We start from the raw sequence: 55396 nt of genomic DNA, 5'->3' as shown, positions 1-55396 counted from the left end.
TCAGGGACCATGCCTTCGTGATGGGCGACCGTCGCGCCGTCGCGCAGAACCGTGATGCTGTCGCAGACCTGACTGATTTCGTTCAGCTTGTGCGAGATCAGGATCGCCGTCATCCCCTGATCGCGGAAACTGGCCAGCAGACGCAGCAGCGCGTCACTGTCGTTTTCGTTCAACGAGGACGTGGGTTCGTCCAGAATCAGAAGATCGACCTTTTTCGACAGCGCCTTGGCGATTTCCACAAGCTGCTGCTTGCCCATGCCCAGGGTGCCGACCTTGGTTTCGGGGCTTTCGCGCAGACCGACCTTGGCCAGCAACTCGGCGGTGCGGCGGTTGGTTTCCTGCCGGTCGATCACGCCGCGATGGGCGATCTCGTTGCCCAGAAAGATGTTTTCGGCAATCGACATCTGCGGCACTAGGGCCAGTTCCTGATGGATGATGACGATGCCCTGATGTTCGCTGTCGGGGATGCCCCGGAACGCCATCGGCTTGCCGTTATAAAGAATCTCGCCGTCATAGGTTCCGTGGGGATAGACCCCGGACAGCACCTTCATCAGGGTCGATTTGCCTGCGCCGTTTTCACCGACAAGCGCGCGAATCTCGCCGCGCCGCACGGTCATGTTGACGTTATCAAGGGCTTTGACACCGGGGAATTCCTTGGTGATCCCCCGCATTTCCAGAATGGAATCCATCGCTGCGATTCCCGTAGCTTGAGGAATGCGCCGCCGCGTCGAACGGCGGCGCGGGAAAAGATCACTTCAGTTGATCTTCGGTGTAATAGCCCGAGCCGACCAGAACATCGGTCAGGTTCTTTTCGGTCACTGCCACCGGCTCCAGCAGGTAGGACGGGACGACCTTGACGCCGTTGTTATAGGTCTCGGTGTCGTTCACCTGCGGCTCTTCGCCTTTCATCATGGCGTTGACCATGCCGACGGTGACCTTGGCCAGTTCGCGGGTGTCCTTGAAGATGGTCGAATACTGCTCGCCGGCCTGGATCGACTTGACGGATTGCAGTTCTGCATCCTGACCCGACACGATCGGCATCTTCATGTCGCCCGAACCGTAGCCCACGCCTTTCAGCGACGACAGGATGCCGATGGACAGCCCGTCATAGGGCGACAGCACGCCGTTCACCTGCTTGTCGGTGTAGTTGGCTGACAGGATGTTATCCATGCGCGACTGGGCGGTTGCCGGGTCCCAACGCAGGGTGCCCACCTTGTCCATGCCCATCTGGCCCGACGGGATCACGATCGAGCCGTCGTCGATCAGCGGCTGGATGACCGACATGGCGCCGTCATAGAAGAAGAAGGCGTTGTTGTCGTCCGGGCTGCCGCCGAACAGTTCCACGTTCCACGGCTTCACGTCTGGGAAACGTTCTTTCAGACCGTCGACCAGCGTGGTCGCCTGTTCGACGCCGACCTTGAAGTTGTCGAAGGTGGCGTAATAGTCGATGTCGGGCGTGTCGCGGATCAGCCGGTCATAGGCGATGATCTTGACATCCGCCGCCTTGGCATTGGCCAGCGCGTTCGACAGCGTGGTGCCGTCGATGGCCGCGATCACCAGCACGTTCACGCCCTTGGTGATCATGTTTTCGATCTGGGCAAGCTGGTTCGGAATGTCGTCATCGGCATATTGCAGGTCGGTCTGATAGCCCGCTTCCTGGAACTGCTTGACCATGTTGTTGCCGTCGTCGATCCAGCGCGCCGAGGTCTTGGTGGGCATCGAGATGCCGACCATACCTTCGGCGGCCGCAATGCCGGGAACCGAAAGCGCCGCGATCGAAGCCGCCGCAAGGGCGATTTTCCTGAGATTGAACATTCTTCCTCCACATATGCACGGCAGAAGAGGGCGCTCGACGGCGCCTTGTTTCGAACTTCTGCTGCTTCCCCCCGACTACACGGCTGGGCGCATGACCCCCGGCCGCGGCGGCGGATTTGATCCGCCTGCACATTCACAGGCTAGCCCCGGCCAATCCATCGCGTCAATTTCGGTTTGCGTGGTCAGATATATCATTCATGGTATGTCTTAGCGCTAACATTGGGATGGGGTGGATGCGGGGCGACCGGGATCAGGGCGAAGAATTGCTGTCGCGCGGCATCAAGCTGCGCCAGTTATCGCTGCTTGTGGCGGTGGAACGCAGCGGCCAGCTTAGCCGGGCGGCGGCGATCACCAACATGACCCAGCCTGCGGCGTCGCGAATGCTGTCCGATCTGGAGCGCATCGTCGGGGCGCAACTTACGCAGCGTCATAGCCGCGGCGTCAGCCTGACCCCGGCGGGTGAACGTCTGGCCGAACGCGCCCGCGCCATGCTGCGCGACCTTGACGTGGCCGGGCGCGAGGTGCGCGACATCGACCGGGGCCGGGTGGGATCGGTGCATCTGGGTTCGGTTTCAGGGCCGTCGCTGGACCTTGTGCTGCCCATCGTGCGCGGGATCGAACAGTCCGAGCCGCATCTGCGCGTGAAAATCGACGTGGGCAACAGCGACCGGCTGTCCGCCGAACTGCTGTCGGGCCAGCTTGACCTGTATCTGGGCCGCGTCCCTGAACGGCTGGACCCCGCGCCATTCGATCAAAGCCCCATCGGGCCAGAGCCGCTGTCGCTGATTGTGCGGCGCGGTCATCCGCTGGCGGCGGGATGCACGCTGGGCGATTGCATGGGATATGATTGGGTCATGCAGCCTTCGGGCAGCCTGCTGCGCAGCACGGTCGAACGCTATCTGCAGGATCAGGGTCTGCCGATGCCCGACACCGTGATTGAAACGGGGTCGCTGATGCTGACATTGGCGTTTGTGCTGCAATCGCAGGCGGTGGGCGTCATGTCTACGCCAGCGGCGCGGCTGTTTTCGACTGAACGCGCCTCACCTTTGGTCTGTCTGCCGCTGGCCCGTGATCTGGCGGTCGCATCCTATTCGGTGGTGACGCTGCGCGATCGGGTGCCGACGCCTGCCGCCCAGACTTTCCTGAAAATCCTGCGGGATGAACTGCGCCAGCGACGCGGTTAGGCAGGCGCGGTCATGCCTGATCCAGCCGCAATTCGGCCCATTCGGGATGGCGGTCGAACTGCGCGCGGACATAGCTACATGCCGGCACGATCCGCAGGCCCCTGTTGCGCGCGTCTTCGATCAGACGGCGCATCATGGCGCCTGCCGCGCCCGTGCCGCGCATCGCGGGCGGGGCATAGGTATGGTCGGCCACGATGATGCCCGGTCCGCCCGAACGCCAGGTCATCTCGGCCTCGCCTTCCATCCCCTGACCCGAGACGACATAGCGACCCGAGGTTCCGTAATCCTCATGTGCGACGCGAATGCTGGGTTGTGACATCAATCTCTCCGCTTGCCTGATCCGACAACGCCGGGCTGCGGCTTCGGGTCGCCGTGGACTGCGCGACTGGGCGGATTCCAGCCGATCGACGCCCCGCACTGGTCCGTTCTGCGCATGGCCCGAAACATTTCCAGAGCGATCATTTCAAGCTGCAACAACTGTTCCTGCGCCGCCCTGAGCTGTTCAAGCGCGGGCAGAACTGCGGCCCCTCCGACAGAATCGGGGCGTGGGTCATCTGGTGGACGATACCGAGACATTTAACGAACCCTTCAGGGCGGAAAGCCGGCACACCTGTCACGGTTTGCCAGCAGCCACAATCAGGCTCGCGGGAAATTGCACCTGACACGCGGCATCAGGTGCAGGTTCTCACGCCCGTTCAGAATACTCGAACAATTCAGTGTTGACGACGATATCTTCGTCCTGACCGACAAAGGGCGGGATCATGACGCGCACGCCATTGTCCAGAATCGCCGGCTTGAAACTTTTCGCGGCGGTCTGACCGTTCAGCACCGGCTCGGTCTCGACGACCTTGCACACGACTTTCTGGGGGATTCGCACCGACAGCGCCTCGTCGCCGTAATATTCCACGGCGGCGATCATGCCGTCCTGCAGGAAGGGGCGGCGGTCGCCCAACAGGTCGGCGTCCAGCTCGGTCTGCTCGAACGTCTCGCTGTCCATGAAGACCAGCTTGCCGTCGGTTTCATACAGGAATTGCTGGTCTTTGAACTCCAGCTGGACCTGATCCACCTTGTCTTCGGAACGGAAACGCTCATTCAATTTGCGCCCGTCACGCAGGTTTTTCAGCTCGACCTGCGCGAATGCGCCGCCCTTGCCGGGCTTGACGTGGTTGACCTTGACCGCAGCCCACAGCCCGCCGTCATGTTCCAGGACGAAACCGGGCTTGATTTCATTGCCATTGATCTTGGCCATCGGGATTACCTTGAAGATATTAGGAAAATCGACGTGGCCCGAAAGGGTTGAACCACAGTCGCGCGCACCTATATCGAGTGGCGTGCTGCAAGGCAACAAATTCAGGGTTCGCGCGTTGTCAAGGGTTCGACAACGGGAAATCTTTGTCGTGAAAGTTTTAACATTCGCGATCTAGTCTAGCAATTACTTGGGTTTGCGTTAGGTGCATGGCTGGCATGAGGGCTAGGCCATACCGAATCAAAGGCGGGATCGGTTAAGTCCCGCTCTGCGCCGCCAGTCATTGGCGATCAAGAGCGACAGGACAGGGGTCCTGCCGATATATGCGGTACTGCAAGAAAAAAAGGATAACAGAATGCGCGATTTCGTGGATGGTTCGGCTTTCAATTTCGAACAGGGGCAGCGTGCCCGCAAGCTTTTTGCCGCCGTTGTGCTGGCTGCGCTTGATGACGCGATCGCGGATGACAAAAAATACGGCAACGGGCCTGATCAAATTGCACGTTGGGCACGTTCGCGCGACGGGCGCGAGGTTCTGTCCTGCGCCGGGATCGACCCGAACGAGCGTGTCGTGAAAGGTCTGATGGAATTCGTCTCCAAGGGCGTGCGCACCTCGGTCGCGCTGTCGCGCGAAGAATCCGAACGCCGCCACGCCGCCGAGGAAGCCGACGCGGCATAAGCCCCGCGTCCACCCGGCGATTATTGGCCGTCCTTCGGGGCGGCCCTTTTTATTGGAACAGATGCAGGATCAGCGGTGCGATGATCGCGGTCAGCACGGCGTTCAGCCCCATGCCGATGCTGGCGAATGCGCCCGCCGTTTCATTGACCTGAAAGGCGCGGGCCGTGCCGATGCCATGCGCCGCGACCCCCACCGCAAAGCCGCGCGCCCGCCAGTCGCGGATGCCCAGCAGATTCAGGAACGGCGTTGCGATAATCGCGCCGAACATGCCTGTCAGCAGCACCAGCACAGCGGTGATCGTCGGCTCTCCGCCCAGACTTTCCGCGATGCCGATGGCCACCGGCGCGGTGGTCGATTTCGGCGCAAGGCTGGCCAGCATCACATCCGACAGGCCGAAGCCCCTGGCGATCAGCAGGACCGAGACAATCGTCGTCACCGACCCCGCCACCAGCGCGGCAATCAGCGGCAATGCCGCCTTGCGCACGCGGTGCAGGTTTTCGTAAAGCGGCATCCCTAGCGCGACGGTGGCGGGGCCAAGCATGAAATGGACAAACTGCGCGCCCTCGAAATAGGTCTGATAGGTGGTGCCCGTGGCCCAAAGCACCAGCGCCAGCAGGATCACCGCCACCATCACCGGATTGGCCCAGCTTTGCCGTCCCATGCGGCGAAAGAACTGGTCGCCCAGCCAATAGGCGATCAGCGTCGCCGTCAGCCACAGCAGCGGTTCCTGCGACAGATAGGACCAGATCAGCGCGGGATCGGTCATTCGTCGTCCTTTGCCACAAGCTTGAAGACCAGCGCGCCAACCGCGATTGCCAGCGCGGTCGAGACGGTCAGGGCGATGGCAATCGCCAGCCCCTCGCTGCGGAATTCGCCGATATGGGCGATGACGCCGACGCCTGCGGGCACGAAGAACAGCGAAAGGTTGCCCAGCAAGCCCTGCACCACCGGCCGCAGCCGGTCGGCCAAAGCGGGGCGCAGGCTGCAACTGACGACCAGCGCCAGAAGCCCGATCACCGGACCGGGCAGTGGCAGGCCAAGGCCGCGTGCAGCGACCTCGCCCAGCAGTTGAAATGACAGCAGGATGGCAAGCGCGGGGATCATGCGGGCAGATTAGCACCCGTTTCGGCGGCTGTTTACTCAAATCTTGTGGATAACCGCCTGCGGACCGCCAGATATGGGGGTTCTGGTTGACTTGAAGGGCCGCTATGACGGAAAATCCCAGTCGCACCAGCAAGGAAACCGCATTGCGCTTTGACCGGCTTCGCCTCAACGGCTTCAAAAGCTTCGTGGACCCGACCGATCTGGTCATCCGCGAAGGGCTGACCGGCGTGGTCGGGCCGAATGGCTGCGGCAAGTCCAACCTGCTTGAGGCGCTGCGCTGGGTCATGGGCGAAAACCGCCCCACCGCCATGCGCGGCGAAGGGATGGAGGACGTGATTTTTGCGGGCACCACCCGTCGCTCCGCCCGCGCCCATGCCGAAGTCACGCTGACCATCGACAACAAGGACCGTCTGGCCCCCGCCGGGATGAATGACAGCGATGCGCTGGACATCACGCGGCGGATCACCCGCGATGCCGGTTCCGCCTATCGCATCAACGGCAAGGACGTGCGGGCGCGCGATGTGCAGATGCTGTTCGCCGATGCCTCGACCGGGGCGCATTCGCCGGCGCTGGTGCGGCAGGGGCAGATTTCGGAACTGATCAACGCCAAGCCCAAGGCCCGCCGCCGCATCCTTGAGGAAGCGGCCGGGATCTCGGGCCTGTATCAGCGCCGACACGAGGCCGAGCTGAAACTGAACGCCGCCGAGGCGAACCTGACCCGCGTTGATGATACGCTGGATCAGCTGTCCACGCAGGCCGCATCGCTGGCGCGTCAGGCGCGCGCCGCGGCGCGTTACCGCGAAATCGGCGCAGCCCTGCGCCGCGCCGAAGGCTTGCTGCTGTATCGCCGCTGGGCCGAGGCCGATCAGGCGAAGACGCTGGCGCTTGAGACCCTGCGCGAAGCGATCCGCGTGGCGGGTGAGGCCGAGGCGCAGGCCCGCCGCGCCATTGCCGCCCGCGAGGCGGCCGATGCCGTCCTGCCCCCCCTGCGCGAGGAAGAGCAGGTCGCCGCCGCCATCCTGTCCCGCGCCACGGTTGAGCGTGAGGCGCTGGACGAGGCCGAGGCCCGCGCCGCCCAGACCATCAAGACCTTGCTGGCGCGTATCGCCCAGCTTGACCGCGACATCGACCGCGAAGCGGCGCTGAACCGCGATGCGGGTGAGGTGATCGAGCGGCTGGAATGGGAACGCCGCGAGCTGGAAAAGGCCGGGCAGGGCCATGACGACCGGCTGGAGACGACCTCGGATATGGCCGAGGAAGCCGCCGAGGCGCTGCGCGAGGTCGAAGCCAAGCTGACCGAGCTGACCGACGAATCCGCCCGCCTTGCCGCCCGCCACCAATCGGCGGAACGTCTGGTCCACGACCTGCGCCAGATGCAGGACCGCGCCAGCCGCGCCGCCGAAGCTGCCCAGACCGCCACCGAATCCGCAGCCGAGGCCGGTCTTGAGGCCGAAGCCGCCCGCGAGGCCGCCGAAGAAACCATGGAAGCCGCCCGCGAGCGGGTCGAGATCGCCGAGGACACCCTTGCCGCCACCGAGGAGGACCGCGCCGCGCTGGAGGCCGAGGAATCCGCCGCCCGCGCCGCCCGCGCCGAGGCCGAGGGCGAACTTTCCGCGCTGAATGCCGAAATGGCGGCGCTGAAGCGGCTGGTGGAACGCGGCGATCATGGCGGCTCGATCCTTGATCTGGTGTGCGTGGCGCGGGGCTATGAAACGGCGTTCGGGGCCGCATTGGGCGACGATTTGTCGATGGGCTTGGCCGATGGCGGCTCGGGCTGGCACGCCTTGCCGGGCTATGGCGACGCGCATCCCTTGCCCGCCGGGGTCCAGCCGCTTGTCCCCCATGTTCAGGGGCCCGATGTCCTGACCCGCCGCATGTCGCAGGTCGGGCTGGTCGCGGATGCCGAAACAGGCGCTGCCTTGCAGGCCGGGCTGCAACCGGGGCAATCGCTGGTCACGCGCGCGGGCGATCTGTTCCGCTGGGACGGGATGCGGGTCATGGCGGGGGAAGCGTCGTCCTCGGCCGCGCTGCATCTGCAAAAGGTAAACCAGCTTGCTGAATTGACCGGCCAGACCGATGCGGCGCAGGAACGCGCGACCGCAGCGGCAGACGCGCATCAGACCCTGCGCGACCGTCATGCGGCGGCGACCGAGGCCGAAAAGCGCGCCCGCGATGCGCGGCGCGAGGCCGAGCGTGGCCTGTCGGATGCCGCCCGCGCCGTGACGCGGGCCGAATCCGAGCTGTCGCTGACGCAAAGCCGCGCCGAATCCGCCCGCGCCGAACTGGCCCGCCATCAGGCCGATGCCGGCGATGCCCGCGCCCGGCTACTGGAGGCCGAGCGCACCTTGGCCGATCTGCCCGATCGCGGCGCGCTGGCCGATGCGCTGGACCATGCCCGCATGGGCGTCGAGGCCGCGCGGATTGCCACCATGACCCGGCGCGGCGCGCTGGACGAATTGCGCCGCGAAGCGACCGCCCGCACCAAGCGTCTGCAGGAAATCACCAAAGAAGAATCCGGCTGGCGTCTGCGTCTGGATCAGGCGGGCACGCGGGCCGCCGAACTGACCGCGCGGCGCGAGCAATCCGCCGAGGAACTGGACGAGGCCGAAGCCCAGCCCGAAATCCTTGCCGAACGCCGCGAGGTGCTGACCGAGGCCGAGGCGCAGGCCAGCGCCCGCCTGACCCGCGCCCGCGCTGCGCTGTCGCAGGCCGATCAGGCGCTGCGCGTGGCATCCGAAGGCGAACGGGACGCGGAACGCGCCGCCTCGGACGCGCGTGAGGCGCGTGCGGCGCGCGAAGCCCGCGCCGAGGCCGCGACCGAGGCCGAGGCCGCCGCCCGCCTGCGCATCCATGAAGACGCCGAAACCACCCCCGAGGCGCTGCTGGAAACGCTGGGTGAGGCCGAGGAGATCAGCCCCGACGCGCTGGAGGACCAGATCCAGCGTCTGCGCGCGAACCGTGATGCGCTGGGGGCCGTCAACCTGCGCGCCGATGACGACAAACGAGAGCTTGAGACCGAACGCGACCGCCTGAACGCCGAGAAAGAAGACCTGACCGAAGCGATCCGCAAACTGCGTCAGGGCATCGGCAGCCTGAACCGCGAGGGGCGCGAGCGTCTGCTGGCCGCGTTCGACACGGTGAACGCCAATTTCACCACGCTGTTCACCCATTTGTTCGGCGGCGGAGAGGCGCGGCTGGTGCTGGTCGAATCCGACGATCCGCTGGATGCCGGGCTGGAAATCATGTGCCAGCCTCCGGGCAAGAAGCTCAGCACCCTCAGCCTGTTGTCGGGGGGCGAGCAGACGCTGACGGCAATGGCGCTGATCTTCGCGGTGTTTCTGGCCAACCCCGCCCCGATCTGCGTGCTGGACGAGGTGGACGCACCGCTGGACGATGCCAACGTCACCCGGTTCTGCGACCTGATGGACGAAATGACGCGGCGAACCGATACGCGCTTTCTGGTCATCACCCACCACGCCGTCACGATGGCGCGGATGGATCGCCTTTTCGGTGTGACCATGGTTGAACAGGGCGTCAGCCAGCTTGTCAGCGTGGATCTGAAGCGTGCAGAGGCTCTGGTGGCGTGACAGGGAAACCGCTATAGCCCCGCAAATTCCCGCGGAGTCCGACCCATGCGTGCGCTAGGCGCCCTTTTTCTGATGGCTTGCTTGCAGGCTTCTGCCGGTTTTGCGCAGGCCGCGCCCGAACCCGTTCCCGCCCCAAGCTGGCAGGTGGTGGGCGACCCGGACCTGATCGGGCGACTGATGGCCGAACGCGGTATGCCTGTCACGAAAGGCACGGATATTCAAGGGCTTCCGATGCTGGAAAGCCGCGTCGATGACATGCTGTTCAACGTCTATTTCTATGATTGCACGCCGCTTTGCCGCCGGATGCAGTTCGTTACCAGCTTTCGCCTGACCCAGCCGATGACTGCTGATGATGCGAATGACTGGAATCGCGACAACCCGTTTGGCAAGGTGGTGATCGCGGAATCCGGCGATCCTTACATCGAGATGGATATCGGGGTTGCAGCCGACGGGCTGGGGCGCAAGAATTTCGACGACGCGCTGGAGACCTGGCGCGACGTTCTGGGCGAATTCCGCGCCTCTCTTACGCAATGAGGAAAAGCATGAGCATCGAGACCAAACTGGCCGAACTGGGCATCACGCTGCCGGACGCGCCTGCACCTGCGGCGAATTACGTGCCCTATGTCATCTCGGGCAACATGCTGTTCATCTCGGGGCAGATCTCGGCGCAAAAGGGCAAGCTGGGCGCCGATCTGGCCGTCGAAGCGGGGGCCGAGGCCGCGCGTGGCTGCGGCCTTGCGCTGTTGGCACAGGCGAAAGCGGCGCTGGGGTCGCTGGACCGGGTGAAGCGCGTGGTCAAGCTGGGCGGTTTCGTGAACTCGACCCCCGAATTCACCGATCAGCCCGAGGTGATCAACGGCTGCTCGAACCTGATGGTCGAGGTGTTCGGCGATGCGGGCCGCCATGCGCGCGCCGCCGTTTCGACCCCCGCCCTGCCGCGCGGCGTCGCGGTCGAAGTCGACGCGATCTTCGAGATCGAATGATGGGTCTGCATCCCGACTTTCTGCGGCTGCCGATCGCGCATCGCGGGCTGCATTCGGATGGGATCCCGGAAAACAGCATGGCGGCGTTCCGCGCCGCCATTGCTGCGGGCTACGGCATCGAATGCGATATTCAGGCGGCGTCGGACGGCACGCCCATCGTTTTTCACGACGATGACCTGCCGCGCCTGACCGGGGCCGAAGGGCTGGTCCGCGCGCTTGGCATGGACGCGATTTCCATGCTGCGGATCATGGGCACGGATCAGGCCGTGCCGACTCTGGCCGAGCTGCTGGCCGAGGTGGCGGGCCGCGTTCCCCTGTTGATCGAGATCAAGGATCAAAGCCTGCGCGCCACCGACGACATCGGCGATCTGTCGGTGCGTGTGGCCGAACTGGTCGCCGCCTATGACGGCCCGGTTGCGGTCATGTCATTCAACCCGCACAGCATCGCGGCGTTTCACGCCGCTGCGCCGGGCGTGACGGTCGGCCTGACGACCTGCGGTTACGACCCGGACGAATGGGCGATGCTGGACGCGTCCACCCGCGCCCGTCTGGCGGCGATTGCCGATTATGACCGCGTGGGGGCCAGCTTCGTGTCGCATGACCGCAAGGATCTGGACAACCCGGCCCTGACCGCGCTGAAATCGCAGGGCGTTCCGGTTCTGACATGGACCATCCGTTCGCCCGCGCAGGAAGCCGATGCGCGCCGCGTTGCGGACAATATCACGTTCGAGGGGTATCTGCCGGAGGGGGCATGACACAAGGCATGATCGTGACGGGCGGGTCGCGCGGGATTGGCCGCGCGGTCGCATTATTGGCCGCAGATCGCGGCTGGGACGTGGCGATCAGTTGGCGCAGCGACAGCGCCGCCGCCGCCGAGGTCATGGACCAGATCCGCGCCAAGGGCCGCCGCGCCACCGGTATTCAGGGCGACGTGGCGGATGAGGCGCATGTCGCCGCGCTGTTCGATGCCGCCCAGACGGAATTCGGCGGGATCGATTCGGTCGTGGTCAATGCCGGGATGCTGGCGCAGGGGATGCCGCTGGCGCAGATGACGCTGGAGCGGATGCAGCGCGTCATCGACGTGAATGTGATCGGCGCGCTACTGACCGCCCGAGAGGCGGCGCGGCGCATGAGCCGCGGCTCGATCGTGCTGCTAAGCTCGGCCGCGGCCAAGCTGGGCGGTCCGGGCGAATATGTCGATTACGCGGCCAGCAAGGGGGCGATCGACAGCCTGAACACCGGCCTTGCCAAGGAACTCGCGCGCCAGAATGTCCGCGTGAACGCCGTGCGTCCGGGCCTGATCGACACCGAAATCCACGCATCCGGCGGCGATCCAGGGCGCGCGGCACGGCTGGCATCCTCGGTCCCCATGGGGCGGACGGGCAGCGCGGATGAGGTGGCCGAGGCGGTGCTGTGGCTTGCCTCGGATCAGGCAAGCTATGTCACCGGCACCATACTGGAAGTCACCGGAGGGCGCTGACAAAGCGCGGGTGCAGCACTATCTTTGCTGCATGAGCGAAATGACCGCCTCCGTCCTGCCCGCGATCTCTGGCATCGACGCCGCCCTTTGGGACGGTTGCGGGGCCGGAGGCAATCCATTCACCACGCACCGTTTTCTGGCCGCGCTTGAGGCGTCGGGCTCGGTCGGCGACGGCACGGGCTGGCATCCCAGCCATCTGGTCGCCCGTATCGGTGGCAAGGTCGCGGGTGTCGCGCCCTGCTATCTGAAGACCCACAGTCAGGGCGAATATATTTTCGACCACGCATGGGCGCAGGCCTATGAACGCGCGGGCGGCGATTATTACCCCAAGCTGCAATGCGCCGTGCCGTTCACGCCCGTCACCGGGCCGCGCCTGATTTCGGACAGCCCGCAGGTGCAACAGGCGCTTTTGCAGGCGATGGCACATCTGGCCCGCGAATCCGGTCTGTCGGGCGCGCATGTCACATTCTGCACCGAAGCCGAGGCGGGTTTGGGCGAAGCCGCCGGTTTCCTGCCACGCGCGACCGAGCAGTTCCACTGGCTCAATCGCGGCTATGCCAGCTTTGACGAATTTCTGGCCGAACTGTCGTCGCGCAAGCGCAAGGCGATCCGCAAGGAACGCGAACGCGCGCAGGCCTTCGGCGGCACCATCCGCAGCCTGACCGGCGATCAGATCCAGCCCGCGCATTGGGATGCGTTCTGGCATTTCTATCAGGATACGGGCAGCCGCAAATGGGGGCGTCCCTATCTGACGCGCGGTTTCTTTGACCTGCTGCATGACACCATGCGCGACGATTGTCTGCTGGTTCTGGCCGAACGCGACGGACGCCCGATTGCCGGGGCGCTGAACCTGCTGGGGCCGGATGCCGTGTATGGCCGCTATTGGGGCTGCATCGAAGATCACCCCTTTCTGCATTTCGAGCTGTGCTATCACCGCGCCATCGACTGGGCGATTGCGCATCAGCTGCCGCGCGTCGAGGCGGGGGCGCAGGGTGAACACAAGCTGGCGCGGGGCTATCTGCCGACGCAGACCCATTCGCTGCATTGGGTCCGCGATCAGGGCTTTCACGACGCCATCGCGGATTATCTGGTGCGCGAACGGCAGGCGGTCAGCCATGAAATGGCGGTGCTGACCGAACTGGGACCGTTCCGGCGCGGTTAACGGCGCTGCAACTGCCTTGCGGCGGCGGATGCGCCCCAGCCTGCCGCGATGGCGATCGCCAGGGACATGATGCCGTAAAAGAACGGCTGTTCCAGCGCCAGACGATACAGCCAGCGTTCCAGCCCGACCTTGCGCACCTCGATCGGGGCGCGGAATGTGTTCATCACCTTGCCGTCGCGCACAAGGAAGATGCGGGTGGCGTAATACCCCTCGATCAGGTTGGCGGGCAGGCGGACATCGGCGCGAAACAGCGTCTGTTCGGCCAGCAGCACTGCGCCGTCATCCAGACGATACAGGTCATTCGCCTCGCGCAGGCGGACCAGCGCTTCGGTATAGGGCACCACGTCATCGACCTCGGCCGCGCCTGCGAATGCGCGGATTGCCAAGGGCACCGAGATGCGGAAACGGCTGTCCTCGGCCGGATCCAATATCTTGGCCAGGGGGCGCGTCGTCGCCACGACGTAGAAGTTGGGTGCCGATGCCACGCTGACCTTGCCGGTATTCACCCAGATGCCGAAGCGGCGTTCCTTGTGGCGCACGGTGATCGGGCCTGCGGGGCCTTCGACGGTGACGATCACGTCAAGCGGGCCGGGCGGGATCGGCACCTCGCGCTTGATCGCGCCATAGATGATGATGTCGGACCCATCAAAGCTGGTCGTGATGTCCACATCGTCGCGCGACAGGCCCGCCACGATCTGTTCCGGCGGTGGTGCGGCCACGCGCGGGGGCGTCGGGAATTGCTGCGCGGCGACGGGGGCGGCCAGCATCAGGGCAGTCAGCAGGGCCAGCGCGCGCAACATCATTCGATGATCCCCGGCGTCAGCGAATACAGATCCTCGGGGCGCAGGAACAGGTCCAGCGCCAGCTTGCCGCAGACCGCCAGCACCAGCAGGGCCAGCAGGATGCGCAACTGTTCCGCCCGCAGTTTCGCGCCCAGCGACGTGCCGATCTGTGCGCCGACCACGCCGCCCACGATCAGCAACAGCGCCAGCATCACATCGACGGTGTTCGACGACACGGCATGCATCAGCGTGGTGTATGCGGACAGGAAGGTGATCTGGAACAGCGAAGTCCCGATGACGACCTTGGTGGGCATCCCCAGCAGATAGATCATCGCGGGGACCATGATGAAGCCGCCGCCCACCCCCATCAGTGCGCCAAGCACGCCGACCGCCGCACCCACCATCAGGACCGGGATCGCGCTGATATACAGCCCCGAGGCGCGGAATTTCACCTTGAGCGGCCAGCGATGCACCCAGCCATGCTGGTTGCGGCGCATGGGTTGGACCGGGCCGCTGCGCTTGGCGCGTCGGATCGCGCGCAGGCTTTCCTGAAACATCATCATCCCGATCAGGCCCAGAAAGACGACATAGCAAAGCTGCACGACCAGATCGACCTGACCGATCCGCTGCAGCAGATTGAACAGGATGACGCCGAATGACGACCCGACAAGCCCGCCCGCAAGCAAGACCCAGCCCATGCGGAAATCGACCGTCTTGCGTTTGACATGCGCCAGCACGCCCGAGAATGACGAGGCGACGACCTGATTGGCCCCTGTCGCCACCGCAATCGCCGGAGGAATGCCGATAAAGAACAAAAGCGGCGTGATCAGGAACCCGCCGCCCACGCCGAACAGCCCCGACATCAGCCCGACGATGCCGCCAAGGCTGACAAGCGTGAGGCCGTTGACCACCACCTCGGCAATGGGAAGATAGATCTGCATGTTCTGCCCGGCTTTGTGCCCTGCCTGATCCTGCATCCTGCGCAGGGCGGCGTCAAACGCATCGGTTGCATGTGCCGCGGGTTGTCGCAGGACTGTGGCCCGGATAAGCATGTCGGTGACGCGGAAGTGATGGCGCGCGATGCGGTTCGTGCCGTCACGATATAACGGAAAATGAGGGGCGGAATGCGGATCCTGATCACCAATGACGATGGCATCAACGCCCCCGGTCTTGTGACGCTGGCCGAAATCGCGGCGGAAATCGCCGGGCCGGACGGCGAGGTCTGGACCGTCGCGCCCGCATTCGAACAATCGGGCGTCGGCCATTGCATAAGTTATGTGCATCCGACGCTGATCGCCGAACTTGGCCCGCGCCGCTTCGCTGCCGAAGGCTCGCCCGCCGATTGCGTGCTGGCGGCGCTTGGCGATGTGATGCGCGACACGCCCCCCGATCTGGTGCTGTCGGGCGTGAACCGCGGCAACAACTCGGGTGAAAACGTGATGTATTCCGGCACGATCGGCGGCGCGATGGAGGCGGCGCTGCAGGGTCTGCCCGCGATTGCCCTGTCGCAATACATGGGTCCGGCGACCGCCGTTCTGGACGACCCCTTTCAGGCCGCGCGCGTGCATGGCCCGGCGCTGATCCGCGAATTGCTGGACCGCGCCGACTGGACGGCGGATGCCGATTTCCGTCTGTTCTACAACATCAACTTTCCGGCTTGCGGCGCGGATGCCGTCAAGGGCATTCGCGCCGCAGCCCAAGGCCGCAGGCAGGGCGTCCGGTTCGAGGCCGAGCCCTATCACGCCCCGAACGGGCGGCGCTTTCTGTGGATCCTTGGCGGCTCGCAGACCGCTCAGGCGACGCCGGGCAGCGATGTCGATGCGAATATGCAAAACTACATCTCGGTGACCCCGATGCGCCCCGACCTGACATGCCATGCAAGTCTGGAGGCGCTGCGGGTCTTGGAAAAGGGCTGACGGAACCGCATGACCGAAGACCCCGAGGAACTGGCCGAACGCAAGATGCGCTTCCTGTTCGCGCTGCGCCAGCGCGGCGTGACCGATCCTCGGGTGCTTCAGGCGATGGAGCGGATCGACCGTGGCGGCTTCGTGCGCGGCCATTTTCAGGATCGCGCCTATGAGGACACCCCCCTGCCCATCCCCTGCGGGCAGACGATCAGCCAGCCTTCGGTCGTGGCGCTGATGACGCAGGCGCTTGAGGTGGGGCCGCGCGACAAGGTGCTGGAGATCGGCACTGGCTCGGGCTATCAGGCCGCGATTCTGGCGCTGCTGTGCCGCAGGGTCTATACCGTGGACCGCCATCGCCGGCTGGTATCCGAGGCCGAGGACATCTTTCGCCATTTCGGGCTGTCGAACATCACGGCCATGGTTGCGGACGGGTCGCGCGGGCTTCCCGAACAGGCGCCGTTCGACCGCATCATGGTCACTGCGGCGGCCGAAGACCCGCCCGGCCCGCTCTTGGCGCAGCTTAAGATCGGCGGTATCATGGTCGTGCCCGTCGGTCAGTCGGATGCGGTCCAGACCCTGATCCGGGTGCGGCGTGGCGAAACAGGCTATGAATACGACGAATTGCGGCAGGTGCGCTTCGTGCCGCTGGTCGAGGGGTTGGGACAGACATGACCCCCGACCGTCCAGAATGAGGGAACGGGCAAATGGCAAAATTCAGGCAAGCCGCGATGGCCGCCAGCATCTTGGCGGTGTTGGGCGCATGTAGCCCGCAAGGGGGCTTGGACCTTGCCAATCTGGACCCCGATCTGCGCGGCTGGGGCGGTGGCGGGCTGAATACCGCGCCGGCAGCGGCGGCGGCTGCCCCCCGTCCGACCCCGGATCAGCGTGGGGTCATCAGTTATCCCGGCTATCAGGTCGCGATCGCGCGTCAGGGCGATACGGTCGCGACCATCGCCGCGCGGCTGGGGCTGAACGTGGCGGAACTGGCGCGCTACAACGCGATCGACCCGAACGTGCCGATGAACCCCGGCGCGGTCGTGGCCCTGCCGCGCCGTGTCGCGGGCGGTGCCATGCCTGCGCCCATCACGTCATCGACCGGACAGGTCAGCGATCCTTTTGCGGGGCAGGGGATGCGGCAGGCCAATATTCCGCCCGCCGCAGGGGCGGCAGGTGCGGTGACGGCGACGACGCTGCCCGCCTCGGCCCAGCCGCGCCAGCACGTCGTCGCGGCCGGAGAGACGGCATGGTCGGTCGCGCGGAAATATGACGTCGCGGTCAATGATCTGGCCAAGTGGAACGGGTTGCCGCAAAGCATGTCGCTGCGCGTGGGCCAGCGTCTGCTGATCCCCGTCGCGGGGCAGGCGCCCAGCCCGCTGGCCTCGGTCACCGCGCCCGGAGCGGGCAGCCCGACGCCGCGCCCGCCATCCTCGGCCGAGCCGCTGCCGAACGAAACGACGCGGCCCGCAAATACCCCCGTCAGCACGCCCACCAGCCCCAATCTGGGCCAAACGCGGACGGCGGCTTCGGGGAATGGGCGTTTCCGTATGCCCGCGAACGGCGCGATCATCCGCACCTACGAAAAGGGCAAGAACGAGGGCATCGACATCTCTGCCGCCCCCGGCACCCCGGTTTCGGCGGCAGGTTCGGGCACGGTGGCGGCGATTACGCGCGACGTGGATCAGGTGCCGATCATCGTCGTCCGTCACGAAGGTAACCTGATGACGGTCTACGCTGGCTTGGATGATGTCGCCGTGACCAAGGGTCAGAAAGTCGGCACAGGCACCGCGCTTGGCAAGGCGCGCTCGCAGGGCGTCGTGCATTTCGAGGTCCGAAACGGCTTTGAAAGCGTGGACCCCGAAAAATATCTGAACTGAGAAAACTGCACCGATAGGGGTGGCGGCCGGGCATGATTGCCCGGCATTTTCTTATTCCTCCGCGCAGATTTCGCGGATGACGCTTTCGACCTCGTGTCGGATCAGGCGGCGGATGTTCTGGCTGATGCGTTCGCCCATATCGCCCTGCAATTCGGCGCGGATCAGGCCCCGGACCAATTCGCGCAGCTTTGCGTCGTCATCCGGGTCGGGCTGCAGGAAAAGGTTGCCCGCCAAAGCATCAGGTTGTTCGGCGGTATGAAGCGGTGCGGTGTCCGGCGCCGCGATGGGGTCGGGTGCGAAACTCTCGGGCTGTGCCATCGGGCTAGTCGTCATGCGGGCAAGCGCGGCCTCTGCTTCGGCAAACTCCGCTTCCTCCTCGGGGGTCAGCAGGTCGGGGTCTTCGGGCAAGGGGAAAACTTCCACCGCGCCAAGATCTGCAGATTGCTGCGCCGCATCGGTTTCGGGCCAGTCGGGAATGGGGGCCGGTTGCCAGGCGTCGTCGCGCGCCCGCTTATCCTGACCGGCGGGTATCGCCACCATATCGGCACGGCCCAGGACCATGCGACCTTCGCCCGTCGGGTTCAGGGCGCGGTCGTGCAGTGGGCGATCATGCAGCGGGCGCCCCGGAAGCTGTCGGCCATCCTGCGCGATCAGCCGACGGATCGAGGTCAGAACATCGCTGACCACGCCATCATTCGGGGGCAGGTTCGGGGCGGCGGGGCGCAGGTCATGCTGCTGCATGGCGCGCCCCTTTGTCGGATGCGTTATTCCTTGCCGATGGCGCGCAGCACGCGATCCAGGCTTTCGCCCTGCCTGCTGGTGAAAGGTGCGTCCTGCACCGCATTGTAATAGGCCGCTGGGTCATAGGTCGGGATCCCGAGTTTCAGGTTTTCTACCGTCAACAGACCCATAGCGGACAGAAGTTGATAATGTGCTAACTGCAGATTGGCTTCGGCGGTGATCTTGTTCGCCCGCGCCTCAAGCAGCGATTGTTCGGCGTCCAGCACGTCCAGCGTGGTGCGCGCGCCCAGCGTCGCTTCCTCGCGCACGCCGTTATAGGCTTGCTGCGCGGCGGCGATCTGTTCGTCGATGGCACCGATCTGCGCGCGTGCGACATCAATCCCGGCCCATGCGGTGCCGACGGCCTGATCGACCTGCCGCGAGGTGTTCAGCAAGGACGCCCGTGCCGAATCACGCTGTGCCATCGCCTTGCGATGCGCCGAGGGCAGGCGACCACCGGAATAGATCGTCTGCGAAAGCTCAAGCCCCACCGTGGCAGAATCGCGGTTGATGCGCGATGCACCGAAGCCAAGGCTGCTTTCCGATTTTTGCCGTTGATTGGCGATCGAGGCCGTCCCGGACAGCGTCGGGTTCCGTTCGGCTGCCGCAGCGGCCACGCCCAGTTCCGATGCAGCGGCTTCACGCTTGGCTTGCTGGATCAGCGGATGCGTGCTGCGCCCGATGTCACGCGCGGCGGCAAGCGTCGCGGGCAGCTTGGGCGTCGGCGGCGGCGGTGCCAGATTGGCCGGAGCCTTGCCTGTCGCGGTGCGATAGTTTTCGCGTGCGATCTGCAAATCCCCCTCGGCCGAGGCGAGGTTGGCGCGGGCTTCGGCCAGTGCGGCATCGGCCTGTGCCACGTCGGTCTGGGTAATCTCACCAACCTCGAAGCGGTCGGTGGCGGCCTGCTGTTCCTGCCCGATCACCCGGACCGAATTCGATTGCAGATCCACCTGTTCGGTGGCGCTGCGCACGTTCAGATAGGATTCGACCGCGCCCAGAAGCACGTCCTGTTCGACGCCCACCAGCGCGGCCCGCGTCGCCAGCACCGATTCCTTGGCGATGTCGATGGCGATGGCGCTGCGGCCCCAATCGTAAAGCGTCATCTGCGCTTGCAGCGCGATGCTGGTCGAATAGCCGTCGAAGCCTTCGATATTGTTATAGCTGTAGCTGGCGATCCACGACACGACGGGGCGCAATTGCGCAATCGCGGTCGCGGCGTCTTCGTCTGCGGCGCGCAACACGGCGCGGTTCTGTTCCAGCAAGGCCGAATGGCGATAGGCCGCGACCATGGCATCGGCCAAGGTTTCGGCATTGGCGGGAAGGGCCGTCGCTCCGGCCAGCAGTGCCGCCATAAGCGGCTTTCGCAGAGTCTTCAGCGTCTTGCGCAACATGCCCTGTCCCTTCGTTTTGTGTTCTACAGCGCAAACCCGCGCTGTTTGGCAAATCCCGGAAGCACCGGCGCACCTGCGTTGAAGCAAAAGCGCCAGTTGATGCGGCCGTCGATCTTGCGGCCGATACGCACGACGCCAAGATTGCCTTCAAGGAAAAGCGCGACCACGCGTCCGCCGTCGCGAAGCTGGTCGGCCAGCGCGTCGGGCAGAACCTCGATCGCGCCTTCGATCAGCATGGCGTCATAGGGCGCCTGGCTTTTGCAGCCCTCGGCCAGCGGGCCGGTCACGACGACGACGCTATAGACATCCTGCGCAGCAAGGCGCGATTGCGCCTCGGCGGCCATGGTCTCGTCTTCCTCGACGGCGACGACGGCTTCGGCGATGCGCGCCATGACGGCGGCGGAATAGCCGTAGCCCGCGCCAATATTCAGCACCAGATCGCCCGATTGCAGATCCAGCACCTCCATCATCTTGCCCTGCGTGCGTGCCTCAAGCAGCACACGACCGGGCGCGAGGTCAATGTTTTCGCCCGTATAGGCCACGTCGCGCCGCGAGTCGGGCACGAATTGTTCACGCGGGACATTCAGCATCGCGTCGATGACGGGGTAACTGGTCACGTCGTTGGGGCGGACCTGAGTATCGACCATCATGGTGCGACGCTGCGCGAAATCGGTCATTCTGCGAACCCTGCTTTCGGTTGGCTATTTCCAGTCCTATTGCCACGAAAAAACGGGGTGGGCAACGCTGCGCGACCCGATTGCCGCAACGCTGTTGCCGTGGCAGAACTTGCACATGAGCCAGTTTGTATTCTCCCCGCCTCCGTCCGCAAGCCTGTCGGTCCTTGACCGGACCGAGCGCTTTGCGGTGAACCGAATCTTTTGCGTTGGCCGCAATTACGCAGCCCACGCCGCCGAAATGGGCAACGAAGTGGACCGCGAAGCCCCGTTCTATTTCCTGAAATCGCCCCATGCGGTTTTGGAAAGCGGCGCGGTCCTGCCCTATCCGCCGGGCACCGACGACCTGCATCACGAAATCGAGATGGTGGTCGCAATCGGCGCCGAAGGCTTCCGCGTAGCCAAGGATCAGGCGCAATCGCTGGTCTGGGGCTACGGCTCGGGGTTGGACATGACGCGGCGCGATCTTCAGGCCAAGGCGAAATCCAAAGGCCGCCCGTGGGATCTTGCCAAGAATTTCGAAGGTGCCGCGGTCCTGTCGCCCATCGTGCAGCGCAACGACGCGCTGGCCAGCGATCTGCCGATCCGCCTTTCTGTGAACGGTCAGGTGCGTCAGGACGCGACGCTGGCCGAACTGATCTGGTCGGTCGAGGATCTGATCTCGGACCTGTCCCATTTCTATCATCTGCAACCGGGCGATCTGATCATGACCGGGACGCCCGCGGGCGTGGGTGCCGTCGTCGCAGGCGATGTTCTGGAGGGCGGCGTGGAAGGGCTGCCGCAAGTTCGCCTGACGCTGGGTGCCGCCGAATAAACCCTGACGGTCAGGAGCCCGAGCCGGGCTCCTGCCATTTCATCACCATCTGCGTCTGGGTGACGATCGCTGCGACCTTGCCATCGCTGCGGGTGATGGTCGTCTGCCATATCTGGGTCTTGCGGCCTTTGTGCAGCGCAATGGCGCGGCCTGTCGCGACATCCCCGATGCGCACCGGACGCAGGAAATTCGTCTTGCTTTCGATCGTGGTGGTGGCCTCATCGGGGGCAAGGTTCACCATGGTCGCCATGCCGCCCAGATTGTCGGCAAATGCCATGATCGCGCCGCCATGCAGAACGCCGTTGATGTTCGACAATTCGGGCGTGGCGGTCAGCTCGGCGATCACCTCGTCTTCGTTGGCGGCGATCAGCCTGATGCCCAGCAGGCGCGAAAGATGCGGCCGATCTGCGGGCAGTCGCAGCTTTTCGGAAATCGTCATGGCGCATTCCTTTTTGCGGCCATGCTGCGTCGCGGCCCGGTTGGCGTCAAGCCGGGCCGCGACAATGGCTTACTGCGCCATCTGCGGTGGCGCCGTGTCTTGGGACTGTTCCATGGGGGCGATGGTGCCGCCACGTGTCAGCCAGTCATGGGCAAAGTTCAGCTTGTGCCGCGTCGCATCGGTCAAGACGAAGGGATAGACGTCGGGATTGTCCAGCGCGCGGTTGATTTCGTTCACCGCCAGCGCCACGGCGGTCGCCACGGTCAGCAGGTGTTCGCCATCCGCATCGGCATAGGCGTCATATCCGGGCGGAGGAATTTCCGGCCCCGTCAGGCCGGTTGCCATCAGGCTGTCAGTCATGTCCACCAGATGCAGGATATGGGCGGCGCTTTCGGCCCAATCCTCATGCGGGTGCATGGTGGCGTATTCGGTGATGTAATCTTGTCCCGGATCCTTGGGATTGGCGTAATGCGCCTCAAGCGCCGCGCCGTAATCGGCGCGCTCATCGCCGAAAAGTTCGCGAAACAGCCCAAGAAAGCCCGGCACGGCGGCCAGACGCTCGAACAGGAAATGCGCGACTTCGTGGCGCATATGCCCCACCATCGAACGGTAAAGCTCGCCCAGCCGCTGCTGGCGCAGGACGCGGGCGGCATCGTCGGCCTCGACGACGTTGATGGTGATCACGCCGTTCGCATGGCCCATGGTGACATGAACCTGCGCATCGCCTTCGCGTTCGGAAAGCATCCGAAAGATCGGACGAGGACCTGGATCGGCATTGGTGAACCAGCCCCAGCGTGCCAGATTGGCCAGCAGCCAGCGTTTTGCGGCCTCGCTTTCGGCCAGCAGCTTCTGGTTGCCCTCGACCGTCAGGTCAGGAATCGTGTCGGTCATGGCGCAAGACCTGCACAGCCCACCGGGGCCGCCCTCGGCTGCCCAGTTGCAGCCCAGTTCCTCCAGCTTGGCGCAGGGGGCAAGACCTGCGGCAAAGCGCCCGGCTTCGGGATCAAAGACAAGCGGCGCACCGCAGGCGCAGATTGTGTTGTGAAAATAGACACGGTTTCCGCAGGCGGGGCATTCAAGACGCTGCATGTTCGGTTGCTCTTTCTAAAGGGTCACGTCGAAGGCATCGTTACAGGGACAAGATCCGGGCGCGGCAGCAGCCGTCCCGTGCAGGCGGCAGAAAATTGGGGGACAGCATGATTCCACGCACCAAACTACCGGATGGTGAAACGGTTCCTGCGCTGGGGCAAGGCACATGGATGATGGCCGAAAATCCCGTGCGCCGCACATCCGAGGTCAACGCCCTGCGCCGCGGGATCGACCTTGGCCTGTCCCTGATCGACACCGCCGAAATGTATGCCGAAGGCGGCGCCGAGGAGCTGGTGGCCGAAGCCATCTCGGGGCGGCGGGATGAGGTGTTCCTGGTCAGCAAGGCCTATCCCTGGAACGGGTCGGCCCGCGAATTGCCGCTGGCCTGTGCGCGCAGCCTGAAACGGCTGAAAACCGACCGGATCGATCTATATCTGCTGCATTGGCGCGGCGACGTGCCCCTGGCCGAAACCGTGGCGGGGATGGAGCGGCTGCGTGATGCGGGCCATATCCGCCATTGGGGTGTCAGCAATTTCGACACCGCCGACATGCAGGAACTGGTTGCTGCGGGCGGCTGGCGCTGCGCGGCCAATCAGGTGCTGTACAACCTGACCCGACGCGGCCCGGAATGGGATCTGCTGCCATGGATGCGTCAGCAAGGGATGCCGACCATGGCCTATAGCCCCGTGGAACAGGGCAGGCTGGCGGGTCATTCCGAACTGGCGCACATGGGCACGTCGCTTGGCCTGACTGCCGCGCAGCTTGCGCTGGCGTGGGTTCTAAGCCGCCCCGAGATGATCGCGATACCCAAGGCCGCCGACCCGGCGCATGTGACCGCAAACCTGCGCGCGGTCGAACTGGGGCTGACGCCCGCCGTGCTGTCCGATCTGGACCAGATATTCGCTCCGCCGTGCCGTGCCGTGTCGCTCCAGATGTTATGATCGGCGGGGGCATTGACGCCGCGCCCCTCAAGCCTTTTCTTGGCCCGATGAAAGCCCGGCAGCGGGCCAAGAAAATACGAGGTGCCTGAATGCTCAAGGGAATCGATCCCCGCATATCGCCGGAACTGCTTTATGCGCTGGCCCAGATGGGACATGGCGACGATCTTGCCATCGTGGACGCCAATTTTCCGGCAGCCTCGCTGGCGCGTCACTTGCCGTTCAAGAACGTCATCTACCTCAGCGGCAGGCTGCAGGCCGCTGTCCAGCTTGTGCTGGGCCTGATGCCATTGGATGCCTTCGTGCCCGCCGCGGCGACGACGATGCAGGTCGTAGGCGACCCCGATGCCGTCCCCGAGCCGGTGGCCGAGATCATTCCGCTGATCGAGGGCGCGGGGTCCAGCCTGCAGTCCGTGGATCGTTTCGGGTTCTACGAACTGACCCGCTCCAGCTTTGCGATTCTGCAACTGACCGACATCCGCCCCTATGGCAATGTCATCCTGAAAAAAGGCGTGCTGCCGCCGATCCGCCCGAACCGGCAATAGGCGTTGCAAACCCCCGCGCCGCAGGCAAGTCTGCGGCAAGGTCATAAACGGGGGGAGCCATATGACAGGGCAGGGCCGTCTTCAAGGCAAACGCATTCTTATCACCGCCGCAGGGCAGGGCATCGGGCGGGCGACCGCGCTGGCCTGCGCCGCCGAAGGGGCCGAGGTCATCGCGACCGACCGCAACCCGGCCCTGCTGGCCGATCTGCAGGGCATGCGGACCGAGGTGCTGGACGTCACCGATCAGGCGGCAATCGACCGGCTTGCCGCCGCGACCGGCCCGCTGGACGGGCTGTTCAACTGCGCGGGCGTCGTCCACGGTGGCACGGTGCTGGAAATTCAGGACGAGGACTGGGCGTTCGCCTTTGATCTGAACGTGACGGCGATGATGCGGATGGTCCGCGCGTTCCTGCCCCAGATGCTGACGCGCGCCGATCAGACCGGCTCGGTGTCCATTGTGAACATGGCGTCCATGGCCAGTTCGCTCAAGGGTTTCGTCAACCGCACGACCTATGGCGCCAGCAAGGCCGCCGTGATCGGACTGACCAAGGGCATCGCCGCAGATTTCGTCAAGCAGGGTCTGCGCTGCAATGCGCTATGCCCCGGCACCGTCGATACGCCCAGCTTGCGCGGACGCATCGCATCCGCCGCCGATCCGGTGCAGGCGGAACGCGACTTCATCGCGCGCCAGCCCACTGGCCGCCTCGCCTCGGTCGAAGACATCGCGCCGATGGTGGTCTATCTGCTGTCCGATGACAGCCGCTTCGTCACGGGTCAGGCGATGCTGGTCGATGGCGGCGTGACGATCTGACGGCCTAGCACGCGGCGGGCGCAGGTTCCGGCCTGCCCGTCAGATCCAGCCCGCGCGCGGTGGGCGGCTGCCAGCTTTTCGTGTGCTGCGTCGCCCCGGACGGGTTCGTGCCGATATGCGATCCGCCCGTCCCGCCGCTCCACCCGCTAGAGCCGGAATTCTCCGGCGCGGTCGCGTCCGAACTGGCGCTTTCCTGTGTCGCGGGCTGCGCATTGTGGGCCGCATCTGCACAATCGGGCTTTCTTGCAACCTCTGCCGCAGGCAAGGTCGGCGCAATCTGCGCCGCCAATGGCAAGGCGGCGACCAGCAGAATACAGGCAATCGGGAACAGGCGCAGCATGGCGATTAGCTCCTTTGCGGTGGCTGCGGCCCAACGCAAGGCCGGGTCAGGGGTTCCCCACACCCGATTTCTCAGTTCTTCAAATACCCAAATCCGGCGCTATTCGACGGCGATGCCCGCGCCTTCCTCGGCACGGCCCACGATTGCGGCCAAGGGAAAGCCCGCCGCGCGGATCTGCGCCAGAACCGCATCCGCCGCCTCAGGCGCGCAGGCGACCAGCAACCCGCCCGAAGTCTGCGGATCGGTCAGCAGCGCGCGCTGCCAGTCGGGCAGACCGGCGGGCAGCGTCACCTCATCGCCATAAGCCGCCCAGTTCCGGGTCGAGGCGCCGGTAAAGAAACCCGCCTGCGCCAGTTCGGCGGCGCGTTCCAGCAGCGGCAGATCGGCCATCTGCAGCCGCAGCCGCAGCCCCGATCCCCGCGCGATTTCCAGCCCGTGGCCCAGAATGCCGAAACCCGTCACATCGGTGATCGCATGGACATCCGCGCGTTTCGCCAGATCGCTGCCGACGCGGTTCAGCGTCGTGGCGGAAGCAACCATCTCGGCCAGTCCGGCGCCGTCCAGCGCGTCTTTCTTGATCGCGGCGGAATAGATGCCGACACCCAGACCCTTTGTCAGGATCAGCGCGTCGCCCGGTCGCGCATCGGCATTGCGGCGCAACTCGGACGGATGGCACAGCCCGATGACCGCAAGGCCGTAGATCGGCTCGGGCGCGTCGATGGAATGGCCACCTGCGACGGGAATGCCCGCCTCGGCGCAGATTTCGCGCCCACCCTGCAGAATCTGGCGGATCTGTTCGGGGGCCAGCTTGTCGATGGGCATGCCAAGCACCGCCAGCGCCATGATCGGCCGGCCGCCCATCGCATAGATGTCGGAAATCGCATTGGTGGCGGCGATGCGCCCGAAATCTTTCGGATCATCGACCATCGGCATGAAGAAATCGGTGGTCGCGATGACGCAGGTATGTTCATCGACCTGATAGACCGCCGCATCATCCGAGGTTTCGGTCCCGACCAGCAATTGCGGGAATGCCTGTGCCACGGGTTGCCCCGCCAGCAATTCGCGCAGGACCGAGGGCGCCAGCTTGCAGCCGCAGCCACCCCCATGCGCAAGCGAGGTCAGTCTGGGATGTTCGTTCATGTCCGCTTCCTTCCCATCCGTTCCGTCATCTGCCGCACGGTGACATAGAAACCGGGAACCATGAAGATGCCCAGGAAAGTGGCCGCGATCATGCCGCCCATCACCCCGATCCCGATCGAGTTCTGCGCGCCGGCACCCGCGCCCGTGGCAATCGCCAGGGGCAGGACGCCTAGGATGAACGCCAGGGATGTCATCAGGATCGGGCGCAGGCGCAGCCGCGCCGCCTCGACCGCGGCATCGATTGTGGCGCGGCCTTTTTCCTGCAGCTCTCGGGCGAATTCGACGATCAGGATGGCGTTCTTGGCGGCAAGCCCGATCGTGGTCAGGATGCCCACCTTGAAATAGACGTCATTGGCCTGCCCGAATGTCAGCGATGCGATGACGGCCCCCAAGACCCCCACCGGCACGGCCAGCATGACGGAAAACGGAATCGACCAGCTTTCGTAAAGCGCGGCCAGTGACAGGAACACGACCAGCGCCGACAGGGCAAACAGCAAGGGCGCCTGATTGCCTGCCTGCCGCTCCTGATAGGATAGCTCGGTCCAGGCGATGCCATAGCCACCGGGCAAGCTGGTCACCATCTCCTCCATCCCGTCCATGGCCGTGCCAGAGCTTTGGCCGGGGGCGGGCTCACCCCCGAATTCGATGGCGTCGATACCGTCGATGCGGGACAGCTGCGGCTCGACCGGTTCCCAGCGCGTCGTCATGAACGCGCTGAAGGGCACCATTTCATCGGTCGAGTTGCGGGCATACCAGCTGTCCACATCTTCGGGCTGCATCCGGTTTTCCGCGCGGCTTTGCACGATCACCGGGCGAAGCTGGGCGCCAAGCGCAAAGTCGTTCACCTCGGTCCCGGCAAAGATCGTGGCCAGCATCGAATTCACCGCCGGGACGGACACGCCGAAGCTTTCGGCCTTTTGCTGGTCTATATCGATGCGCAGCGCGGCCTCATCCTCGGAATTCCCGTTTTCGACGTTCTGCACGCGGGGATCGGCTTCTGCCACCCGCTCAAGATCATCGGCCGCACGGGCAAGGGCATCGACGCCGCCCGCCGCCTGATCCATCAGATACATCGTAAAGCCGGAACTGTTGCCCAGCCGCGGAATGGCCGGGGGCTGCATGAAAAAGATGCGCCCCGCACGATGGCCGCTGAAATGCCGGTTGGCGCGTTGCGACACCGCGCTTGCCGACAGCGATTTATCCTTGCGCTGGTCAAAATCGCGCAGCTTGACGAAGATCGTGGCGCGGTTCTGCGCCGTGCCGGAATAGCCAAACCCCATCGCGACAAAGACCGATTCCACGGCGGCCTTTTCGTCGTTCAGCATATATTCTTCGATCTCTTGCACCACAGCGGCAGTCTGCTGCGCGGTCGAGCCTTCGGTCAGGGTGATGCGCGATTGCAGGACGCCCTGATCCTCGGTCGGGATGAAGGTCGTGGTCATGCGCCCGAACAGCTCGGTCGCGCCCCAGCTGATCCCCAGCAGGACAAGGATCACCAGAAACGGGCGGCGCAAGGTGCGGCGCACGGTGGCCGAATAGCCCTGCGTCATGCGGTCGAATGCGCGATTGAACCAGCGCGCGGGCGCGAAACGGACAGCGCCGTGGCTGGGCCGCAAAAGGCTGGCGCACATCGCGGGTGTCAGGATCAGCGCGACCAGAAGCGACAGAACCATGGCCGTGATGATCGTGACCGAAAACTGGCGATAGATCACCCCGGTCGATCCGGGCATGAAACCCATGGGCAGGAAAACGGCGGACAGCACCAGCGCGATCCCCACCAGCGCGCCGCTGATCTGGCCCATGCTTTTTTCCGTCGCCTCGACCGGGCCAAGACCTTCTTCGTGCATGACCCGTTCGACGTTTTCCACCACCACGATGGCGTCGTCGACCAGCAGGCCGATGGCCAGAACCATGGCGAACATCGTCAGCGTGTTGATCGAATATCCCAGCGCCGCCAGCATTCCGAAAGTGCCCAGCAGCACCACGGGAATCGCGATCAGCGGGATCAGCGTGGCGCGCCAGTTCTGCAGAAAGATCAGGATGACCAGAAACACCAGCACAACCGCTTCCAGCAACGTGTGATAGACCTTTTCGATCGACAGTTCGACAAAGGGTGCGGTGTCATAGGCGATGTGGATCTCTACCCCGTCGGGCAGGGCATTCTTCAGGTTTTCCAGCGTGGCGCGCACGCCCGAGGCGGTTTCCACCGCATTTGCCCCGGTCGCCAGATTCACCCCGAACCCTGATGCGTTCATCCCGTTAAAGCGGCTGTCGCGGCCATAGCTGGTCTGGCCGATCTCGACCTCGGCCACGTCGCCAAGGCGGACGGCGGCACCGTCATCGCCGGTTTTCAGCAGGATATTGCGGAAATCATCGACCGAGGTAAGCTGGCTTTGCGCGGTGATCGTGGCGGTGAACTGCTGCCCGGCGACCACGGGCTGGCTACCCAGATCGCCGACCGAGACCGTGCTGTTCTGTTCGGCCACCGCGCTGGTGATGTCGGTGGGCGTCAGTTGGAACTGCGCCAGCCGCAGCGGGTCCATCCAGACCCGCATCGCATAGCCCGAGCCGAAGACGTTCACGCCGCCCACGCCCTCGGTCCGTTTCACCGGGCCTTCGACGACCTGTTCCAGCAGGTTGCCCAACTCGATCGTGGAGTGCTGGCCGGTGGTCGAAACCAGCGCCCCCACCATCAGGATCGAGGAAGAAGACCGCGTGACCGACACCCCATCATTCTGCACCGGACCCGGCAGGCGGCTTTCGACCGAGCGGACCTTGGACTGCACCTCGTTCAGCGCATCCACGGGGTCCACGCTGTCGTCGAAGGTCATGGTGATGACGCTGCGCCCCGTCGAGGCCGAGGAGACGGTGTAAAGCAGCCCGTCCAGCCCCGTCAGCGCGTCTTCGATGGGCGTGGTGACAGAATTCTGCACCGCCTGCGCCGTGGCGCCGGAATAGCTGGCCTGAATGCGAATCGTCGTGGGCGCGATGTCGGGATATTGCGACACCGGCAGCGTCGTCAGCGAAAAGGCCCCGATCAGCATGGTGACGATCGCAAGCACCCACGCAAAGACCGGGCGGTGGATGAAAAAGCGCGCCATCAGTTCGTGCCTTGCGCCGCGTCGCGCACGACACCCTGTTCGTCGATCTCGACCGGGACGGTCTTCACCTCGGTTCCTGCGCGCAGGTCGTCCAGCCCGTCAAGGATCAGCTGTTCGCCGGGATTGATGCCCTGAATGACGATCCAGTTGTTGCGATAGCTGCCCTGCGCGCTCAGCGTGACCTGCTGCGCCTTGCCGTCGCGGGCGACGAAAGCGGTCAGCGTGCCGTCGGCGGCGCGCTTGGTTGCGCGTTGCGGGACAAGAACCGCGCGCGTCGTGCCCAGCGTCATTTCGACCCGCAGAAATTGTCCGGGCAGGATCAGCCCTTCGGGATTGTCGAATTGCAGGCGGATCGGCACGGTCCCGGTCGTGGGGGACACGGCGATACCGGGGCTGACTAGGCGGCCTTCGCCCTGATATTCCTCACCGGTTTCCAGCGTCAGGCGGGTCTGCACCGCGCCGTTCTGGATCAGCTGGCCCGCATTCACCTGCGCACGGTTGCGCAGGATCCGGGCCGAGGATTCGCTGACATCGACATAGATCGGATCAAGCTGGGTGATCGTCGTCAGCACATCGGACTGCCCCGCCGTGACCAGATCCCCGACCGAAACCTGCGCCACATCCGCCATGCCGTCGATGGGGCTAAGGATGCGCGTCCGGTCCAGCGACAGTTGCGCCGCATCGCGTTCGGCGCGGGCGGCGGCCAGATCGGCCTCGGCCTGTTTCAGCGCGACTTCGGCATTGGCGCGGTCCACGGCGGACACCCCCGACCCTTCAAGCCTGCGGTAACGGGTGACGGTGTTCTGGGCCTGCGTCAGGCTGGCTTCGGCCCCGGCCACCCGCGCTTCGGCTGCGGCAAGGGCTGCGGCCAGCGTTTCGGGGTCGATGCGGAACAGCACATCGCCCGTTTTGACGGGCTTGGCGGGATCGTAGACGGTTTCAAGGATTTCGCCGCCGACCTGCGGACGGATGCCGGTCTGCTGATAGGCGATGGCCCGGCCGGGCAGGGTCACGGTATAGGGCACATCCTGTTCGGCCGTGGTCACGATGCCGACCTCGGTCGGGCCTTCGCGCCTGTTCTGGGCCTGCGCCACGCTGGCAAACCCGCATAGCATCAGCAGGGCCAAAGCGCGCGACGTCCAGTGACCAATCCTCATCTGCCGATCCTTGCGGTTGGGTATCATGGGCTTGTTTAGCCTGAAAACCCCAACGGCAGGTAAACGGCAATCCGCCATCCGATCACGGATTCGCCAGCCCGCGTGAACGGTGCGTCAGAAATCGACGCAGATGCCCTTTTTCTCGTAATCGCCAAAGCGCACGGGCTCGGGTCCGTCGCGTCCGCCAAGCTCGGTGGGCAGGTCCAGCGCCTTGGCCTGATTGCGCCGCGCCTCGGCTTCGGCCAGTGCGCGCTGGGCTGCGGCGGGCAGATCTTTCCGGTCGGTCATGGCGGCTTTCCCTGCTTTGCGTTAGACCTGTCCAATCTAGGCAAGGGGACGGCATTGGACAAGACGCGCAAGGGTGAACCGGGGGATCAGGCACGGCTGGGCGCATTGCGCCTGTTGGCCGCGATCGAGGACGGCGCGACCATGGACGAAGCCGTCGCCCTGACCGAGGAGCTTTCGCCATCCGCCCGCGCCCGCGCCCGCCGCCTTGCGCTGGAGGTGATGCGCCGCACCGACCGCGCCGATGCGGTTCTGGCACCGTTCCTGCAACGCCGCCCGCGCCCGGATGTCCAGCGCCTGCTGCGTCTGGCCACCGTCGAGATGCTGGCATTGCACGAGGCGCCGCATGGCGCGGTCAACGCCGCCGTGACCATCTGCCGGGGCATGGGCGGCAAGGGGCAGGCCGCTTCAGGCATGGTGAATGCCGTGCTGCGCAAGGTTTCCGCCGCGCAGGAGGCATGGGACAAGCTGCCCGCGCAGATGATGCCCGCATGGCTGCGCAGGCCCGTGGTTCACGCATGGGGCCGCGACGTGACCCGCGCGATCGAGACCGCGCATGAGGCAGGCGCCGCGCTGGACCTGACCCCCAAGGGCCCCGACGTTCCCGGAGAGGTGCTGCCCACCGGATCGCACCGCTTGCCCTTGGGCACGCAGGTTTCGGCGCTGCCCGGCTATGACACGGGCGATTGGTGGGTGCAGGATGCCGCCGCCGCGCTGGCCGTGCGCGTGCTGGACCCGCAACCGGGTGAGCGGATCGCCGATCTTTGCGCCGCGCCGGGGGGCAAGACGCTGCAACTGGCCGCCGCCGGGGCCGAGGTGACGGCGCTGGACATATCGGAATCGCGACTGGCGCGGGTAGCCGAAAACCTGCAGCGTTGCGGCCTTTCGGCGCATCTGGTGGCGGGCGACGCGCTGGCATGGCGTCCCGACGCGCCCTTGGACGCGGTGCTGCTGGATGCGCCCTGTTCGGCCACGGGCACAATCCGCCGCCATCCCGAACTGCCGCTGATCCGGGACGGCAGTGCCGTGCCTGCGCTGGCCGAATTGCAGGCGAAGCTGATCGACCATGCGCTGTCCTTGCTGAAACCGGGCGGGCGGCTGGTCTTTGCGACCTGTTCGCTGCTGCCCGACGAGGGCGAGGATCAGTTGACCGCCGCCCTGGCCCGTCATCCGGGGCTGCTGGTCGAACCTGCCACCGCGCCGGGCGTCGATCCGGCATGGCTGACGCCGCAAGGCGCGCTGCGGCTGCGGCCCGACCTGTGGCCGGAACGCGGCGGCATGGACGGCTTTTTCATCGCACGCTTGCGAAAAAGGCTTGCAGAGTCCTAAACTTGCCGCATTCCAGCGAATGCGTCCGCCCATGAACGAAACGCCCAGCCCTCGTGGTTTTCTGCGCCGACCCGAACCCAAGGCCATCGGCCATCAGGGCCGGGGCGAACAGATCGTTGCGGGCGAACTTCCCATCGGCGGCATCGTCCTGACCGGGGATTTCCTTACAGCGGAAATGTCGCCCTCAGTCGCGGCGGAACTGCACGGCTTCGGCTGGCTGGACGATCTGGCGGCGGTGGGTTCGCCCAAGGCGCGCGCCGTTGCCCAGCATCACGTGCTGCATTGGTTGAAACGCCACCGCACGCCCCATGCCGATGCGCCGGAATGGGTGCCCGCCATCGCCGGGCGGCGCGTGCTGCATTGGATATTCCACGCGGGCATGATCCTGCCCGGTCTGGATCGTGAGGGGGCCGAGCCTTATTTTCGCGCGCTGGACCAGCACCTGATCCACCTGCGCGCGACGTGGTATGACACCCCCGACGGCCTGCCCCGGCTTGAGGCGCTGGCGGGGCTTGCCGTCGGTGCCATGTCGCTGCGCGACCGTCAGGCGGTGGCGCAACCCGCCCTGATCGCGCTGGCCGAAGAAGCCGATGCGATGGGCTTAGCCACCTTGTCCGAGCCCCGTTCCCCCGAAACATTGCTTGAGGCCATGGCCCTGCTGGTCTGGACGCAAGAGGTCGCGGACGAAGGGGGGCATAGCTCTCCGCCGGAATTGCGGGCGATCATCGCGGAAATCGCCCCGATCCTGCGGGCGCTGCGCCATGCTGACGGGGGCTTGCCCTGCTTCCACGGCGGCGGGCGCGGTGCTGCGGGGCGGCTTGACCGTTGCCTGCGGGCGGCCGAAGGGGCGGCGCTGCCCGCGCAGGGGCTGGCGATGGGGTTCGCACGGATGGCCCGCCAACGCTCGACCCTGATCCTTGATGCGGCGGCCCCGCCCGGCGGGCCTGCGGCGACACGCGCCCATGCCTCGACCCTGGGGATCGAATTCACCGTGGCGCGTCAGCCGCTGATCGTGAATTGCGGCCCCGGCGACGGGTTCGGAGAGCTGTGGGCCAAGGCCAGCCGCGCCACGCCCTGTCATTCGGCGCTGTGCCTTGACGGGCTGTCATCATCGCGTCTGGACCCCAATCGCGCGGCGGGCGAACCCGATATGCTGACCGAACGCCCTGCGCTGGTCTGGGCGGGCGATTGCGATGCCTTGGGCAACCTGACCGCGCCCGAATGCGGCCCGACCCATTCGCCCGATCCGGCGCATCTGCTAGCGGGACATGACGGCTGGCTGGACAGCCACGGGCTGACCCATCTGCGCGAATTGTGGTTGTCGCCCGATGGCGCGACGCTTCAGGGCGAAGATTCGCTGGCCGCGCTTGATGCCAGTGCGCAGTCGCGGCTGGATCACCTGCGCCCCGCCGAGGGTCTGGAATTCGACATCCGTTTCCATCTGCATCCCGATGTGCAGGCCCGTCATCAGGGCGATGAAATCCTGCTGACCCTGCCCACGGGCGACGAATGGCGCTTTACCCATGACGGCGTGGGACGCCTGCATCTTGAGGCAAGCTGCCTGCTGGATCGCACCCTTGCCCAGCCGCGCCCATCGCGCCAGATCGTGATTTCCGCCTATCTGCAAAGCCGCGCCGTGCAGATCGGCTGGACCTTGGCGCGTTCCGGCGTTAGGTGACTTGGCCAAATCCGCCATCTATCTCACGGGACCACTGAACCGATGACCGACCGCATTCCGCTGAAGCGCGCGCTGATTTCCGTTTCCGACAAGACCGGCCTTCTGGACTTCGCGCGGGCACTTTCGGCGCGGGGCGTCGAGATTTTGTCCACCGGCGGCACGGCCAAGGCGCTGCGCGAGGCGGGCCTGACCGTCAAGGACGTGTCCGAGGTCACGGGCTTCCCCGAAATGATGGACGGCCGCGTCAAGACGCTGCATCCGGTCGTGCATGGCGGCCTGCTGGCGCTGCGCGACAATGACGAACACATGGCCGCCGCCGATTCCCACGGCATCGGCATGATCGACCTGCTGGTCGTCAACCTGTATCCGTTCGAGGAAACCGTCGCCAAGGGCGCGGGCTATGACGACTGCATCGAGAATATCGACATCGGCGGCCCCGCGATGATCCGCGCCGCGTCGAAAAACCACGCCTTCGTCACCGTCGTCGTGGATGTTCAGGATTATGCCGCCGTGCTGGCCGAATTGGACAGCAATGACGACACCACCAGCTTTGCCTTCCGCCAGCGTCAAGCGCAGATCGCCTATGCCCGCACCGCTGCCTATGACGCGGCTGTCAGCGCATGGATGGCGGGTGCCATCGGCGAAGAAACTCCTCGCCGCCGTGCCTTTGCGGGCGTGCTGGCCCAACCGCTGCGCTACGGCGAAAACCCGCATCAGTCGGCGGCGTTCTACAAGGACGGCTCGGACCGTCCGGGCGTCGCGACCGCGCGGCAATGGCAGGGCAAGGAACTGTCCTATAACAACATCAACGACACCGATGCCGCGTTTGAACTGGTGGCCGAATTCGACCCGTCCGAAGGCCCCGCCGTCGCGATCATCAAGCACGCGAATCCCTGTGGTGTCGCGCGGGGCGACAGCGCCGTGGACGCTTATCGCCGCGCCTTCGATTGCGACCGCACCTCGGCCTTCGGCGGCATCATCGCGCTGAACACCACGCTGGACGGCGAAACCGCGCAGGCGATCAGCGAGATCTTCACCGAGGTTGTCATCGCCCCCGATGCCACCGATGAGGCGAAGGCGGTCTTTGCCGCCAAAAAGAACCTGCGCCTGCTGACCACCGGCGGTCTGCCCGATCCGACCGCAGCGGGTCTGGCCTTCCGTCAGGTGGCGGGCGGTTTCCTTGTGCAGGGCCGCGACAATGGCCGCGTGCTGCGCGCCGACCTGAAGGTCGTGACCCAGCGCCAGCCGACCGAGGCCGAGCTGAACGACCTGCTGTTCGCATGGACCGTCGCCAAGCACGTCAAATCCAACGCCATCGTTTACGCAAAAGACATGGCCACCGTCGGCATCGGCGCCGGCCAGATGAGCCGGGTCGATTCGACCCGCATCGGCAAGCGCAAATCCGAAGACATGGCCGAGGTGCTGGGTCTGCCGCAGGCGCTGACCATCGGGTCTTCCGTGTCCTCGGATGCGTTCTTCCCCTTTGCCGATGGGATCGAGGCGCTGGCCGAGGCGGGTGCCAAGGCCGTGATCCAGCCCGGTGGCTCGATGCGTGATGCCGAGGTGATCGAGGCCGCCGACCGTCTGGGTCTGGCCATGGTCTTTACCGGCCAGCGGCATTTCCGTCACTGATGGCCGAGGCTGTTTCCCCCAAGGCCCGCAAGGCGGCCCCGAAGCGGCGGGCGAAAGCCCCGCCGCCCCCGTCTGTCTGGCGCAATGCGGGGGGGACGGCGGCGCTGATCTTTTTGCTGGATCAGGCGCTGAAATATCTGGTCGTGCATGTCATGCAGCTGGACCGGGTGCGCGAAATCGACGTGCTGGACCCTTGGCTGAACCTGCGCATGGCGTGGAATCAGGGGATGAATTTCGGCCTGTTCGCCAGCGACGTGGACGTGATGCGCTGGGTGCTGATCGCGATTGCATTCGCGGTCTGTCTTTGGGTCGGCATCTGGGTCGGGCGCGCCAAGCCCAGCAAGTTCGCGCAGATCTGCGCGGGTATGCTGATAGGCGGGGCCTTGGGCAATGTCGTGGATCGCGTGATGTATGGCGCGGTCGCGGATTTCCTGAACATGTCGCTGCCGGGCTGGCGCAACCCCTACAGCTTCAACGTGGCCGACATCGCCATCTTCGTGGGTGCGATCGGCCTTGTGCTGTTGCCACCGCAGAAAAAGCCCGAACCCAAGAAACGCCGCGCGCCCGCCAAGCCCCGAACCCCGCGGGCCGAGCCGCAGTCCGGCACGAAACCCGCCGCATCCCAAGGACAGGGCGAGCTTTTGCTGGAAGACCTGCCCTTGGACAAGCCTCGTGACGACAAGGCGTGACGGGCGCGGCAAGACAGGCTAAGAACGGGTCCAGAAGAAGTTGAGGGACGGAAAGATGCGGGCGATTGCGCTGACCACGACCATGCTGCTGCTTGCCGCGTGCAGCACCGATCCGCACCTGATGAATACCGCATCAAGCGGCGATGGCCCCGATGAATTCGCCATCGTGCCGACCAAGCCCTTGTCGATGCCGACAGACCTGAACGTGCTGCCCGCGCCTACGCCCGGTGGCGGCAACATCACCGACGCCACGCCGCAGGCCGATGCGGTCGCGGCGCTTGGCGGCAATCCCGGTCAACTGGCCGCGCAGGGCGTGGGGGCCGCCGATGGCGCGCTTCTGGCCTATACCTCGCGTCTGGGCCGGGATGCAGGCATCCGCCAGATCACCGCGCAGGAAGATCTGGAATGGCGTTCGCGCCACAGCCGCCGCGCCCTGGAAATTCTGGCACGCACCAACGTCTATTACCGCGCCTACGAAGACATGACGCTGGACAGCTGGACCGAGGCGGATCGCTGGCGTCCGACCGGCGTGCAGGTGCCGTCGAACCCGCCGCGCTATCTGCCCGGACAGGCCGAAGCGGTGAACCGCCCCTATCAGCAGGACCGGCTGGTCGATTAAGCACCGCTCCCTCTCGCGCGGCGATCACGCTTAGATGACGGACGGCAGGCTTGCGCACCCGCGCGGGCCGGGCCAAGGTCTTGGCGCGACCCGGAACCGGAGCCTGCCCATGAAAATGCTTGTCCGCCTTGCGCCCTTTGCGCTGGCGCTGGCCGCGACCCCCGCGCTGGCCGAAATGCCGAAAGGTATCAGTCACTTCAAACTGGATAACGGGCTCGAGGCCGTGGTGATCGAGGATCATCGCGCCCCGGTCGTCGTCCAGATGGTCTGGTACAAGATCGGTTCCGCCGATGAGATGCCCGGAAAGTCGGGCATCGCGCATTACCTTGAACACCTGATGTTCAAGGGCACCGACAAGCTGGGACCGGGCGAGCTGTCCAAGACCGTGACGGCGAATGGCGGCATGGACAATGCCTTTACCAGCTATGACTACACTGCCTATTTCCAGCGCATCGCGGCGGACCGCCTGCCATTGGTCATGGAGATGGAAGCCGACCGGATGCAGAATCTGAAGATCGGCGAGGATGACTGGAAGGCCGAACGGCAGGTCGTGCTGGAAGAACGCTCTCAGCGCACCGACAGCGATCCGTCCGCGCAGTTTTCCGAAGAACGCAGCGCGGTGCAGTTCTACAACCACCCCTATGGCCGTCCGGTGATCGGCTGGCGGCAGGAAATGGAGGGGCTGACCCGCGACGACGCGATTGCGTGGTATGATGCGCATTATGCGCCGAATGACGCGGTGCTGATCATCGCGGGCGATGTGACACCCGAAAAGGCCAAGGAACTGGCCGAGCAGTATTACGGCCCCATCCCCGCCAAGCCGGATGCCACCCGCAAGGCGCGCCCGCAAGAACCCGAACAACGTTCCGCCCGCCGGATGGAGCGTTCGGACCCGCGCGTGGCGCAGCCGGTGATGATCCGCACCACGCTTGCCCCCGAACGCAATGCGGGCGACCAAAAGACCGCAGCAGCGCTGTCGGTGCTGGCGGAACTGCTGGCCGGTTCGGCGCAGACCTCGGTTCTGGCGCGCGATCTGGTGCTGACCGGCAAGGCGCTTTACGTCGATGCGGGTTATGACGGGCTTTCGGTCGATCCGACCACCTTCGGCATCTCGATGGTGCCCGCGCCGGGTGTCAGCAATGCCGATGCCGAAGCGGCGCTGGACGCGGCCTTGCAGAAATTCCTGACCGACGGTCCCGACGCGGCGCAGCTTGAGCGGGTGAAGACCCAGATCCAGGCCGCCCGCGTCTATGCCCAGGATTCGGCGCATGGCCGCGCCTATGACTATGGACAGGGCCTGTCCATCGGCCTGACGATCGAGGATGTGAATGACTGGCCCGATATTCTGGGCGCCGTCACCGCTGACGATATTCGCGCCGCGGCCAAGCTGGTGCTGGACAGCCGCGCCAGCGTTACCGGCTGGCTGCTGCCCGAAGGCGCGCCGCAACCGGGTGCCACAGCCCAACCCGTCTCGGCCCAACCGGGGGAAGTCGAATGATCCGCGCTTTTGCCACTTTCGTTTTCGTCGCGCTGGCGGCGCTTCCGGCCCGTGCCATCGACATTCAGCAGATCACCTCTCCGGGGGGGATCAAGGCCTGGCTGGTCGAGGATCATTCGATCCCCTTCACCGCCATGACGCTGATGTTCAAGGGCGGAGCCAGTCTGGATGCGCCCGACAAGCGCGGCGCGATCAATCTGATGACCGCGCTTCTGGAGGAGGGGTCGGGCGACATGAACTCGGTCCAGTTTGCCGAGGGCGTGGAAAGCCTTGGTGCCATGGCCCGGTTCGATGTCAGCGACGATGCGCTGGTCGTCAGCGCCCGTGCGCTGACCGAAAACCGCGATCAGGCGGCAGACCTGCTGCGTCAGGCGCTGACCGACCCGCGTTTCGACCAAGATGCGGTCGAGCGGGTGCGCGCACAGGTCCAATCCGTGATCCGCTCCGAGGCGACCGATCCGCAATCCATCGCCTCCAAGGAACTGGCCAAGCTGGCCTGGGGCGATCATCCCTATGCCACATCGATCAACGGCACGGCGGAATCGGTGGGGCAGCTTACCCGCGACGATCTGATCGACGCCAAGAACCGGGTGCTGGCCCGCGACCGCGTATTTGTCGCGGCATCGGGCGACATCAATGCCGAAGATCTGGGCAAGCTGCTGGACGATGTTCTGGGCGGTCTGCCTGCGACCGGCAGCGCACCCCTGCCGCAGCCCGCGACGCTTCAGCTTAAGGGCGGTGTTTCGGTCATCGACTGGGACAGCCCGCAAACCGTGGTCAGCTTCGCCCAGCCCGGCCTGCCGATGGACGATCCCGATTATTTCGCGGCCTTCGTCGCCGATCACATCCTTGGCGGCGGCGGCTTTTCGTCGCGCCTGATGGACCAGATCCGCGAAAAGCGCGGCCTGACCTATGGCGTGGCCACGGGCCTGTCGAACGGCGTTTACGGCGAAACCTGGCAGGGCGGCATGGCCAGCGCCAATGAAAAGGTGGCCGAGGCCGTGGGTCTGATCCGCAGCGAATGGGACCGCTTTGCCAAGGACGGCGTGACGGACAAGGAACTGACCGACGCCAAGACCTATCTGACGGGCGAATATCCCCTTCGCTTCGACGGCAATGGCAAGATTGCCAGCATTCTCGCCGGGATGCAGCTGATCGGCCTGCCCGCCGATTACGTCAACACCCGCAATTCGAAGATCGAGGCGGTGACGGCGGCGGATGTGCAGCGCGTCTCGCAGCGGCTGCTGCATTCGGACCAGATCCGTTTCGTGCTGGTCGGTCGCCCCGAAGGCATCGACGCGACGAACTGAAACTGCTAAATCTGGGGGCATGAACTCACATGCCCCCAACATGCGCCCCACCATCCGGCAATTGGACGAAGCCGCCGCCAACCGCATCGCGGCGGGCGAGGTGGTCGAACGTCCGGCATCCGCCGTCAAGGAACTGGTGGAAAACGCGCTGGATGCCGGGGCCAGCCGCATTGACGTGGCGATTGCCAAGGGCGGGAAGGCGCTGATCCGCGTCAGCGATGACGGTTGCGGCATGACGGCCGAGGATCTGCCGCTGGCCTTGTCGCGCCACGCCACGTCGAAAATCGACGGCAGCGATCTGCTGGACATCCGCAGCTTTGGTTTCCGCGGCGAGGCTTTGCCTAGCCTTGGCGCCGTGGGGCGCCTGACCCTGACCAGCCGCGCGCAGGGGTTCGACGCGGCGCAACTGACAGTTACCGGCGGCAAGCTGGGCGCGGTCAAGCCCGCCGCTGGCAATCGCGGCACCGTGGTCGAGCTTCGCGATCTGTTCTTTGCCACACCCGCGCGGCTGAAATTCCTGCGCAGCGACCGGGCCGAGACGCAGGCCGTGGTCGATGTCATCCGCCGCCTTGCCATGGCCGAGCCCTTCGTGGGCTTCACCCTGACCGACGAAGACGAGGGCCGCGTGCTGTTTCGCGCCGATGCCGAACAGGGCGAATTGTTCGGTGCGCTGCAAACCCGGCTGGGTCGCGTCATGGGGCGGGATTTCATCGAAAACGCCCTGCCCATCGACGCCACGCGCGATGACATCAGCCTGACCGGATTTGCCGCACTGCCCACCTATTCGCGCGGTGCGGCGGTGGCGCAGCATCTGTTCGTCAACGGTCGTCCGGTGCGGGACAAGCTGCTGACGGGCGCTTTGCGGGCGGGATATATGGATGTGCTGGCGTCCGGGCGACATCCGGCGGCGGTGCTGTTCGTCACCTGCGATCCGCATTGCGTTGACGTCAACGTCCATCCCGCCAAGGCCGAGGTGCGGTTCCGCGAACCCGATGTGGCACGTGGACTGGTCGTATCCGCCCTGCGTCATGCGCTGGCGGGGGCAGGGCATCGATCATCGTCCACGGTTGCCACGGCGGCGCTGGATGTAGCGCGGGTTGAGCCTGTCCGCAGCTATCAGGCCGATTACCGTCCCTCGGGCGCGGCGATCAGTGCCAGCCTTGCCCTGCAGGCGCCTATGGGCTTTGCCGAAGCGCCGACGGCGCGGGTGGAACCCGAACCCATGACGCCGGAACCGGATGCGCCGCTGGGTGCAGCCCGTGCGCAGCTGCATGAAAACTGGATCATCGCCCAGACCGCGACCGGCATCGTCATTGTCGATCAGCACGCCGCGCATGAACGTCTGGTCTATGAACGCCTGAAAGCGCAGGCCGACGCGAATGGCATAGCGACCCAAGCCCTGCTGATCCCTGAAATCGTCGAACTGTCCGATGCCGACGCCACGCGCATCCTGTCGATTGCCGATGAACTGGCCGCTTTAGGGCTGGTCATCGAACCCTTTGGCGGCGGCGCGGTGGCGGTGCGCGAGGTTCCGGCGCTGATCAAGCGCATCGACGCCCCGCGCCTGATCCGCGACATTCTGGACGATCTGGCCGACCAGGGCACCTCGGACCGGCTGCGGGCGCGGGTCGATGCGGTGCTGTCGTCGATGGCCTGCCACGGCTCGGTCCGGTCGGGTCGCCGGATGAACGGGGACGAAATGAACGCGCTGCTGCGCGAGATGGAGCGGACGCCGAAATCGGGCCAGTGCAACCACGGTCGCCCGACCTGGATCGAGCTGAAGCTGAGCGATATCGAACGCCTGTTCGGGCGTTGACGCCTGCTGCCTGTGGCGCGACACTGCCAGCAGGAGGTGCCCCATGCTGGAAATAACACCGGACAAGATCGCCCATGTCATCATCCGTGCGCGGGAATACGACAGCGGCGTCAACGCTTGGGCCCATAGCGGCCAGCGCACCGGTCACGGGACGGAAACCGAACTGTCCGAATTCATCGCCGCGCTGAACGACGATGAAAAGGCCAGCCTTGTCGCGGTCATGTGGATCGGTCGCGATACCTTTGCAGCCGATGAACTGGCCGAGGCGATCCGCACCGCCAAGGCCGAAAGCCGCGCTCCCACCGAAAGCTATCTGATGGGCGAACCGCAGCTTGCCGACTATCTTGAGGCCGGGATGGAGGCGCTTGGCCTGTCACCCGAAGCCGCCGAGGACGACCTGCAGCGCCCCGTTTAACGCGACAGCCGGACCAGCGCCCCGTCGCGCGCATCGGTCAGCACCATGATCGCGCCGTCCGGGGCCACGGCCACGTCCCGCACCCGTCCGATGCCTTCGGCCAGATGCTGCTGGCCCGCAACGCGGTCGCCCTCCATCTTGAGCCGCACAACGGAACTGGATTTCAGCCCGCCGATCAGCGCATCGCCGCGCATTTCGGGGAACATCTCGCCTTCATAGAACGCCATGCCGCTGGGGGCGATGACGGGATCCCAGTAATAGACCGGCTGCTCCATCCCCTCGGCCGCGGTCAGGCCTTGTCCGATGGTCTTGCCGCTGTATTCCACGCCATAGGTGATGGTGGGCCAGCCGTAGTTCTTGCCCGATTCCGGGCGGTTCAGCTCATCCCCGCCTTTCGCGCCATGCTCCACCGTCCACAACCGTCCCTGACTGTCCAGCGCGGCGGATTGCAGGTTGCGGTGGCCCCATGACCAGATTTCGGGCTGACCGCCGCCATTGGCAAAGGGATTGGTGGACAGGCCGCGCCCGGTTTCGGGGTCGATGCGCAGCACCTTGCCCATATGGGTGTTCACATCCTGCGCCAAGGGCCGCGAATCCATGTTCGACCGCTCTCCGGTCGTGACGAACAACATGCCGTCATTGTCGAATACCAGACGCGAGCCGTAATGCTTGTCCGAATCCCATGCGGGCTGCTGCTGGAAAATGACCTTAGCGCCCTCGATCGCGGTGCCGTCCTGCGACAGCGTGCCGGTGGCGACAGCGGTGGCGTTCTTGCCGCCATCGCGAGGTTCGGCAAAGCTGAACCAGACGCGGCGGGTCTGGGCGAAATCATCGGCGACGGCCACGTCCAGAAGGCCGCCTTGGCCGCGGGCATCGACGTCTGGCAGGCCGGTCAGCGGCTCGGACAACTGACCGTTCTGGAACAGCCGCATCCGCCCCGGCTTTTCGGTGATCAGCCAGCCGCCATCGGGCAGCAGCGCCATCCCCCAAGGGTTTTCCAGCCCCGAGATCACGGTCTGCTGCTGAACCTGCACATCCGACAGCGCGGGCGCGCGGGTCTGGCCATCAAAGGCAGGCTGCTGGTTCGGGGCGTTCGGCGGGGCGTCCTGCGCCAGCGCAGGCACGGCGGCAAGAGTGGCGAGAAGGGCGAGCGTGGGGACAGGCTTCATGGTCACTTTCCGTCGGTTGCAGGGATATGGCGGACACTCAACCGGCGTTGGTCGGGCCGCGTTCCCTGACATTTCCGTCAGATGCGGGCCACGTGATCGCGAAACAGCGCACCGGCGCGACCCCAAGCGCCCGCCTCGATCCGGTCAAGCTCGGCCAGCACCGGCAGCAATTGCCGCGCGAAATCCTGCGAACTTTCCAAAGGCAGCAGCGAAGGCAGGTTGTCGATCGCCATGACATCCAGCACCGGGGTATCCGCCACGCGCAGCACGGGCTGCGCCCAGTCGGTCGCGCGGTCATAGACCGGAACGGGGTTGAAATCGCTGGTCGGATCGCAGGCCACATCGCCGATCACCGTCAGCGCGCGACCCGCACCCAGCGCATCGGGGCCGACGAAGACCGGCGCACCGGGCTGGGCCAGAATGCAGTTGATGAACAGATCATGCCGTAAAATCTGCGGAAAGGGGCCGCCGCTGGCCGTCTGGGCCATATCCCATTTGGTGACGGCGACGCCCATCTGGGTCAGCAGGTCCGACGCGCCAGACCCCACGCGACCCAGCGCGCCGATGACGATGGCACGCGGGCGTGCCTTGCCCGTCGCGTCCAGTTCGGCGCGCAGTGCATCGGTCATGGCCGCTTGCGTGGCAAAGCTGTCAACAGGGCCGCAGACCCCGCCCGCCTGCTGCGCGGCCCATGCTTTCAGCGACACTGCCGCGCCCGCAAATCCCGCCCAGTAACCAAAGGCGGCAAGGCGGCGTCCGTTCGGCTCGGTCAGGTATTCCAGATCGTAAAGCGCGCCGCCACCGTCGCGGAAACGGCGCAGCAGCTCCGGTCCTGCCGCCTGCCCCTTATAGGCGTGGCCGAACATGATGTGGCGATGGGGCAGGGGCGTCCCATCTTCGGGCAGTTCCTTGAGGCCAAAGATGATCGCATCGCGCGGCGCGTCGGGCCAGCTGCCCTGCGGCGCGGTTTCCGCCCCCGCAGCGGCGAAATCGGCCAAAGGCAGGATGCGATGCGGGCTTTCTTCGACCGTGACGCGGAACCCGCGCGCGATCAGGTCGCGCAGTCCGTCGGGCGTGATCCCCACGCGGCGTTCGTTCGGGCGGTGTTCGGCGCGGACCCAAAGATGCATGGCAAAGCCTTTCAGGGAAATGCGCTGCGGCGGGCAGGGTCGGGACGGCGCACGCCCAGATACGCGCCCTGTCCCGCCGCCTGGATCCGGGCAACGGCGTCGGCGATGGGTTCTATCACGACATTCATGGTGAATGCCGTCGCATGGATCATCTGCCTGTCATCCAGCGCGATGGCGACATGGCCGCGCCAGAACAGCAGATCATTCCGGCGGATTTCATCGACCGCAGGAAAGGCGCGTTCCTGCATGTCGCTGTCACCGGGGCAGGCGATGCCGCACGCCATCAGCGACCCCTGTGCCAGTCCCGAGCAATCGATCCCCGACCGGCTGTTGCCGCCCCAAAGATAGGGCGTGCCGATCAGCGTCAGCGCGACCGCCGCCGGATCATCGGCGGGGCGGTCGGTGATGTGCTGCGCGGGAACCCAGCCGCCCTGCGCCAGACGGGCAAAGCCATTCTGCATCGCCACGACCGAAAGACGCGCCCCAAGGGACAGGCTGCCCGTCTGGGACGTCTTCATGTCGGGTTCGGGATAGATATGGGTCGCAGACACGCCGATGCGATGGGTGATCGCGGCTTCGGGTGAGCCAAGGGCCGTACTGTGCAGCCAGCCGCAATAACCATCGGCCTGCGCCTGCACGAAGCTCCACCCGTCATGTTCGTCGATGACCAGCAGGTCCGCGCCGAAATTCACCTGCCGGTCGCGGGCACCGCCGGGCGCACAGCACAGATCCGCAAGCGGCGCGGTAAGCCGCGCGGGCTTGCCCGGCGTATAGGCGGGGCGCGGCAGGCTGCCTTGCAAACGGTCCAGCGCAATCCGGTCGGTGGCAGGCGTCAGGCGTCGGTCCGAAGTCATCCCAAAATCTCCGGCAGGGCGTGCAAGATGGCGCGCATCCCCTGACCCGCGCCACCCTTGGGGCGTCCCGGCGCGGCCGAGGGTTGCCAGCCATAGATATCGAAATGGACGTAATGCCGCGCACTTTCGCTGAAGCGGCGCAGAAATAGCGCCGCCGTGATCGCGCCCGCAAAGCCGCCGCTGGGGGCGTTGTCCAGATCGGCGATGGCAGGTTCGATCATCGTCTCATAGGGTTCCCAGAACGGCAGGCGCCAGATCGGATCGGCATTGTCCCTGCCCGCGTTTTGCAGGCTGGCCGCCACGCCGTCATCATCACAGAAGAACGGCGGCAGTTCCGGCCCCAGCGCAACGCGGGCCGCGCCCGTCAGCGTCGCCATCGAGATCAGCAGGTCCGGCGCCTCATCATCGGCCAAGGCCAGCGCGTCGGCCAGAACCAGACGCCCTTCGGCATCGGTGTTGTTTACCTCGACCGTCAGGCCCTTGCGGCTGGTCAGCACGTCGCCGGGACGGAAAGCACTGGCGGAAATCGCGTTTTCCACCGCCGGGATCAGCACGCGAAGCTGCATCCCACTGGTCAGGCCCAGCCGGGCCAGCGTTTCGGCCAGACCCAGCACATTGGCCGCGCCCCCCATGTCCTTTTTCATCAGCCCCATCGAGGCGGGCGGCTTGATGTCCAGACCGCCCGTGTCAAAGCAGACGCCCTTGCCGACCAGCGTCAGCTTGGGCCCTTCGCCGGGAAAGCGCAGGTCCAGCAGACGCGGCGGCTGCGCGCCCGCGCGGCCCACGGCGTGGATCATGGGGAAATTCTGCGCGATCAGGTCATCGCCCGCGATGACCGAAATCTGCGCGCCGTGACGGGTCGCCAGATCGCGCGCCGCTGCCTCAAGATCCGCCGGCCCCATGTCCGAGGCGGGGGTGTTAATCAGGTCGCGGGCCAGAAATTCACCTGCGGCCATAGCGACCAGACGCGGGCCGTCCACACTTTCGGGACAAACCAGCCGGGCCATCGGGGCATCGCCCTTTTTATAGCGGTCAAAGCGGTATTGCGCGAAAAGCCAGCCAAGTGCCGCCTGCGTCAGGTCGAACCCTTCGGGATTGGTGACGATGCGCCAGTTTGCCTTGGGCAGTGCCTCGGCGGCGCGGGCCAGCAAAAAGCGTTCGCGCGCAGGCCGTTCGCCCGGCGCGGGGGCGGGGCCGATGCCGAACAGTGCCCCGCCGACCGCGCCTGACACCGAAGGCAACAGGCACAATTGCCCCGCGCGCCCGGTAAAGCCCTGTGCCGCGGCCCAGGCATTGCCGATCAGCCCGACCTTTGCGGGCAGGGTGGGCAGGTCTGGCCCATTTTCGCCCGGTCGCACCAGCCACAGGGGCAATGCATCGGCGGACGGATCGGCAAATTCGGGAAAGCTGGACATGTCGGGGCCTTTTCTTGTCTTTGGCGCAGCCTAGCGTGCGCTGCCGACACCGCAAGACCCGGCAACCCTAAGCGCCCTCGTGTCGGTCCCATATCTGCGTGAGCGACTGGTTCCCGACGCGGCCAAGCCGGGCCGAGGTGGCCGTCAGCGCCCGCAATTCACGCCGCTCGGCGCAGCTGCCCACATCGACGGCCACGCCCGCCAGCGTCACCAGCCCCACCTGCCACGCCAGCCGCGACAGCCGGTCCGCATGTTCGGCCACCTGCGCCAGATCGCCCCGCGCCACGGCCTGCAGCACGTGGTTCATGGCCAGCGCCAATTCCTCAAGCGCGGCGCCGATCACCTGAACGGCGGCGTTTTCGCCCAGTTCATGGACGATTTCGTTTAGCCGGTGCGTGTCGATCGTCGCGTTTTCCGCGACGGTCAATCTTGCGATCTTGGTCATTCATTCACCCACAGCATCCATCCTCTGGATGCCGAAACTGTCAGCAACCCATCAAGAAATGGTTGAGAGCGCGTCGCTAAACCTCTCGAACTTTATCGGATTGGGGAGTATCAAGGCGCGCCAAAGCCAGGTGAGGGGAATACCAATGAAAGAGGCTCGTCCGCTGCCGCATTACCTCGTCCAGCGTTATCAGGGTTGGCGTGCCACCGCCTTTTCCGAAAACCGGGCATGGTATCGAAGGCTGGCCGAAGAAGGTCAGCGCCCCCGCGCCATGGTCATCGCCTGCTGCGATTCGCGCGTTCACGTGACATCGATATTCGGGGCGGATTCGGGCGAATTCTTCATCCATCGCAATATCGCCAACCTTGTGCCGCCCTATCTGCCCGATGGCGAACAGCACGGCACCTCGGCTGCGGTCGAATATGCGGTGAACGCGCTGAAAGTCGCGCATCTGGTCATCGTGGGGCATACAAGCTGCGGCGGCGTTGCGGGATGCCATGCGATGTGTTCCGGCCACGCCCCCGAGCTTGAGGAAAAGACCAGCTTCGTCGGTCGCTGGATGGATATTCTGCGCCCCGGTTACGAGCGTGTGCTGGACCTGCCCGAAGATCAGCAGGTCCGCGAGCTGGAAAAACAGGCGGTGCTGGTGTCGCTGGAAAACCTGATGACCTTCCCCTTTATCAAGGAAAAGGTCGATGCGGGCGATCTGTCGCTGCATGGCGTGCTGCACGACATCGCCGAAGGCACGATCACGCAATACGACCCTGCTTTGGGCCAGTTCATCACCGTCAGCGAACGGTAAATCCTACGGATTGCGGCCTTGCCTTGGCAAGTGCCGCAACCAGCAAGCCGGTCAGCACGGCCTTGATCACGTCGCCCGGCAGGAAGACCAGCACCAGCCTTGCGCATTCGGCAAAGGATTTGCCAAGGGCCAGTGTCAGGCCGATCGTGCCCATCAGATAAAGCACGCCGATCCCACCCACGACCGACGCCAGCCCCACACGCAGCGCGACGGGGCGCAGTTGCAGCTTTTCGACGATCAGCCCGGTCAGCCACGCGCCAAAGGGGAATGCGATCAAAAAGCCCGAAGTCGGGGCCACGAAGGCACCCAGACCGCCACGCCCACCAGACAGCAGCGGCAGGCCGATGGCCACCAGCAGCAAAAACAGCAGCATCGACAGAAAGCCGCGTTTCGCGCCCAGAACGGCACCCGCCAGCATGACCCCCATGCTTTGCGCGGTGATGGGCACGCCAAATCCCAGCGTGATCTGGGGAATGGCCCCCAGTGCCGCGATCAGCGCCGCGAAAAGCGCGATCTGTGCGACGTTCTTTTCCATGTCAGTCCTCAAACGGTGAAATTCCGCCGCGGGCGCGCAGCGCCTCGGCCAGATGATCGGCATCGTCCAGCGCCAGAAGCGTCATCGGCAACACGATACGCCAGTTCGCCCGGCGGGACGAGCGGGCGCGCCATGCCTGATGAAGCGCGCGGCCTTTCTGGATCAGGGTGGGGGTGAAGCGAATGACCAGGGGGATCCCTGCCTCGATCACGGCGACGGGCAGGCCCGCGCGGCGCAGGGGGGCAAAGATGCGATGCACCACCTCGGTCAGGTCGGACAGCGTTGTGGTCATGGTGACAAGGTTCGCCAGCGCCACGGCATTGACGATGCGCAGGGCAATGCGCAGCGCGTCGGGCAGATCGCCGGTCAGGGCGTGCCAGACCAGCAGCACCAGCACGATGGGCCACAGCACGCGCAACTGCGCAAGACCGTGGCGCAGAAACACCCGCCCCGGCAGCGTGTAAAGCCCAAGCACCGCAGCCAGCGCCGCAATCTGCACCCACAGCCCCGGCAGCAGGAACAGCGCGGTCGTGGCGGCCAGCAATGCACCCAGCTTGGCCGCCGCCGGCCAGTCCTGCGCCCGCGTCCTAACCGGCGAGGTCAGCGAGATCATCGCGCGCCCCCTCGGCCAGCATCTGGGTTTCGAACTGGGCCAGCACCTCGGGACCGCCGGTGGCGCGGATGCGGCCCTGATCCAGCCAGCAGATATGCCCGTATCCCGCCAGATCGCGCGGATCGTGCGAGATATGCAGCAGCTTTGCGCCGCAGCTTTCCAGATGGCGCACAAGTTGCATCCGCGTCGGGATGTCCAGCCCGGCAAAGGGTTCGTCAAGGATCAGCCAGCGCGGACGCATCGCCATCACGGCCATCAGGCACAGCAGATGCTTTTGTCCCTGCGACAGCGCCTCGGTCGAGGCATCGTGCCAATGCGCCTTGCCGAACTGCGCCAGCGTGGCAAGGGCTGCATCTTTTGCCTCGGATTTGGCGCGGCCCAGTTGGCGCAGGCCAAAGGTCATTTCCTCAAGCACGGTCGGGAAGATGATCTGATGTTCGGGGTTCTGGAACAGGATGCCTAGCGTCGCAATTGCGGCGCGGCGGTCGTCCCAGACATCGACGCCCTCCACGCGGATCGTCCCGTCCGAGGGTTGCAGCAGCCCTGCCAGCAGGCGCGACAGCGTGCTTTTGCCCGATCCGTTACGTCCGATGATGCCCACGCGCGGCCCGTCAAGCCGCAGGTCGATGCCGTCGATCACCCGGCGCGGACCGATGGCATAGGACATGCCGATGGTCTGGATACCGGGGATGGGCTGCGTCATGGATCACCTGCGGCGGCAAAGAATGCTAGGGTTTAGCATCTTTGCCGCCCAAGGAAAGCGTTCAGCGTTCGATCCGCTGTCCGGTCTGCGGATCGAAGATGTGCAGATGCGCCGGATCGGGCGCGACCGTCACCATATCTCCGCGCGTGGCCTGCGTCGTGCCGGGCAGGCGCAGGGTCATCGCCACATCCGTTCCCGCGATCAGCCCATAGCCAAAGGCATCCGCCCCCAACCGCTCGACCGAGCGGAGTTCGACGGGAATACCCTCCCCAAGGCTTAGATCCTCGGGGCGCAGGCCAAGGCGCAGCGTGCCGTCCGGCAGGTCCAGCGACAGGCGATGCCCGCCCGGCAGCGTGACCGTGCCGCCCTGCGCATCCACCGTGAAGATATTCATCGCGGGCGAGCCGATGAAGCCCGCCACGAACTCGGTCGCCGGGCGCTGATAGACCTCAAGCGGGGTGGCGATCTGTTCGGCCACGCCCTTGTTCATCACGATCAGGCGGTCGGCCAGCGTCATCGCCTCGACCTGATCATGGGTCACGTAAAGCGAGGTCTGGCCGGTGCGCAGGTGCATTTCCTTGATCTGCAGGCGCATCTGGACGCGCAGCTTGGCATCCAGGTTCGACAACGGCTCATCCAGCAGGAAGGCGGCGGGGTTGCGCACCAGTGCCCGCCCCATCGCGACCCGCTGACGCTGGCCGCCCGACAAAGCGCGGGGCTTGCGGTCCAGATAGGGCTCAAGCTCAAGCATTTTGGCGGCATCGGCGACGCGGGCGTCGATGTCGGCCTTGGACATTTTCGCGATCTTCAACCCATAGGCCATGTTTTCACGCACCGACATATGCGGATAAAGCGCGTAATTCTGGAACACCATCGCGATGTCGCGTTCGCGCGGCTCAAGGTCATTGACCACGCGGCCACCGATGTCGATGGTGCCGTCGGTGATCGCCTCAAGCCCGGCGACCATGCGCAGCAGCGTGGACTTGCCGCAGCCGGACGGCCCGACGATGACCACGAATTCGCCATCGGCAATATCCATGCTGATGCCATGGATGACCGGGTTGCCCGCATAGGATTTGCGAACGTCGTTCAAAAGGATGCGGGCCATTTACTTCTCCGTCTCGACCAGACCCTTGACGAACCAGCGCTGCATCAGCACGACCACAAGGATCGGCGGCAGAATGGCCAGCACGGATGTGACCATCACAAGGTTCCAGGGCGTTTCGGCATCGGTGAAGGAAACCATTTTCTTCAGCGCGATGACGATCGTGTTCATTTCGTTGGAATTGGTGACCAGCAGGGGCCACAGGTATTGCGTCCAGCCATAGATGAACTGGATCACAAAGATCGCCGCCACATTGGTCAACGACAGGGGCCACAGGATGTCCTTGAAGAACCGCCACGGACCCGCGCCGTCCACCCGCGCGGCCTCAAGCAGCTCATCCGGGATGGTCATAAAGAACTGCCGGAACAGCAGCGTGGCGGTGGCCGAGGCGATCAGTGGCAGGATCAGGCCGGGATAGGTGTCGATCAGGCCCAGATCGACCATGACCTTGTAGGTGGGCTGGATCCGCACCTCAACAGGCAGCATCAGGGTGATGAAGATCAGCCAGAAACAGGCCATACGCAGCGGAAAGCGGAAGAACACGATGGCATAGGCCGAGGCCATGCTGATCGCGATCTTGCCGATGGCGATGCCCATCGCGACCAGCGTGGTGTTGCCCAGCAGTCGCCACAGGCTGACGCCGCCGATCTGGCCGATGCGGCCCGAGAATGCCTCGCCATAGTTGGCGGCGGCCTCGGGGCCGGGCAGCAAGGGCAGCGGCGGGCGCAGGATCGTGCTGGTGGAATGGGTCGATGCGATAAAGACGTAATAGACCGGAAACGCCACGATGATGACGCCAAGGATCATCCAGAAATGCGCGATGGCCCGGCCCGCGCCACGCGGGGCCAGCGGGCTGTCGGTGGTGTCAGCCATAATGCACCCTCCGTTCAATAAAGCGGAACTGGAAGGCGGTCAGCGCGATCACGATCAGCATAAGGATCACCGATTGCGCGGCGCTATCGCCCATGATCAGGTTCACGAAGCCGTCGTTATAAACCTTGTAGACCAGCGTTTCCGTAGATTTCCCCGGCCCGCCGCTGGTCACGGCGTGGATGATGCCGAAGGTGTCGAACAGCGCATAGACCGTGTTCACCACAAGCAGGAAGAAGGTCGTGGGCGCCAACAGCGGAAACACGATGGTCCAGAAGCTGTGGCGCCGCGTTGCGCCGTCAATCGCCGCCGCCTCTAGCAGGGAACGGGGGATCGCTTGCAGGCCCGCGACGAAGAACAGGAAGTTATAGCTGATCTGTTTCCAGACCGAAGCCGCGACCACCAGCGTCATCGCATGGTTGCTGTTCAGCAGCGGATTCCAGCTGATCCCCATCTGGCGCAGCGGCCATGCCAGCGTGCCGAAGCTGGGATTGAACATGAACAGCCACAGCATCCCCGCGATGGCGGGTGCGACGGCATAGGGCCAGATCATCAGCGTGCGGTAAAAACCCTTGCCGCGAATGACCTTTTCCGCCTGCACGGCCAGGAACAGCGCAATGCCCATGGCAAAGAATGCGACCAGCGCCGAAAAGATCACCGTGACCTGCAACGCATTCAGATAGGCCGGATCGCCCAGCACCTTGCGGAAATTCGCAAGACCGACAAACGTGGTTTTCAGCCCGAACGCATCTTCGCGCAGGACCGATTGGCGGAACGCCTGCGCGGCGGGCCAATAGAAAAAGATCAGCGTGATCGCAAGCTGCGGTGCAAGCAACAGCCACGGCAGCAATTTATGCGGAAAGACCGTGCGTCTCATCCGTCCCCCTTTTGGATGGGCGGGCACCCGAAAGCGCCCGCCGACCGTATCAGTTACCGTAGGCTTCCTTGATCGCGGCATTGCCACGCTCGGCTGCGTTCTTCAGCGCGGTGGCTGCGTCCTGCTGACCCGCCAGCATCTTTTCGTATTCCTCGTTCTGGATGTCGCGCAGTTGCGGCAGGTTGGCCGCGCGGACACCCTTGGAATTCGCGGTCGGCGGCTTGCCCGACATTTGCAGGATCGGCACTTCGCGGGCCGGGTTCGTCTGGTAGAAGCCCGATGCCTTGGTCGCCTCATAGGCGGCCATCGTCACCGGCAGATAGCCCGACTGTTCGTGCAGATGTTGCTGCACCGGGGTCTGGGACAGATAGTTGAAGAAGGCCGCGACGCCCTTATACGTCTCGTCCGACTTGCCGCCCATCACCCAAAGCGAGGCACCGCCCGGCGTGGTGTTTTGCGGCGCGCCCGGCGCGGTTTCGTCATAGGGCAGCTGGCCAATGCCATAGTTGATGCCCGCTTTCACGATGTCGCCCAGACCGCCCGAGCTTTCCGTCAGGATGCCGCATTCGCCCGAGGTGAAGTTCTGCTTGGCTTCCGACGTGCGGCCGCCATAGACGAACACGCCTTCCTTCGCGAGGTCCGCCAGTTCCTGGAAATGCTTGACGTAAAGCGGGCTGTCGATCTCCAGTTCCGGCTGGCCTGCCAGACCGTTTTCGTTCGTGGCCCAAGGGGTGTCGTTCCAAGCCGCAAACGTCTCGGTATGGATCCAGGTCAGCCAGGTCGAGGTATAGCCGCAGGTGGCCGCGCCCGATTCCTTGATCTTGCGGGCGGCGGTCCAGACATCGGCCCAGGTCTTCGGCGGGTTTTCCGCATCCAGCCCGGCCTTGGTGAAGATGTCCTTGTTGTAATACATCACCGGCGAGGACGAGTTATAGGGGAAGGACAGCATGTCGCCTTCGGGCGTCGAATAGTAACCGACGATGCCCGCCAGATATTGCGACTTGTCGAACTTGAAGCCGCCTTCCTCCAGCACCTCGGCCACGGGCTTCACCGCGCCTTGTGCGGCCATCATCACGCCGGTGCCGACGTCAAAGACCTGGATGATGTCAGGGGCCTGACCCGCGCGGAAGGCGGCGATGCCTGCGTTCAGCGTTTCGGGATAGGTGCCCTTGAAGACGGGCTTGACCACATATTCCGACTGGCTGGCGTTGAAATCGGTGGCGATCTTGTTGACCACCTCGCCATTGGCGCCCGACATGGCGTGCCACCAGCTGATTTCGGTCTGGGCCTGTGCCGCAAAGGGCATCGCCACCAGACCGGCAATCCAGAGGGCTTGAGTTTTCATCATATCTCTCCGTTCAATAAGTTCGGGCAAACCGGAGGTTCACGCATGGCCCCGAACGGGGAAGGCGGGCCATGGGCCGGACCCCTCCCGTCCGGCCAAATGCTTCTGTCCGGCCTGACATGCGGCTGTCCCTTGCAGAGCTTCGTGACAGGCGCATGACCCAAGCCGTCATGCAGGATTATCAGTTGGACAAATCTGTAATTTCGTTCCCCATTCCGCGCAGCGCTGCGCCAGATCGCGCGGCAGGGGGCGGTCTGTGAATACCGTATCGACTTCGGCGATGCTGGCGATGCGCGCGGGGGCGGGACGGCCCAGCTTGGAATGGTCGGTCACAAGAAATGCGCTGCGCGACTGGCGCAGGATGGCGCGGCTGACGCGGACCTCGGCCAGATCGAAATCCAGCATGTCGCCGTCATGGTCCAGCGCCGAGGTGCCGATCACCGCGTAATCCACCTTGAACTGCTCAAAGAACTGCGTGGTCAATTCGCCCACCAGACCGCCATCGGACCGCCGCAGCGCGCCGCCCGCGACCATGATCTCGCAGCCCGGATTGGCCAGCAGGATGTTGGCGACATTCATGTTGTTCGTAACCACCGTGATGTTCTGGTGGTGGATCAGCGCCTGCGCCACGGCTTCGGTCGTGGTGCCAAGGTTCAGGATCAGGCTGCAATTGTCGGGGATCGCCGCCGCGCAGGCCGCGCCAATGGCGGCTTTCGCTTCGGCATTCATGCGCCGCCGCGCCTCATATCCCAGATTGACCGTGCCCGCACGCGGCACCGCGCCGCCATGCACACGGTCCAAAAGTCCGGCCTCGGCCATCTCGCCCAGATCGCGGCGGATGGTTTGCAGCGTCACGTCAAAGCGTTGTGCCAGATCGTCAACCAGCACCCTGCCTTCGGCGCGTGCCAGATCAAGGATTTCGCTTTGCCGGATGCTCAGTGCCATTCTTCGCTGCCCCTTGGTGACGTTTCGCAAATCTACGTCATTCGTCCATGTGCGCAAGTCTTGCGATTGCTGCGATTGCATCGGATTCGTCCGACATGGATGTTCGTTTAATGGCGGTATGCAAAGCAAACGAAAATTTATGTTGACGAATCCGTGAGGGCGGATGCAGCCTGCGCTCACGGAGTTGGGAGGCTTCGCGGGAGGATTTGCGGTGCAGGAGCAGGCGGGGCCAGCCGACCTTTTCATTCTTGGCGGCGGTATCAACGGTTGCGGGATCGCGCGGGATGCGGTGGGGCGC

At 65.1% G+C, this 55396-nt stretch carries 57 protein-coding genes (1 of these 57 cut by a window edge); 25 read left to right on the top strand and 32 right to left on the bottom strand.

The genetic code is table 11. The features are described 5' to 3' along the window. Positions 1-689 carry the 5' portion of a multiple monosaccharide ABC transporter ATP-binding protein gene (mmsA, locus tag FN835_RS10560; protein ID WP_142663190.1) on the bottom strand. The gene continues 883 nt to the left of window position 1, outside the view, so only the first 689 of its 1572 coding nucleotides appear in the window; it begins with the start codon at positions 687-689; the stop codon falls past the left edge of the window. Between the two features lie 61 nt (positions 690-750). Beyond that, positions 751-1815, bottom strand: a complete 1065-nt coding sequence (chvE, locus tag FN835_RS10555; RefSeq protein WP_142663189.1) for a multiple monosaccharide ABC transporter substrate-binding protein — start codon at positions 1813-1815, stop codon at positions 751-753. A 233-nt stretch (positions 1816-2048) separates the two neighbouring features. Between chvE and FN835_RS10550 the strand changes: the two genes are divergently transcribed. Then, the gene (locus tag FN835_RS10550) at positions 2049-2999 is read left to right on the top strand and encodes a LysR family transcriptional regulator (protein ID WP_185958647.1); all 951 of its coding nucleotides are present in this window, start codon (positions 2049-2051) and stop codon (positions 2997-2999) included. Between the two features lie 10 nt (positions 3000-3009). On the opposite strand, the gene FN835_RS10545 is transcribed toward FN835_RS10550, so the two are convergent. Together FN835_RS10545 and efp are read right to left on the bottom strand one after the other, a co-directional pair. After that, complete coding sequence (locus FN835_RS10545) at positions 3010-3318, bottom strand: GNAT family N-acetyltransferase (RefSeq protein ID WP_142663187.1); 309 nt, start codon at positions 3316-3318, stop codon at positions 3010-3012. A 366-nt stretch (positions 3319-3684) separates the two neighbouring features. Next, positions 3685-4248: an elongation factor P gene (gene efp / locus FN835_RS10540; protein WP_142663186.1), complete on the bottom strand. Its 564-nt coding sequence runs from the start codon at positions 4246-4248 to the stop codon at positions 3685-3687. 352 nt (positions 4249-4600) lie between these two features. Between efp and FN835_RS10535 the strand changes: the two genes are divergently transcribed. After that, complete coding sequence (locus FN835_RS10535) at positions 4601-4921, top strand: DUF6280 family protein (protein ID WP_074968330.1); 321 nt, start codon at positions 4601-4603, stop codon at positions 4919-4921. A 49-nt stretch (positions 4922-4970) separates the two neighbouring features. On the opposite strand, the gene FN835_RS10530 is transcribed toward FN835_RS10535, so the two are convergent. Next, positions 4971-5687, bottom strand: a complete 717-nt coding sequence (locus FN835_RS10530; RefSeq protein ID WP_142663185.1) for an LrgB family protein — start codon at positions 5685-5687, stop codon at positions 4971-4973. After that, positions 5684-6025: a CidA/LrgA family protein gene (locus FN835_RS10525; protein ID WP_142663184.1), complete on the bottom strand. Its 342-nt coding sequence runs from the start codon at positions 6023-6025 to the stop codon at positions 5684-5686. The genes FN835_RS10530 and FN835_RS10525 overlap by 4 nt, the downstream gene beginning before the upstream one ends. Positions 6026-6129: 104 nt before the next feature. Here FN835_RS10525 and FN835_RS10520 point away from each other — a divergent pair, with 104 nt between their 5' ends. The 6 genes from FN835_RS10520 to FN835_RS10495 all read left to right on the top strand — a co-directional run bounded on the left by FN835_RS10520 (position 6130) and on the right by FN835_RS10495 (position 13237). Beyond that, a complete protein-coding gene (locus FN835_RS10520) occupies positions 6130-9612 on the top strand; it encodes a chromosome segregation SMC family protein (RefSeq protein ID WP_425467467.1) in 3483 nt (1160 codons plus the stop codon). 72 nt (positions 9613-9684) lie between these two features. Then, positions 9685-10146: a YbjN domain-containing protein gene (locus tag FN835_RS10515; protein ID WP_246098709.1), complete on the top strand. Its 462-nt coding sequence runs from the start codon at positions 9685-9687 to the stop codon at positions 10144-10146. Positions 10147-10154: 8 nt separating this feature from the next. Next, positions 10155-10595, top strand: coding sequence for a RidA family protein (locus tag FN835_RS10510; protein ID WP_142663182.1), 441 nt, complete (start codon positions 10155-10157; stop codon positions 10593-10595). Then, positions 10592-11350: a glycerophosphodiester phosphodiesterase family protein gene (locus tag FN835_RS10505; protein ID WP_425467466.1), complete on the top strand. Its 759-nt coding sequence runs from the start codon at positions 10592-10594 to the stop codon at positions 11348-11350. The genes FN835_RS10510 and FN835_RS10505 overlap by 4 nt, the downstream gene beginning before the upstream one ends. After that, the gene (locus FN835_RS10500; protein ID WP_142663180.1) at positions 11347-12075 is read left to right on the top strand and encodes an SDR family oxidoreductase; all 729 of its coding nucleotides are present in this window, start codon (positions 11347-11349) and stop codon (positions 12073-12075) included. Before FN835_RS10505 ends, FN835_RS10500 begins: the two co-directional genes overlap by 4 nt. A 31-nt stretch (positions 12076-12106) precedes the next feature. Continuing rightward, a complete protein-coding gene (locus tag FN835_RS10495; RefSeq protein ID WP_142663179.1) occupies positions 12107-13237 on the top strand; it encodes a GNAT family N-acetyltransferase in 1131 nt (376 codons plus the stop codon). Here FN835_RS10495 and FN835_RS10490 read toward each other — a convergent pair. Both FN835_RS10490 and FN835_RS10485 read right to left on the bottom strand, forming a co-directional pair. Continuing rightward, entirely contained in the window at positions 13234-14037 is an 804-nt protein-coding gene (locus FN835_RS10490) for a TIGR02186 family protein (protein WP_142663278.1), read from the bottom strand. The genes FN835_RS10495 and FN835_RS10490 overlap by 4 nt on opposite strands. After that, a complete protein-coding gene (locus FN835_RS10485) occupies positions 14037-14960 on the bottom strand; it encodes a sulfite exporter TauE/SafE family protein (RefSeq protein ID WP_142663178.1) in 924 nt (307 codons plus the stop codon). Before FN835_RS10485 ends, FN835_RS10490 begins: the two co-directional genes overlap by 1 nt. Before the next feature lie 183 nt (positions 14961-15143). On the opposite strand from FN835_RS10485, the gene surE reads away from it, so the two are divergent. The 3 genes from surE to FN835_RS10470 are packed head-to-tail and all read left to right on the top strand — an operon-like array spanning position 15144 to position 17800. Further along, positions 15144-15935, top strand: a complete 792-nt coding sequence (surE, locus tag FN835_RS10480; RefSeq protein WP_142663177.1) for a 5'/3'-nucleotidase SurE — start codon at positions 15144-15146, stop codon at positions 15933-15935. Between the two features lie 9 nt (positions 15936-15944). Next, entirely contained in the window at positions 15945-16598 is a 654-nt protein-coding gene (locus FN835_RS10475; protein ID WP_142663176.1) for a protein-L-isoaspartate(D-aspartate) O-methyltransferase, read from the top strand. A gap of 32 nt (positions 16599-16630) precedes the next feature. Next, positions 16631-17800: a LysM peptidoglycan-binding domain-containing protein gene (locus FN835_RS10470; RefSeq protein WP_142663175.1), complete on the top strand. Its 1170-nt coding sequence runs from the start codon at positions 16631-16633 to the stop codon at positions 17798-17800. Positions 17801-17851: 51 nt separating this feature from the next. Here the strand turns inward: FN835_RS10470 and FN835_RS10465 are convergent, their stop codons facing one another. The 3 genes from FN835_RS10465 to FN835_RS10455 are packed head-to-tail and all read right to left on the bottom strand — an operon-like array spanning position 17852 to position 20648. Then, entirely contained in the window at positions 17852-18541 is a 690-nt protein-coding gene (locus tag FN835_RS10465) for a hypothetical protein (protein WP_142663174.1), read from the bottom strand. A gap of 23 nt (positions 18542-18564) precedes the next feature. Beyond that, positions 18565-19971 (bottom strand): TolC family outer membrane protein, encoded by a 1407-nt coding sequence (locus FN835_RS10460; protein WP_142663173.1) that lies wholly within the window; start codon positions 19969-19971, stop codon positions 18565-18567. A gap of 23 nt (positions 19972-19994) precedes the next feature. Beyond that, the gene (locus FN835_RS10455; RefSeq protein WP_142663172.1) at positions 19995-20648 is read right to left on the bottom strand and encodes a protein-L-isoaspartate O-methyltransferase family protein; all 654 of its coding nucleotides are present in this window, start codon (positions 20646-20648) and stop codon (positions 19995-19997) included. 115 nt (positions 20649-20763) lie between these two features. On the opposite strand from FN835_RS10455, the gene FN835_RS10450 reads away from it, so the two are divergent. Next, entirely contained in the window at positions 20764-21459 is a 696-nt protein-coding gene (locus FN835_RS10450) for a fumarylacetoacetate hydrolase family protein (protein ID WP_142663171.1), read from the top strand. 10 nt (positions 21460-21469) lie between these two features. Here the strand turns inward: FN835_RS10450 and FN835_RS10445 are convergent, their stop codons facing one another. Then, positions 21470-21898, bottom strand: a complete 429-nt coding sequence (locus tag FN835_RS10445) for a PaaI family thioesterase (RefSeq protein ID WP_142663170.1) — start codon at positions 21896-21898, stop codon at positions 21470-21472. Positions 21899-21967: 69 nt separating this feature from the next. Next, positions 21968-22987, bottom strand: a complete 1020-nt coding sequence (locus FN835_RS10440) for a zinc-binding metallopeptidase family protein (protein ID WP_142663169.1) — start codon at positions 22985-22987, stop codon at positions 21968-21970. Positions 22988-23094: 107 nt separating this feature from the next. Between FN835_RS10440 and FN835_RS10435 the strand changes: the two genes are divergently transcribed. The 3 genes from FN835_RS10435 (at position 23095) to FN835_RS10425 (ending at position 25281) form a co-directional block, all read left to right on the top strand. Then, a complete protein-coding gene (locus FN835_RS10435) occupies positions 23095-23928 on the top strand; it encodes an aldo/keto reductase (RefSeq protein ID WP_142663168.1) in 834 nt (277 codons plus the stop codon). 89 nt (positions 23929-24017) lie between these two features. Continuing rightward, a complete protein-coding gene (locus FN835_RS10430) occupies positions 24018-24470 on the top strand; it encodes an RbsD/FucU family protein (protein WP_142663167.1) in 453 nt (150 codons plus the stop codon). Positions 24471-24531: 61 nt separating this feature from the next. Continuing rightward, entirely contained in the window at positions 24532-25281 is a 750-nt protein-coding gene (locus FN835_RS10425) for an SDR family oxidoreductase (RefSeq protein WP_142663166.1), read from the top strand. Positions 25282-25285: 4 nt separating this feature from the next. Here the strand turns inward: FN835_RS10425 and FN835_RS10420 are convergent, their stop codons facing one another. The 5 genes from FN835_RS10420 to FN835_RS10400 all read right to left on the bottom strand — a co-directional run bounded on the left by FN835_RS10420 (position 25286) and on the right by FN835_RS10400 (position 31307). Further along, positions 25286-25621 (bottom strand): hypothetical protein, encoded by a 336-nt coding sequence (locus FN835_RS10420; protein ID WP_142663165.1) that lies wholly within the window; start codon positions 25619-25621, stop codon positions 25286-25288. A 99-nt stretch (positions 25622-25720) separates the two neighbouring features. After that, the gene (gene selD / locus FN835_RS10415; RefSeq protein ID WP_142663164.1) at positions 25721-26761 is read right to left on the bottom strand and encodes a selenide, water dikinase SelD; all 1041 of its coding nucleotides are present in this window, start codon (positions 26759-26761) and stop codon (positions 25721-25723) included. After that, positions 26758-29862: an efflux RND transporter permease subunit gene (locus tag FN835_RS10410; protein ID WP_142663163.1), complete on the bottom strand. Its 3105-nt coding sequence runs from the start codon at positions 29860-29862 to the stop codon at positions 26758-26760. Before FN835_RS10410 ends, selD begins: the two co-directional genes overlap by 4 nt. Beyond that, on the bottom strand, positions 29862-31019 hold the full coding sequence (locus tag FN835_RS10405; protein ID WP_142663162.1) for an efflux RND transporter periplasmic adaptor subunit: 1158 nt from the start codon (positions 31017-31019) through the stop codon (positions 29862-29864). The genes FN835_RS10410 and FN835_RS10405 overlap by 1 nt, the downstream gene beginning before the upstream one ends. Before the next feature lie 114 nt (positions 31020-31133). Next, a complete protein-coding gene (locus tag FN835_RS10400; protein WP_142663161.1) occupies positions 31134-31307 on the bottom strand; it encodes a DUF1674 domain-containing protein in 174 nt (57 codons plus the stop codon). A 54-nt stretch (positions 31308-31361) separates the two neighbouring features. Between FN835_RS10400 and FN835_RS10395 the strand changes: the two genes are divergently transcribed. The 9 genes from FN835_RS10395 (at position 31362) to FN835_RS10355 (ending at position 42290) form a co-directional block, all read left to right on the top strand. Continuing rightward, positions 31362-32633 carry an RsmB/NOP family class I SAM-dependent RNA methyltransferase gene (locus FN835_RS10395; RefSeq protein ID WP_142663160.1) on the top strand — a complete coding sequence of 424 codons (1272 nt, stop codon included), beginning with the start codon at positions 31362-31364 and terminating at the stop codon, positions 32631-32633. Positions 32634-32664: 31 nt separating this feature from the next. After that, positions 32665-34311: a heparinase II/III family protein gene (locus FN835_RS10390; RefSeq protein WP_246098708.1), complete on the top strand. Its 1647-nt coding sequence runs from the start codon at positions 32665-32667 to the stop codon at positions 34309-34311. Positions 34312-34353: 42 nt separating this feature from the next. Further along, a complete protein-coding gene (gene purH, locus FN835_RS10385; RefSeq protein WP_142663158.1) occupies positions 34354-35943 on the top strand; it encodes a bifunctional phosphoribosylaminoimidazolecarboxamide formyltransferase/IMP cyclohydrolase in 1590 nt (529 codons plus the stop codon). Then, positions 35943-36632, top strand: coding sequence for a signal peptidase II (gene lspA, locus FN835_RS10380; protein WP_142663157.1), 690 nt, complete (start codon positions 35943-35945; stop codon positions 36630-36632). Before purH ends, lspA begins: the two co-directional genes overlap by 1 nt. 55 nt (positions 36633-36687) lie before the next feature. Further along, positions 36688-37251 (top strand): DUF3035 domain-containing protein, encoded by a 564-nt coding sequence (locus tag FN835_RS10375; protein WP_142663156.1) that lies wholly within the window; start codon positions 36688-36690, stop codon positions 37249-37251. A 109-nt stretch (positions 37252-37360) separates the two neighbouring features. Continuing rightward, positions 37361-38749: a M16 family metallopeptidase gene (locus FN835_RS10370; RefSeq protein ID WP_142663155.1), complete on the top strand. Its 1389-nt coding sequence runs from the start codon at positions 37361-37363 to the stop codon at positions 38747-38749. Further along, positions 38746-40059: a M16 family metallopeptidase gene (locus FN835_RS10365; RefSeq protein WP_142663154.1), complete on the top strand. Its 1314-nt coding sequence runs from the start codon at positions 38746-38748 to the stop codon at positions 40057-40059. The genes FN835_RS10370 and FN835_RS10365 overlap by 4 nt, the downstream gene beginning before the upstream one ends. 19 nt (positions 40060-40078) lie before the next feature. Continuing rightward, positions 40079-41875 carry a DNA mismatch repair endonuclease MutL gene (gene mutL, locus FN835_RS10360; protein WP_142663153.1) on the top strand — a complete coding sequence of 599 codons (1797 nt, stop codon included), beginning with the start codon at positions 40079-40081 and terminating at the stop codon, positions 41873-41875. Between the two features lie 43 nt (positions 41876-41918). Beyond that, positions 41919-42290, top strand: a complete 372-nt coding sequence (locus FN835_RS10355; RefSeq protein WP_142663152.1) for a DUF3775 domain-containing protein — start codon at positions 41919-41921, stop codon at positions 42288-42290. On the opposite strand, the gene FN835_RS10350 is transcribed toward FN835_RS10355, so the two are convergent. From FN835_RS10350 to FN835_RS10330, 5 genes are all read right to left on the bottom strand, one after another. Next, entirely contained in the window at positions 42287-43459 is a 1173-nt protein-coding gene (locus FN835_RS10350; protein ID WP_142663151.1) for a PQQ-dependent sugar dehydrogenase, read from the bottom strand. The two genes, FN835_RS10355 and FN835_RS10350, sit on opposite strands and share 4 nt — an antisense overlap. Positions 43460-43536: 77 nt before the next feature. Then, on the bottom strand, positions 43537-44589 hold the full coding sequence (locus FN835_RS10345) for a saccharopine dehydrogenase (RefSeq protein ID WP_142663150.1): 1053 nt from the start codon (positions 44587-44589) through the stop codon (positions 43537-43539). Positions 44590-44600: 11 nt separating this feature from the next. Further along, positions 44601-45443, bottom strand: a complete 843-nt coding sequence (locus FN835_RS10340) for a C40 family peptidase (protein ID WP_142663149.1) — start codon at positions 45441-45443, stop codon at positions 44601-44603. After that, complete coding sequence (locus FN835_RS10335) at positions 45440-46858, bottom strand: leucyl aminopeptidase family protein (protein WP_142663148.1); 1419 nt, start codon at positions 46856-46858, stop codon at positions 45440-45442. The genes FN835_RS10340 and FN835_RS10335 overlap by 4 nt, the downstream gene beginning before the upstream one ends. Before the next feature lie 67 nt (positions 46859-46925). Then, entirely contained in the window at positions 46926-47303 is a 378-nt protein-coding gene (locus FN835_RS10330; protein ID WP_142663147.1) for a hypothetical protein, read from the bottom strand. A gap of 145 nt (positions 47304-47448) precedes the next feature. Here FN835_RS10330 and FN835_RS10325 point away from each other — a divergent pair, with 145 nt between their 5' ends. After that, positions 47449-48105 carry a carbonic anhydrase gene (locus FN835_RS10325; protein WP_142663146.1) on the top strand — a complete coding sequence of 219 codons (657 nt, stop codon included), beginning with the start codon at positions 47449-47451 and terminating at the stop codon, positions 48103-48105. Here FN835_RS10325 and FN835_RS10320 read toward each other — a convergent pair. The 9 genes from FN835_RS10320 to FN835_RS21215 all read right to left on the bottom strand — a co-directional run. Beyond that, positions 48092-48640 (bottom strand): biotin transporter BioY, encoded by a 549-nt coding sequence (locus FN835_RS10320; RefSeq protein WP_142663145.1) that lies wholly within the window; start codon positions 48638-48640, stop codon positions 48092-48094. The two genes, FN835_RS10325 and FN835_RS10320, sit on opposite strands and share 14 nt — an antisense overlap. Before the next feature lies 1 nt (position 48641). Then, positions 48642-49253 (bottom strand): energy-coupling factor transporter transmembrane component T family protein, encoded by a 612-nt coding sequence (locus tag FN835_RS10315; protein WP_142663144.1) that lies wholly within the window; start codon positions 49251-49253, stop codon positions 48642-48644. After that, the gene (locus FN835_RS10310; RefSeq protein WP_142663143.1) at positions 49228-49956 is read right to left on the bottom strand and encodes an energy-coupling factor ABC transporter ATP-binding protein; all 729 of its coding nucleotides are present in this window, start codon (positions 49954-49956) and stop codon (positions 49228-49230) included. The genes FN835_RS10315 and FN835_RS10310 overlap by 26 nt, the downstream gene beginning before the upstream one ends. A gap of 61 nt (positions 49957-50017) precedes the next feature. Beyond that, a complete protein-coding gene (locus FN835_RS10305; RefSeq protein WP_142663142.1) occupies positions 50018-51064 on the bottom strand; it encodes a sn-glycerol-3-phosphate import ATP-binding protein UgpC in 1047 nt (348 codons plus the stop codon). Beyond that, the gene (gene ugpE / locus FN835_RS10300) at positions 51065-51934 is read right to left on the bottom strand and encodes a sn-glycerol-3-phosphate ABC transporter permease UgpE (protein ID WP_142663141.1); all 870 of its coding nucleotides are present in this window, start codon (positions 51932-51934) and stop codon (positions 51065-51067) included. Then, the gene (ugpA, locus tag FN835_RS10295) at positions 51927-52808 is read right to left on the bottom strand and encodes a sn-glycerol-3-phosphate ABC transporter permease UgpA (protein ID WP_142663140.1); all 882 of its coding nucleotides are present in this window, start codon (positions 52806-52808) and stop codon (positions 51927-51929) included. Before ugpA ends, ugpE begins: the two co-directional genes overlap by 8 nt. Before the next feature lie 49 nt (positions 52809-52857). After that, positions 52858-54153 (bottom strand): sn-glycerol-3-phosphate ABC transporter substrate-binding protein UgpB, encoded by a 1296-nt coding sequence (gene ugpB, locus FN835_RS10290; protein WP_185958646.1) that lies wholly within the window; start codon positions 54151-54153, stop codon positions 52858-52860. Positions 54154-54321: 168 nt separating this feature from the next. Next, the gene (locus tag FN835_RS10285) at positions 54322-55098 is read right to left on the bottom strand and encodes a DeoR/GlpR family DNA-binding transcription regulator (RefSeq protein ID WP_142663138.1); all 777 of its coding nucleotides are present in this window, start codon (positions 55096-55098) and stop codon (positions 54322-54324) included. A 37-nt stretch (positions 55099-55135) separates the two neighbouring features. Further along, positions 55136-55396 (bottom strand): hypothetical protein (locus tag FN835_RS21215; RefSeq protein WP_185958645.1); only part of this gene is annotated, 261 nt, incomplete at its 5' end.

The organism is Paracoccus laeviglucosivorans, from assembly GCF_900182695.1.
GTDB classification, from domain to species: domain Bacteria; phylum Pseudomonadota; class Alphaproteobacteria; order Rhodobacterales; family Rhodobacteraceae; genus Paracoccus; species Paracoccus laeviglucosivorans.
The sequence above is the reverse complement of the archived record's forward strand: the minus strand, read 5'-3'. Positions and strand labels throughout refer to the sequence as shown.

Bases quoted from the DNA above. Each gene is read 5' to 3' on its own strand.
- chvE (WP_142663189.1), bottom strand. From the start codon at position 1,815: ATGTTCAATCTCAGGAAAATCGCCCTTGCGGCGGCTTCGATCGCGGCG.
- FN835_RS10550 (WP_185958647.1), top strand. From the start codon at position 2,049: ATGCGGGGCGACCGGGATCAGGGCGAAGAATTGCTGTCGCGCGGCATC.
- FN835_RS10545 (WP_142663187.1), bottom strand. From the start codon at position 3,318: ATGTCACAACCCAGCATTCGCGTCGCACATGAGGATTACGGAACCTCG.
- efp (WP_142663186.1), bottom strand. From the start codon at position 4,248: ATGGCCAAGATCAATGGCAATGAAATCAAGCCCGGTTTCGTCCTGGAA.
- FN835_RS10535 (WP_074968330.1), top strand. From the start codon at position 4,601: ATGCGCGATTTCGTGGATGGTTCGGCTTTCAATTTCGAACAGGGGCAG.
- FN835_RS10530 (WP_142663185.1), bottom strand. From the start codon at position 5,687: ATGACCGATCCCGCGCTGATCTGGTCCTATCTGTCGCAGGAACCGCTG.
- FN835_RS10525 (WP_142663184.1), bottom strand. From the start codon at position 6,025: ATGATCCCCGCGCTTGCCATCCTGCTGTCATTTCAACTGCTGGGCGAG.
- FN835_RS10520 (WP_425467467.1), top strand. From the start codon at position 6,130: ATGACGGAAAATCCCAGTCGCACCAGCAAGGAAACCGCATTGCGCTTT.
- FN835_RS10515 (WP_246098709.1), top strand. From the start codon at position 9,685: ATGGCTTGCTTGCAGGCTTCTGCCGGTTTTGCGCAGGCCGCGCCCGAA.
- FN835_RS10510 (WP_142663182.1), top strand. From the start codon at position 10,155: ATGAGCATCGAGACCAAACTGGCCGAACTGGGCATCACGCTGCCGGAC.
- FN835_RS10505 (WP_425467466.1), top strand. From the start codon at position 10,592: ATGATGGGTCTGCATCCCGACTTTCTGCGGCTGCCGATCGCGCATCGC.
- FN835_RS10500 (WP_142663180.1), top strand. From the start codon at position 11,347: ATGACACAAGGCATGATCGTGACGGGCGGGTCGCGCGGGATTGGCCGC.
- FN835_RS10495 (WP_142663179.1), top strand. From the start codon at position 12,107: ATGAGCGAAATGACCGCCTCCGTCCTGCCCGCGATCTCTGGCATCGAC.
- FN835_RS10490 (WP_142663278.1), bottom strand. From the start codon at position 14,037: ATGTTGCGCGCGCTGGCCCTGCTGACTGCCCTGATGCTGGCCGCCCCC.
- FN835_RS10485 (WP_142663178.1), bottom strand. From the start codon at position 14,960: ATGCAGATCTATCTTCCCATTGCCGAGGTGGTGGTCAACGGCCTCACG.
- surE (WP_142663177.1), top strand. From the start codon at position 15,144: ATGCGGATCCTGATCACCAATGACGATGGCATCAACGCCCCCGGTCTT.
- FN835_RS10475 (WP_142663176.1), top strand. From the start codon at position 15,945: ATGACCGAAGACCCCGAGGAACTGGCCGAACGCAAGATGCGCTTCCTG.
- FN835_RS10470 (WP_142663175.1), top strand. From the start codon at position 16,631: ATGGCAAAATTCAGGCAAGCCGCGATGGCCGCCAGCATCTTGGCGGTG.
- FN835_RS10465 (WP_142663174.1), bottom strand. From the start codon at position 18,541: ATGCAGCAGCATGACCTGCGCCCCGCCGCCCCGAACCTGCCCCCGAAT.
- FN835_RS10460 (WP_142663173.1), bottom strand. From the start codon at position 19,971: ATGTTGCGCAAGACGCTGAAGACTCTGCGAAAGCCGCTTATGGCGGCA.
- FN835_RS10455 (WP_142663172.1), bottom strand. From the start codon at position 20,648: ATGACCGATTTCGCGCAGCGTCGCACCATGATGGTCGATACTCAGGTC.
- FN835_RS10450 (WP_142663171.1), top strand. From the start codon at position 20,764: ATGAGCCAGTTTGTATTCTCCCCGCCTCCGTCCGCAAGCCTGTCGGTC.
- FN835_RS10445 (WP_142663170.1), bottom strand. From the start codon at position 21,898: ATGACGATTTCCGAAAAGCTGCGACTGCCCGCAGATCGGCCGCATCTT.
- FN835_RS10440 (WP_142663169.1), bottom strand. From the start codon at position 22,987: ATGCAGCGTCTTGAATGCCCCGCCTGCGGAAACCGTGTCTATTTTCAC.
- FN835_RS10435 (WP_142663168.1), top strand. From the start codon at position 23,095: ATGATTCCACGCACCAAACTACCGGATGGTGAAACGGTTCCTGCGCTG.
- FN835_RS10430 (WP_142663167.1), top strand. From the start codon at position 24,018: ATGCTCAAGGGAATCGATCCCCGCATATCGCCGGAACTGCTTTATGCG.
- FN835_RS10425 (WP_142663166.1), top strand. From the start codon at position 24,532: ATGACAGGGCAGGGCCGTCTTCAAGGCAAACGCATTCTTATCACCGCC.
- FN835_RS10420 (WP_142663165.1), bottom strand. From the start codon at position 25,621: ATGCTGCGCCTGTTCCCGATTGCCTGTATTCTGCTGGTCGCCGCCTTG.
- selD (WP_142663164.1), bottom strand. From the start codon at position 26,761: ATGAACGAACATCCCAGACTGACCTCGCTTGCGCATGGGGGTGGCTGC.
- FN835_RS10410 (WP_142663163.1), bottom strand. From the start codon at position 29,862: ATGGCGCGCTTTTTCATCCACCGCCCGGTCTTTGCGTGGGTGCTTGCG.
- FN835_RS10405 (WP_142663162.1), bottom strand. From the start codon at position 31,019: ATGAGGATTGGTCACTGGACGTCGCGCGCTTTGGCCCTGCTGATGCTA.
- FN835_RS10400 (WP_142663161.1), bottom strand. From the start codon at position 31,307: ATGACCGACCGGAAAGATCTGCCCGCCGCAGCCCAGCGCGCACTGGCC.
- FN835_RS10390 (WP_246098708.1), top strand. From the start codon at position 32,665: ATGAACGAAACGCCCAGCCCTCGTGGTTTTCTGCGCCGACCCGAACCC.
- purH (WP_142663158.1), top strand. From the start codon at position 34,354: ATGACCGACCGCATTCCGCTGAAGCGCGCGCTGATTTCCGTTTCCGAC.
- lspA (WP_142663157.1), top strand. From the start codon at position 35,943: ATGGCCGAGGCTGTTTCCCCCAAGGCCCGCAAGGCGGCCCCGAAGCGG.
- FN835_RS10375 (WP_142663156.1), top strand. From the start codon at position 36,688: ATGCGGGCGATTGCGCTGACCACGACCATGCTGCTGCTTGCCGCGTGC.
- FN835_RS10370 (WP_142663155.1), top strand. From the start codon at position 37,361: ATGAAAATGCTTGTCCGCCTTGCGCCCTTTGCGCTGGCGCTGGCCGCG.
- FN835_RS10365 (WP_142663154.1), top strand. From the start codon at position 38,746: ATGATCCGCGCTTTTGCCACTTTCGTTTTCGTCGCGCTGGCGGCGCTT.
- mutL (WP_142663153.1), top strand. From the start codon at position 40,079: ATGAACTCACATGCCCCCAACATGCGCCCCACCATCCGGCAATTGGAC.
- FN835_RS10355 (WP_142663152.1), top strand. From the start codon at position 41,919: ATGCTGGAAATAACACCGGACAAGATCGCCCATGTCATCATCCGTGCG.
- FN835_RS10350 (WP_142663151.1), bottom strand. From the start codon at position 43,459: ATGAAGCCTGTCCCCACGCTCGCCCTTCTCGCCACTCTTGCCGCCGTG.
- FN835_RS10345 (WP_142663150.1), bottom strand. From the start codon at position 44,589: ATGCATCTTTGGGTCCGCGCCGAACACCGCCCGAACGAACGCCGCGTG.
- FN835_RS10340 (WP_142663149.1), bottom strand. From the start codon at position 45,443: ATGACTTCGGACCGACGCCTGACGCCTGCCACCGACCGGATTGCGCTG.
- FN835_RS10335 (WP_142663148.1), bottom strand. From the start codon at position 46,858: ATGTCCAGCTTTCCCGAATTTGCCGATCCGTCCGCCGATGCATTGCCC.
- FN835_RS10330 (WP_142663147.1), bottom strand. From the start codon at position 47,303: ATGACCAAGATCGCAAGATTGACCGTCGCGGAAAACGCGACGATCGAC.
- FN835_RS10325 (WP_142663146.1), top strand. From the start codon at position 47,449: ATGAAAGAGGCTCGTCCGCTGCCGCATTACCTCGTCCAGCGTTATCAG.
- FN835_RS10320 (WP_142663145.1), bottom strand. From the start codon at position 48,640: ATGGAAAAGAACGTCGCACAGATCGCGCTTTTCGCGGCGCTGATCGCG.
- FN835_RS10315 (WP_142663144.1), bottom strand. From the start codon at position 49,253: ATGATCTCGCTGACCTCGCCGGTTAGGACGCGGGCGCAGGACTGGCCG.
- FN835_RS10310 (WP_142663143.1), bottom strand. From the start codon at position 49,956: ATGACGCAGCCCATCCCCGGTATCCAGACCATCGGCATGTCCTATGCC.
- FN835_RS10305 (WP_142663142.1), bottom strand. From the start codon at position 51,064: ATGGCCCGCATCCTTTTGAACGACGTTCGCAAATCCTATGCGGGCAAC.
- ugpE (WP_142663141.1), bottom strand. From the start codon at position 51,934: ATGGCTGACACCACCGACAGCCCGCTGGCCCCGCGTGGCGCGGGCCGG.
- ugpA (WP_142663140.1), bottom strand. From the start codon at position 52,808: ATGAGACGCACGGTCTTTCCGCATAAATTGCTGCCGTGGCTGTTGCTT.
- ugpB (WP_185958646.1), bottom strand. From the start codon at position 54,153: ATGAAAACTCAAGCCCTCTGGATTGCCGGTCTGGTGGCGATGCCCTTT.
- FN835_RS10285 (WP_142663138.1), bottom strand. From the start codon at position 55,098: ATGGCACTGAGCATCCGGCAAAGCGAAATCCTTGATCTGGCACGCGCC.